Annotated in this window: 54 protein-coding genes and 4 pseudogenes (2 of these 58 running past the window's edge); 17 read left to right on the top strand and 41 right to left on the bottom strand. The window is 62.0% G+C overall.

Annotated elements, in window-relative coordinates; translation table 11 throughout:
• On the top strand, positions 1-117 hold the final stretch of the coding sequence (locus tag AAE027_RS07525) for a LysR substrate-binding domain-containing protein (protein ID WP_370990489.1). The gene continues 810 nt to the left of window position 1, outside the view; only the last 117 of its 927 coding nucleotides appear in the window; the start codon falls outside the window, past its left edge; it ends in the stop codon at positions 115-117.
• Between the two features lie 53 nt (positions 118-170).
• Positions 171-875 carry a type 1 glutamine amidotransferase gene (locus AAE027_RS07530; RefSeq protein ID WP_370990490.1) on the top strand — a complete coding sequence of 235 codons (705 nt, stop codon included), beginning with the start codon at positions 171-173 and terminating at the stop codon, positions 873-875.
• Positions 876-1,048: 173 nt separating this feature from the next.
• Here AAE027_RS07530 and AAE027_RS07535 read toward each other — a convergent pair whose 3' ends face one another.
• The 4 genes from AAE027_RS07535 to AAE027_RS07550 all read right to left on the bottom strand — a co-directional run bounded on the left by AAE027_RS07535 (position 1,049) and on the right by AAE027_RS07550 (position 3,096).
• A complete protein-coding gene (locus AAE027_RS07535; protein ID WP_370986063.1) occupies positions 1,049-1,516 on the bottom strand; it encodes a nuclear transport factor 2 family protein in 468 nt (155 codons plus the stop codon).
• A 78-nt stretch (positions 1,517-1,594) separates the two neighbouring features.
• On the bottom strand, positions 1,595-1,969 hold the full coding sequence (locus AAE027_RS07540) for a YbgC/FadM family acyl-CoA thioesterase (protein ID WP_370986064.1): 375 nt from the start codon (positions 1,967-1,969) through the stop codon (positions 1,595-1,597).
• Between the two features lie 87 nt (positions 1,970-2,056).
• A complete protein-coding gene (gene ybgC, locus AAE027_RS07545) occupies positions 2,057-2,497 on the bottom strand; it encodes a tol-pal system-associated acyl-CoA thioesterase (RefSeq protein ID WP_091880561.1) in 441 nt (146 codons plus the stop codon).
• A 413-nt stretch (positions 2,498-2,910) separates the two neighbouring features.
• On the bottom strand, positions 2,911-3,096 hold the full coding sequence (locus AAE027_RS07550; protein WP_370986065.1) for a hypothetical protein: 186 nt from the start codon (positions 3,094-3,096) through the stop codon (positions 2,911-2,913).
• A 2,030-nt stretch (positions 3,097-5,126) separates the two neighbouring features.
• Here AAE027_RS07550 and AAE027_RS07555 point away from each other — a divergent pair.
• The 5 genes from AAE027_RS07555 to AAE027_RS07575 all read left to right on the top strand — a co-directional run bounded on the left by AAE027_RS07555 (position 5,127) and on the right by AAE027_RS07575 (position 10,617).
• Positions 5,127-5,405: a GDP-mannose 4,6-dehydratase gene (locus tag AAE027_RS07555; protein WP_143035347.1), complete on the top strand. Its 279-nt coding sequence runs from the start codon at positions 5,127-5,129 to the stop codon at positions 5,403-5,405.
• Between the two features lie 30 nt (positions 5,406-5,435).
• Positions 5,436-5,699: a hypothetical protein gene (locus AAE027_RS07560; protein WP_130212384.1), complete on the top strand. Its 264-nt coding sequence runs from the start codon at positions 5,436-5,438 to the stop codon at positions 5,697-5,699.
• A gap of 173 nt (positions 5,700-5,872) precedes the next feature.
• Positions 5,873-6,157, top strand: a complete 285-nt coding sequence (locus AAE027_RS07565; RefSeq protein ID WP_130212385.1) for a hypothetical protein — start codon at positions 5,873-5,875, stop codon at positions 6,155-6,157.
• A 1,668-nt stretch (positions 6,158-7,825) separates the two neighbouring features.
• Positions 7,826-9,790, top strand: a complete 1,965-nt coding sequence (locus AAE027_RS07570; RefSeq protein ID WP_370986067.1) for a phospholipase D-like domain-containing protein — start codon at positions 7,826-7,828, stop codon at positions 9,788-9,790.
• Between the two features lie 17 nt (positions 9,791-9,807).
• On the top strand, positions 9,808-10,617 hold the full coding sequence (locus tag AAE027_RS07575) for a S1/P1 nuclease (protein ID WP_370986068.1): 810 nt from the start codon (positions 9,808-9,810) through the stop codon (positions 10,615-10,617).
• 472 nt (positions 10,618-11,089) lie between these two features.
• Here AAE027_RS07575 and AAE027_RS07580 read toward each other — a convergent pair whose 3' ends face one another.
• The 11 genes from AAE027_RS07580 to AAE027_RS07630 all read right to left on the bottom strand — a co-directional run bounded on the left by AAE027_RS07580 (position 11,090) and on the right by AAE027_RS07630 (position 23,580).
• Positions 11,090-12,628, bottom strand: coding sequence for a hypothetical protein (locus tag AAE027_RS07580; protein ID WP_370986069.1), 1,539 nt, complete (start codon positions 12,626-12,628; stop codon positions 11,090-11,092).
• The gene (locus AAE027_RS07585) at positions 12,600-13,214 is read right to left on the bottom strand and encodes a hypothetical protein (RefSeq protein WP_130212390.1); all 615 of its coding nucleotides are present in this window, start codon (positions 13,212-13,214) and stop codon (positions 12,600-12,602) included. The genes AAE027_RS07580 and AAE027_RS07585 overlap by 29 nt, the downstream gene beginning before the upstream one ends.
• Entirely contained in the window at positions 13,214-13,543 is a 330-nt protein-coding gene (locus AAE027_RS07590) for a hypothetical protein (RefSeq protein ID WP_370986070.1), read from the bottom strand. Before AAE027_RS07590 ends, AAE027_RS07585 begins: the two co-directional genes overlap by 1 nt.
• 19 nt (positions 13,544-13,562) lie before the next feature.
• On the bottom strand, positions 13,563-14,006 hold the full coding sequence (locus tag AAE027_RS07595; protein ID WP_091881170.1) for a YbgC/FadM family acyl-CoA thioesterase: 444 nt from the start codon (positions 14,004-14,006) through the stop codon (positions 13,563-13,565).
• A 673-nt stretch (positions 14,007-14,679) separates the two neighbouring features.
• The gene (locus AAE027_RS07600; protein WP_370986071.1) at positions 14,680-15,567 is read right to left on the bottom strand and encodes a terpene synthase family protein; all 888 of its coding nucleotides are present in this window, start codon (positions 15,565-15,567) and stop codon (positions 14,680-14,682) included.
• Entirely contained in the window at positions 15,564-17,114 is a 1,551-nt protein-coding gene (locus tag AAE027_RS07605; RefSeq protein WP_370986072.1) for a hypothetical protein, read from the bottom strand. Before AAE027_RS07605 ends, AAE027_RS07600 begins: the two co-directional genes overlap by 4 nt.
• 292 nt (positions 17,115-17,406) lie before the next feature.
• The gene (locus AAE027_RS07610; RefSeq protein ID WP_130212438.1) at positions 17,407-18,405 is read right to left on the bottom strand and encodes a polyprenyl synthetase family protein; all 999 of its coding nucleotides are present in this window, start codon (positions 18,403-18,405) and stop codon (positions 17,407-17,409) included.
• Positions 18,406-18,533: 128 nt separating this feature from the next.
• Positions 18,534-19,877 (bottom strand): cytochrome P450, encoded by a 1,344-nt coding sequence (locus AAE027_RS07615; protein WP_370986073.1) that lies wholly within the window; start codon positions 19,875-19,877, stop codon positions 18,534-18,536.
• Positions 19,877-20,722 (bottom strand): SDR family oxidoreductase, encoded by an 846-nt coding sequence (locus AAE027_RS07620; RefSeq protein ID WP_370986074.1) that lies wholly within the window; start codon positions 20,720-20,722, stop codon positions 19,877-19,879. The genes AAE027_RS07615 and AAE027_RS07620 overlap by 1 nt, the downstream gene beginning before the upstream one ends.
• Entirely contained in the window at positions 20,709-22,307 is a 1,599-nt protein-coding gene (locus tag AAE027_RS07625) for a cytochrome P450 (RefSeq protein WP_370986075.1), read from the bottom strand. The genes AAE027_RS07620 and AAE027_RS07625 overlap by 14 nt, the downstream gene beginning before the upstream one ends.
• Positions 22,308-22,311: 4 nt before the next feature.
• Positions 22,312-23,580: a cytochrome P450 gene (locus AAE027_RS07630; protein WP_370986076.1), complete on the bottom strand. Its 1,269-nt coding sequence runs from the start codon at positions 23,578-23,580 to the stop codon at positions 22,312-22,314.
• 273 nt (positions 23,581-23,853) lie between these two features.
• On the opposite strand from AAE027_RS07630, the gene AAE027_RS07635 reads away from it, so the two are divergent.
• From AAE027_RS07635 to AAE027_RS07650, 4 genes and pseudogenes are all read left to right on the top strand, one after another.
• Complete coding sequence (locus tag AAE027_RS07635; RefSeq protein WP_084674817.1) at positions 23,854-24,129, top strand: recombinase family protein; 276 nt, start codon at positions 23,854-23,856, stop codon at positions 24,127-24,129.
• A 342-nt stretch (positions 24,130-24,471) separates the two neighbouring features.
• Positions 24,472-25,086: pseudogene (locus AAE027_RS07640) on the top strand (FMN-binding negative transcriptional regulator); the annotation flags it as partial.
• Between the two features lie 495 nt (positions 25,087-25,581).
• Positions 25,582-25,803 (top strand): HAD family hydrolase, encoded by a 222-nt coding sequence (locus AAE027_RS07645; protein ID WP_370986077.1) that lies wholly within the window; start codon positions 25,582-25,584, stop codon positions 25,801-25,803.
• Between the two features lie 299 nt (positions 25,804-26,102).
• Positions 26,103-27,011, top strand: coding sequence for a TauD/TfdA dioxygenase family protein (locus tag AAE027_RS07650; protein ID WP_370986078.1), 909 nt, complete (start codon positions 26,103-26,105; stop codon positions 27,009-27,011).
• 188 nt (positions 27,012-27,199) lie between these two features.
• On the opposite strand, the gene AAE027_RS07655 is transcribed toward AAE027_RS07650, so the two are convergent.
• The 15 genes and pseudogenes from AAE027_RS07655 to AAE027_RS07725 form a co-directional block, all read right to left on the bottom strand.
• A complete protein-coding gene (locus tag AAE027_RS07655) occupies positions 27,200-27,442 on the bottom strand; it encodes a DUF2274 domain-containing protein (RefSeq protein WP_370986079.1) in 243 nt (80 codons plus the stop codon).
• A 4-nt stretch (positions 27,443-27,446) separates the two neighbouring features.
• Positions 27,447-28,658: a TraB/TrbI/VirB10 family type IV secretion system protein gene (locus AAE027_RS07660; protein WP_370986080.1), complete on the bottom strand. Its 1,212-nt coding sequence runs from the start codon at positions 28,656-28,658 to the stop codon at positions 27,447-27,449.
• A complete protein-coding gene (gene trbG, locus AAE027_RS07665; RefSeq protein ID WP_165405222.1) occupies positions 28,655-29,689 on the bottom strand; it encodes a P-type conjugative transfer protein TrbG in 1,035 nt (344 codons plus the stop codon). Before trbG ends, AAE027_RS07660 begins: the two co-directional genes overlap by 4 nt.
• Positions 29,686-30,369: a conjugal transfer protein TrbF gene (trbF, locus tag AAE027_RS07670; protein WP_370986081.1), complete on the bottom strand. Its 684-nt coding sequence runs from the start codon at positions 30,367-30,369 to the stop codon at positions 29,686-29,688. The genes trbG and trbF overlap by 4 nt, the downstream gene beginning before the upstream one ends.
• Before the next feature lie 95 nt (positions 30,370-30,464).
• Positions 30,465-31,694: a P-type conjugative transfer protein TrbL gene (gene trbL, locus AAE027_RS07675; RefSeq protein ID WP_370986082.1), complete on the bottom strand. Its 1,230-nt coding sequence runs from the start codon at positions 31,692-31,694 to the stop codon at positions 30,465-30,467.
• The gene (gene trbK-alt, locus AAE027_RS07680) at positions 31,691-32,062 is read right to left on the bottom strand and encodes a putative entry exclusion protein TrbK-alt (protein ID WP_370986083.1); all 372 of its coding nucleotides are present in this window, start codon (positions 32,060-32,062) and stop codon (positions 31,691-31,693) included. Before trbK-alt ends, trbL begins: the two co-directional genes overlap by 4 nt.
• Positions 32,062-32,790: a P-type conjugative transfer protein TrbJ gene (gene trbJ / locus AAE027_RS07685; protein ID WP_370986500.1), complete on the bottom strand. Its 729-nt coding sequence runs from the start codon at positions 32,788-32,790 to the stop codon at positions 32,062-32,064. The genes trbK-alt and trbJ overlap by 1 nt, the downstream gene beginning before the upstream one ends.
• Positions 32,787-35,228, bottom strand: a complete 2,442-nt coding sequence (gene trbE, locus AAE027_RS07690; protein WP_370986084.1) for a conjugal transfer protein TrbE — start codon at positions 35,226-35,228, stop codon at positions 32,787-32,789. The genes trbJ and trbE overlap by 4 nt, the downstream gene beginning before the upstream one ends.
• A gap of 10 nt (positions 35,229-35,238) precedes the next feature.
• On the bottom strand, positions 35,239-35,502 hold the full coding sequence (locus AAE027_RS07695) for a VirB3 family type IV secretion system protein (protein ID WP_370986085.1): 264 nt from the start codon (positions 35,500-35,502) through the stop codon (positions 35,239-35,241).
• Entirely contained in the window at positions 35,502-35,828 is a 327-nt protein-coding gene (locus tag AAE027_RS07700) for a TrbC/VirB2 family type IV secretion system protein (RefSeq protein ID WP_370986086.1), read from the bottom strand. The genes AAE027_RS07695 and AAE027_RS07700 overlap by 1 nt, the downstream gene beginning before the upstream one ends.
• 1 nt (position 35,829) lies before the next feature.
• Positions 35,830-36,743 (bottom strand): annotated as a pseudogene (gene trbB / locus AAE027_RS07705) (P-type conjugative transfer ATPase TrbB).
• Positions 36,744-36,974: 231 nt separating this feature from the next.
• Positions 36,975-38,303: an MFS transporter gene (locus AAE027_RS07710; protein ID WP_370986087.1), complete on the bottom strand. Its 1,329-nt coding sequence runs from the start codon at positions 38,301-38,303 to the stop codon at positions 36,975-36,977.
• A gap of 130 nt (positions 38,304-38,433) precedes the next feature.
• Positions 38,434-38,859: a ribbon-helix-helix domain-containing protein gene (locus AAE027_RS07715; RefSeq protein WP_370986088.1), complete on the bottom strand. Its 426-nt coding sequence runs from the start codon at positions 38,857-38,859 to the stop codon at positions 38,434-38,436.
• A 6-nt stretch (positions 38,860-38,865) separates the two neighbouring features.
• Positions 38,866-40,854: a conjugal transfer protein TraG gene (locus AAE027_RS07720; RefSeq protein ID WP_370986089.1), complete on the bottom strand. Its 1,989-nt coding sequence runs from the start codon at positions 40,852-40,854 to the stop codon at positions 38,866-38,868.
• 36 nt (positions 40,855-40,890) lie between these two features.
• Complete coding sequence (locus AAE027_RS07725) at positions 40,891-42,654, bottom strand: relaxase/mobilization nuclease domain-containing protein (protein ID WP_370986090.1); 1,764 nt, start codon at positions 42,652-42,654, stop codon at positions 40,891-40,893.
• Positions 42,655-42,915: 261 nt separating this feature from the next.
• On the opposite strand from AAE027_RS07725, the gene tnpA reads away from it, so the two are divergent.
• The 5 genes and pseudogenes from tnpA (at position 42,916) to AAE027_RS07750 (ending at position 44,550) form a co-directional block, all read left to right on the top strand.
• Positions 42,916-43,161: an IS66 family insertion sequence element accessory protein TnpA gene (tnpA, locus tag AAE027_RS07730; protein WP_370986091.1), complete on the top strand. Its 246-nt coding sequence runs from the start codon at positions 42,916-42,918 to the stop codon at positions 43,159-43,161.
• A gap of 326 nt (positions 43,162-43,487) precedes the next feature.
• A pseudogene (locus AAE027_RS07735) lies at positions 43,488-43,532 on the top strand (hypothetical protein); the annotation flags it as partial.
• 76 nt (positions 43,533-43,608) lie between these two features.
• The gene (locus AAE027_RS07740) at positions 43,609-43,788 is read left to right on the top strand and encodes a hypothetical protein (protein WP_370986525.1); all 180 of its coding nucleotides are present in this window, start codon (positions 43,609-43,611) and stop codon (positions 43,786-43,788) included.
• An 8-nt stretch (positions 43,789-43,796) separates the two neighbouring features.
• A pseudogene (locus AAE027_RS07745) lies at positions 43,797-44,216 on the top strand (IS66 family transposase); the annotation flags it as partial.
• Between the two features lie 109 nt (positions 44,217-44,325).
• Entirely contained in the window at positions 44,326-44,550 is a 225-nt protein-coding gene (locus AAE027_RS07750; protein WP_130212408.1) for a hypothetical protein, read from the top strand.
• A 163-nt stretch (positions 44,551-44,713) separates the two neighbouring features.
• Here the strand turns inward: AAE027_RS07750 and AAE027_RS07755 are convergent, their stop codons facing one another.
• The 6 genes from AAE027_RS07755 to AAE027_RS07780 form a co-directional block, all read right to left on the bottom strand.
• The gene (locus AAE027_RS07755) at positions 44,714-45,610 is read right to left on the bottom strand and encodes a lytic transglycosylase domain-containing protein (RefSeq protein ID WP_370986092.1); all 897 of its coding nucleotides are present in this window, start codon (positions 45,608-45,610) and stop codon (positions 44,714-44,716) included.
• Positions 45,610-46,122 carry a S26 family signal peptidase gene (locus tag AAE027_RS07760; RefSeq protein WP_370986093.1) on the bottom strand — a complete coding sequence of 171 codons (513 nt, stop codon included), beginning with the start codon at positions 46,120-46,122 and terminating at the stop codon, positions 45,610-45,612. Before AAE027_RS07760 ends, AAE027_RS07755 begins: the two co-directional genes overlap by 1 nt.
• Entirely contained in the window at positions 46,119-46,583 is a 465-nt protein-coding gene (locus AAE027_RS07765) for a DUF2840 domain-containing protein (protein WP_130212409.1), read from the bottom strand. Before AAE027_RS07765 ends, AAE027_RS07760 begins: the two co-directional genes overlap by 4 nt.
• Positions 46,584-46,872: 289 nt before the next feature.
• A complete protein-coding gene (locus AAE027_RS07770) occupies positions 46,873-47,754 on the bottom strand; it encodes a replication initiator protein A (RefSeq protein WP_370986094.1) in 882 nt (293 codons plus the stop codon).
• A 22-nt stretch (positions 47,755-47,776) separates the two neighbouring features.
• Complete coding sequence (locus AAE027_RS07775) at positions 47,777-48,058, bottom strand: helix-turn-helix transcriptional regulator (protein WP_007594540.1); 282 nt, start codon at positions 48,056-48,058, stop codon at positions 47,777-47,779.
• Between the two features lie 58 nt (positions 48,059-48,116).
• Complete coding sequence (locus tag AAE027_RS07780) at positions 48,117-48,476, bottom strand: DUF2285 domain-containing protein (RefSeq protein WP_370986501.1); 360 nt, start codon at positions 48,474-48,476, stop codon at positions 48,117-48,119.
• Positions 48,477-48,651: 175 nt separating this feature from the next.
• On the opposite strand from AAE027_RS07780, the gene AAE027_RS07785 reads away from it, so the two are divergent.
• The gene (locus AAE027_RS07785; RefSeq protein ID WP_245283191.1) at positions 48,652-48,897 is read left to right on the top strand and encodes a helix-turn-helix domain-containing protein; all 246 of its coding nucleotides are present in this window, start codon (positions 48,652-48,654) and stop codon (positions 48,895-48,897) included.
• A gap of 199 nt (positions 48,898-49,096) precedes the next feature.
• Here the strand turns inward: AAE027_RS07785 and AAE027_RS07790 are convergent, their stop codons facing one another.
• The 5 genes from AAE027_RS07790 to AAE027_RS07810 all read right to left on the bottom strand — a co-directional run.
• Complete coding sequence (locus AAE027_RS07790) at positions 49,097-49,417, bottom strand: DUF736 domain-containing protein (protein WP_370986095.1); 321 nt, start codon at positions 49,415-49,417, stop codon at positions 49,097-49,099.
• A 606-nt stretch (positions 49,418-50,023) separates the two neighbouring features.
• Positions 50,024-50,563: a hypothetical protein gene (locus tag AAE027_RS07795; protein WP_370986096.1), complete on the bottom strand. Its 540-nt coding sequence runs from the start codon at positions 50,561-50,563 to the stop codon at positions 50,024-50,026.
• Positions 50,564-50,599: 36 nt separating this feature from the next.
• Positions 50,600-51,523, bottom strand: a complete 924-nt coding sequence (locus tag AAE027_RS07800; protein WP_370986097.1) for a DUF2493 domain-containing protein — start codon at positions 51,521-51,523, stop codon at positions 50,600-50,602.
• Between the two features lie 350 nt (positions 51,524-51,873).
• The gene (locus tag AAE027_RS07805; protein ID WP_018317675.1) at positions 51,874-52,923 is read right to left on the bottom strand and encodes a DUF7146 domain-containing protein; all 1,050 of its coding nucleotides are present in this window, start codon (positions 52,921-52,923) and stop codon (positions 51,874-51,876) included.
• Positions 52,923-56,537 carry the 3' portion of a strawberry notch-like NTP hydrolase domain-containing protein gene (locus AAE027_RS07810; protein WP_370986098.1) on the bottom strand. 708 nt of this gene lie beyond the right edge of the window, so only the last 3,615 of its 4,323 coding nucleotides appear in the window; the start codon falls outside the window, past its right edge; its stop codon occupies positions 52,923-52,925. The genes AAE027_RS07805 and AAE027_RS07810 overlap by 1 nt, the downstream gene beginning before the upstream one ends.

The raw sequence follows: 56,537 nt of genomic DNA on the forward strand, positions 1-56,537 counted from the left end.
GCCGTCTTCCCCGCGCAGCGCAGCCCCTCGCCGGTGGCGCTGGATCTGGTCGAGACCATGCGCAAGGCGCTCACTGAGCTCGAGGACCAGTCCGCACACGGTTTTGCGCCCGGCTGACTTGGACGTCGTGCAGGTCCTGCTGTATCTTCCCTGTCTCCGCAGGGCAGCACATGGCACGCATCACCATCATCGAGACCGGGCTCGTTCCTCAAAAGCATCGCGAGCGCCACGGCTCGTTTCCGGACATGTTCGAGCGCATGATCCGCGCCGAGGACCCGACGGCTACAGTCGACATCGTCAGCATTCCGAATGGTGATGCGCTGCCCGATCCGCGCGGCTTGGAGGCCGTGCTGATCACCGGCGCCGCGGCCGGGGTCTATGACGGGCTCGACTGGATCGCACCGCTGGAAGATTTCGTGCGCACGGCTTACGCCAACAAGACGCCGATGGTCGGCGTCTGCTTCGGCCATCAGCTGATCGCGCAGGCGCTCGGCGGCATCGTGCGCAAGTCGGAGAAGGGCTGGGGCATCGGCCGTCACGTCTATCAGGTGCTGCCGGAGAACGGCGTGGTCGACGGCGAAGCGGTCGCGATCGCCGCCTCGCACCAGGACCAGGTGATCGAGCCGCCGAACGATGCGCTGACGATCCTCTCGTCGGAATTCACCCCGCATGCCGGCCTGCTCTACGCCAACGGCACCACGCTGACCGTGCAGCCGCATCCGGAATTCGACGTGGAATTCGCGCAGGTCTGCTGCGATCTACGCGACGGCAAGGCACCGGATGATGTCGTCGCCACGGCGCGGGAGTCGCTGGCGCAGCCGATGGACAATGCGAAGCTCGGCGGGGCGATTACGAGGTTCTTGGCGCGGCGGTGATTCACCTCGCCCCGCTTGCGGGGAGAGGTCGGATTGCTTTGGCGCGCAATTGCGCGCCTGAGCAATCCGGGTGAGGGGGACTCCCCGCGAGTCCGTCTGCCATCGAATTTGCTGAAGCAGCCCCTCCCCCCAACCCTCTCCCCGTAAGAACGGGGAGAGGGAGAGAAAGCACCTCAGAACGGATCGCTTCCAAGCCCCGCCACATCCGCCGGCCTCGGCCCCGGCGCGGGCCAGTGAAACCGGCGGTCCTTCTCGGCGATCGCAATATCGTTAATCGAGGCCTCTCGCCGCTTCATCAGGCCGTGCTCGTCGAACTCCCACTGCTCGTTGCCGTAGGAGCGATACCACTGGCCGCCGGCATCGTGCCATTCGTACTGGAAGCGCACCGCGATGCGGTTGCCGTCGAAGGCCCAGAGGTCTTTGATCAGGCGATAGTCCTGCTCCTTCTCCCATTTGCGGGTGAGGAAGGCGACGATGGCCTCGCGACCCTGAAATACCTCCGAGCGATTGCGCCAGCGGCTGTCCTCGGTATAGGCGAGCGCGACGCGCGCCGGATCGCGCGAATTCCAGGCGTCCTCGGCCATGCGCGCTTTTTGCGCAGCGGTCTCTCGGGTGAAAGGCGGAAGCGGCGGGCGCGACATGATGGCCTCATCGGTTGGTTGGGGCCGCAATCTATCGCTGCAATTGGCGGAGTCGATAGGCCATTACAAATCAGGCGATCACGAAATCAGATCGGCCTTCATCAAGGTCCGGATCGATTTCGGAATCGGCTGCGCGCGGCCGCCGCTGATGAAGGCGACGCGCACCTCCGCTTTCACCAGCACGTCCTCACCACGCCTCACCTCCTGCCCCAGCATGATGGAGGCGCCCTTCACCGCGATCGGCCAGGTCACGACGTCGAGCACGTCGTCCATCCGCGCGGGCTTGAGGAAGTCCAGATGCATCGAGCGCACCACGAAGGCGAAGCCGGCGCCTTCCGTCTCCACCTGCTCGAACAGCGCCTGCTGCTCGGCGCCCATCAGCCGCAGGTGATTGGTCCGCCCGCGCTCCATGTAGCGCAGATAGTTGGCGTGATAAACGATGCCCGAAAACACTGACTTGTCGATATCGCAACAGAAGCCTAACTATTTGATTTCATTGGGGCGCTGCAAGGCCATAAAGTGAACAAGGGGCAGCTCAATCTATGCCCTTTCCATGGAAAGGCGGAGCGACTTTGGGATTCGCTGAGCCTTTCCGCCGGAGATAAACGCCACGCGGACCCGTGCCGTGACGAGGAGATCGTCCCCTCGCCTGCATTCCTGCAGCAAGACGATCGACGCCCCCCTCACCTCTTGCGGGACCGTGATGATGTCAAGCACGTCATCCAACGACGCCGGTTTTAGGAAATCGATTGTCATCGAACGAACAACGAATGCAAAGCCGGGCGCATCATCGTTCGCTTCTTGGAGCAGCGCTTGCTGATTGGTTCCGAGCAAACGCAAGTAATTCGTTCTGCCACGTTCCATGAAGCGCAGAAAATTCGCGTGATAAACAATCTGACCGGCATCGGTATCTTCAAAATAGACGCGGACTCGCATGTGGTGGCGTCCGTCGCAAATTTCGCCGTCAAGAGAGGCTGTCACGGTGCGGTTTCCCTTAAAGATTCCGGGAGCCGATTGTTTTGCACACACGTGCTTTTCTGAGCAAGCGCCAAGGATCTTGGGCTTGGCGCCTGCAGCCGGCAGCTCGGCACTGCGCCGGCATCAATACGTCGCCGAGTGCGGCTCTCGCGCAGATCTCATCCGAACTCGACGCAAGGCGATTTGACCCGCAAGGACAAGCAAAAGACGTGTAGGGAAAGTTGTTAGCGGGGGTCCGTTTTGATAGCCCCCCGGAAAAGGCGGTACGGTTCGAGATCATCAGGGTAGCCGCCTGAGCCCACGCGAGCGTCGTAGCGCGTCTCTTGAGCGATCCGCCGCCGTGCCGGCGGCGGCTCCGCCGGCCTCCCGCGGCTAGTCCGTTCGGCGTGACGCAACCATCCCCAGCATTTACCCCGTCAAACTACGCGGTCCAAACCGAGTTTGGCGTTTCGCGCATAGGAGAAACCAAAGGCGATATTCGCCATGAATGCGGCAGAGAAGATACCGGCTCCCTGACCGACGTTAGTTCTTGCCGCAATGACCTCCTGTCCCAAGCTGTTGTATTCGGCCAAGAGGACGGTGATCTTGTCTTTTTCCTCCATTGATATCTCCTGCTAATTGCGATGCTTACTGCCAAGCAATCTCGAAAGTTCTAACACCACGCGCCTAGGTCCCCAAAGACAAAAGGCGCACGCTGCACGTGATCTGCGCGGCACGTCGCATTCGATACGATCGGCACCAGCGAGACCGATACGACGAAGCACAGCAGGAACGACGCCGTCATGGCTACTAGCGCATAGACGAGGGCGAGCAGGCTGAGGGCTGTTAGCTACTGGGAAAGCCATCGCGCCGGTGCTCGAACACCGCGGCTTCCCAAAAATCGACGACTTGATGGGTGAGCAATATACCCCAGCTGTCCGAGCTTTATTCCAGGGTCCACGGCGAAGAACAGGTTTCCAAGGCGCATTCCCGGCTGAGTAGGGGGCAGCGCATGGAGCGCGAAACGATTATCTCAATCGTTGAGAACCTAGACAGCGCGCGACGTTGAGCGCCGGGATGAGAACCTTGTGCTGCATGCGGGCCGGCCTAGCGCGGTCCGAACTCGATGAGGATCGGCCCTGGATTGCGCCCGCTGCCGGAGATGGTTATTCGCGGATATGGCCTTTCAGGCTCGGTCAAAATGACGACGGCCGTAATCGCAGCTCCGATTAGTGTGAATATGCCGCAGGTCGCGCCGAAGGCCATAAAATATCTGATGGCCTGCTCTGTTCTCGCGTCCCAGTCCACTCTCCTAGCAGCCCTCAGCCCGCGCTTGGCCGGTCGCGCCACTAGGTCAATGCTGAAGGCAGCAAGGAGCACCGACGCTCGTATCAGCCACCAACTCAAAACGCCAGCGATGGTCAGCGCCTGTACGGCCGCTTGTGCCCCGCGATGAGACTCCACATCATCCCCCAAGTATCGCGGGAGTTCCTCAATCCCCGGCAACTCCTAACATTTCAGCCATGACTGACGGCATCGTCGAGCGGGCATCCTGCGCGGTTTTTCTGCGCGACCGGGCTTGGACGTGGCCATTTGCGGGGTTGTTGAAGCAGCGGCGATGACCGCGCTTCGGCACCGCTTCAGATCCGGGCAAAGGGCGACTACAACGCAGTTTCTGCATTGTTATATGCGTGCTCCAGCTTTCGTGTCAGCTTGAATACCTGTGCAACTACCCAGGTTGACGCTGCAAACCTGACCTTCAGAGCACAGCGTAACGTGATGTGCCGAGCTGTGCTCACCCGGCGTTCGGACGCGAGCCGAAAATCTCCCCCTCCGGGGACGGTGGTTTTCGGGGACAACGGTCCTCGTCGGGCTTCTCGCCGCCTGCGGGCGCTTCCATCCTCTTGGCAGAGAGGTGGCGATGCTGTTGCGGCAAATAGCGCGAAGTGCGGCTCGATCGGAAAGCTCGCGCGAACGCATAAGGTACGAGGGAAGGACTCCCAGTGGCTCGGTGCTCTGGACCAAGCGCGAAGACGAAAATGTCCGCATGCTTTATCCGGACTCCGCCGCGCTAAAGAAGGTGCTTCGACGGCGCACAAAGATGGCTATGTCTGTCGGGGCTCTAAGCTCGGAGTGTCGCAGAAGCGCCTGCAGTGGACCGCTGCCGACATCAGCCGATTGAGACGAATATACCCTAGCGGCACGGACGCAGATCTCGCTGCTGCCTTTCCGGCATTCACAAAGCGGCAGGTCCAAGCGGTCGCAAACCGTCTGAGGATTTCGAAGAAGAAGCGTTACAAGAGGACCGGCATTGCGATTATCGACGCAATACGGGATCGCGCGCTCGAGCTTAATCTAACGATGATAGATCTCGACGCCTTGGCAAAAAACGGCTGTTACTTCCAGAATTGCTGTCGCGAGCTGCCGTACGTCAACGGCCCCTATGTGTTCCGAGCAATTGTTGCACTTGGTAGCCAGTCACGATGATATGGTACTGACGTTGCCGATGGGATCGGCGGCGCCCTTCTCCGCTGGAACGGTGCCGGGGTCAGACACGGAAGCGAATCTCAGATGGCTTGGGGTGCTGCTCATCGTCTCCGGCGGTTTTGGCTAAACTCAGCCGAACATAGCGATTCGCGAAGGGATGCGATTCATGATGGTTCAATCGTTTGGTGCTGGTGATCTAGTTCGATTTCAGGCGTACACGCAGCAAGCCGCGGAGGTCGACCACGTGATAGGCATGGTGGTCGCCACGCACCAGGACATCCCGCTCGTCGGGGAGTGGGTCGACATCGCCTTCGGCGAGGTGATCCGGCGCGGCGTTCCGACGGGTCGCCTCGAGATCGTCCGGCGAGCCTCGAAGGATGCGCACGGTGATCGGTACATCGAGGACCACGAGGCGGCCGATCGGGCACGCAATTGGCCGGCCTAAGAAATGCAACTCCCGCTTCAACCCCGCCTGATGGACTACCGCGGCGCCGATCCGAAGAAGCAGCGCAAGGTTGCTGAGCACAACGCGATGGCGCAACGCGTCGCCGACCACCTCAACACGCTCATAGCGAATGATCCGGCGCCAATGCAACAGTACCTCTGGCACGGGATCGCTCGCGATCTTGGATTGACCACCGATAAGGTCGAGTCTGCGGTGATGTATGGCGGCCACAATGGCATCACCATTGGCGTGACCGACGAAGGGCGCCGAGCGGTGGCCCGCTACAAAAAGTGACACATTCGCGCGTGTTTCGTCCTTGGTTCGAGCTCACTCTTATTTTCGCTCGATTTCGGCGCACGACTCAACACGCGCGATGATTTTAGGCGTCTGTAATCGGGATTCCGCCGGCGACTCGCGGTGCGCGTGTGGTACGGCGCTCTGACAGTCTTACTTGAAGGAAATCGGCAATGGGCGTCTATTTGGTCACTTGGGATTTAAACAAACACAAGCCGAACTATGCGCAGGCGCGACAGAACCTGATCGATCACATGTCGCGCTACCCACATATTAAAGATGAGGGTCTCGACTCGGTATGGTTCATCCAGTCCGCCTCCACAGCCGACACCCTGGATTCTGACATCCGGCGATACATGGATAACAACGACAGGCTGATGGTCACGAAACTGGTGAATGGTCAGCATCAAGGCTGGTTGTCCCAAAAGGTCTGGGACTGGATCAAGGCCCGCATCTAACTGAAGGGCATACGCTGGTTACCGTTCATTCTACTTTTGCGATTTGAAGGATTAATATGACCGATTCTGATTTCGACGATGCCCCGCAGTGGTATTGGGCAGCGGACAGCGGGCATGGATTAGACATCGAGGCCTTCGAACGGGCGGATGATCGGTTTGTGATCGCAAGTGGTCGCGAGAGCTATGGGCGCGCGTTCGTCGTGAGGTCGATCCGCGTAGCAACTGCGCCTGGGGTGCTTTCGGGTCTCCTGATGGCAAGGCGACCCTCGCCGACTGCATGAGGGTGTTCCTGCAAGCCCGTGAAGTCTACGGCGTTTCCTTCAACAGACTTGTGCTGGAGTTCGCGCGAGTGCCTGCTTTCGCGAAGTTCATAAAGGACAATCCGTCCGACTTGGGAAACTCAATTTCCAATCCGATAGGTAAGGGCCCGCTCCCACGATCAGCTTACGACAGCAACATCGAGCGTCAGCTTGGTCAACGTATCGCTGACACATTGGACTTGGAGGAGGATTGGTGGGTCTGAAATGGCCCCCAATGAGTTCATGGGACGGACTTAGCCCCGGCCAATTCCTGGCGCGGGTCGCTTTTTCACTCGCTGCTACGGCCGCAGTCGTCGCCGTGACTTTCTTCGCAATCCGCTACATGGCAGGCTTTCATCGATGATCACAGCAGGCGCGGTGCTCGAGCATCGCTCTGCCGCCGCAAACGGATAATCGTTGCAACAAAAACCGCGAAAGAAGCCGACAAGGCGCCGAATTTCGGCGCCAATCCGAGATTTGTTGCATTAATCGATTTTCATTGAGCGCTACAATTTCAGCGCTGAACGAGGTGCCTCACGAAGGAAATTTCGGCGGTCTGGAAGGCAACGGAATAATTGGCCGCATCTAGTTTGGCTATTGCTGCACAGGAGCAGAACATGGCTAAGCATTTGTATCGTCTCCGCATGGGGCCGTATGTCGGGAACCTGTTTCGGCGCAGCAAGCATGATTTACAGCAGAGGCTCTGGCTGCAATATAACCTGATGCGGCTTGGGTGCGACCTGGCGCAATCCAGCCCAGCCCCGAGTAAGGGAAATCACTACTGCGATTTAAGCCGCTCACCAAGTCGACTTCAACTAGCAGCCAGCCTGCCTAGAGTCCGCAGCTCTGGCTCTGCGGGTCTTCATTGAAGACGATTTTGAGCGGCGCGACCGTGGCCCACCTCAACCGCTGTCCATGGAGAGTATAGCGATGGCGAATGAACAAGATGTCTGGATTACGTACCTAGGAGGGGAGATGTGGGGAAATTGCGCGAAGCTTTGATTGTTTTTGTCGGCGGGTCGGCCTTGGCTTTCTCCCTTGCCCGGATCTTGCGAAATGCTTCAATCACCTGAATGCCACTGGCCCAGTTTCCAGCTCGGGGATCACGCGCGGGCCGCGCTGCCAAACGCGGACCGTCAAAATTTTGTTCGCGCCTTAGTTGACTTCTGGAGCGTGATGTCTTCACACTGGCCCACAACTTAAGGTAATTTTCCGCATTTTATTACCAAGCCAGAGGGCTTGCCTGGACGCTGGTAGATCGCGTCGAACGAACTCACACTGAAAATCAGGGACCGGCGGACAAAAATGTCCGGAGCTGGAGGGTTGAGTTATGCGCATAAGAGCAGCATCGAGGTCGCGAAAGCTTCAGGTGGCGGCGTTCGCCGGGACCCGCGCGATCCTTATTGCTTTGAATATGTCCGACAGCGACCGCAAGGGCCTGCTGGGCTTTGCCTTCAAGCGGTCAGTCGGCAATGCGCCCGGTGAATGGCTGACGGGGATGAAGACCTTCCCGAGCCTGGCTCCAAAGGAGCCGACCGGTCATGCCATGCATTTTTCGACCGATGAGAGCCCTGTGCAGAGCTTCCTCTGGTCGGACTACGAGGCCCAACCGGGAACGAAGTACAATTTCGAAGTTACGGCGATGTATGGCAAGCCGGGTGCGCTTGAACCCCGCGAGACAGTCACCTTCGAGGTTCAGACCGAGGCTGCCGATGATGGGCAGCATGGGATCTGGTTCAATCGCGGCGCGATCGCCAGCCAGGCGTTTGCCGATCAATTCGGCAACAAGTCCCTCACCGATGACGACTACAACGATCCAGCCAACAAGGAGGTGGCATGGCTGTCGCGCGGTCTTCTCGAGGCTTGTCTTGACTACATCCGGAAAACACCGGCTGGTGACGGTTTGCGGGTCTGCGCCTACGAGTTCACCTACCAGCGCGTCCACGAAGAGTTGATCGAGGCCCTCAAGCGCGGAGTTGATGTCCAGATCATCTATCACGCGACCAGCGCAAACAAAAAAGCGATCAAGACATCGGGGCTTTCGGCGAAGAAAGGCAGCAAGCAGATCCTCTTCGAGCGGACCCGGCCGAAGACGCCGCACAACAAGTTCATCGTGCGGCTGGAGAAGAACAAAACGCCTGTTGCGGTCTGGACGGGCTCGACGAATTTCACGCCGTCCGGGTTTCTCGGCCAGACCAATGTCGGGCATCTCGTGACCGACAAGACCGTCGCAGCAACGTACCTGAAGCTTTGGACCGAGTTATCGATGAACCCCGAGTCAAAGGAGCAGCATGCGAATTCCTTTGGACTCTCGCCAAACCCGAAGAACGTCATCGACAAGGGAACGACACTCGTTTTTTCGCCGCGTCCCAGCGACCGCATGCTTAACTGGTACGGGGCTCGCGCCGGCGATGCAGTAACTAGCGCTATGTTTACGGGTGCCTTCACGGTCGATCCCAACATTCTGGGGCCGATGGCAAAGCAGGCACCCGCCATGCGATTCATCCTCATCGAGCGCCCTCCGACCCACGAAGTTATCCAGGCGCAGGCCAACAATCCGGCCGATCTGATGTTTTCGTATGGTGCCATTCTCGGCAAGATGCAGTTGCAGCAGGCCGACGGCCATGATGAGGACGGGAAGAAGACCAAGAAATGGGTGCCGATCCCCCACTTCAAGATCGAAGAGTGGTTCCTGGGCGAGGAATTGGAGCGCAGGAATGGTCAGGGCTTCGTCTTCTTCATCCACACGAAGTTCTTGCTGGTCGACCCGTTATCGAATGATCCGCTCGTCTTTACCGGCTCGGCAAATTTCTCCGGCGAATCCCTCAAATCCAACGACGAGAACATGCTGCTGATCCGGGGTAATACGCGGGTGGCCGACATTTACCTCACGGAGTTCGACCGGATTTTCCGGCACTTCTACTCGCGCGACGCCGCCAACAATATCGCCAAGCATGGCGGCCAAACGAAGTTTGGCCTGCTCGATGATACCGACGGCTGGGCGCACGACTATTTCGACAAGACGAACGCGAAAAACCACCGTCGTGAGATGTTCTTTGCCGATCCCAGCAAGTCCTGGCAGGCGGCTGCCGCCAAGGACGCCGACGTCTTCGTTGGTGAAGGTGTCCGCGGTGGTAAGGGCAAAAAGGCCGCAAATGGCGCCGCAGTTCCAGTTGCTCGGGCAGCCGCCAGAAAGAAGACTGCGGAAAAAAAGAAGGGCCTCAAGGCCGGCAAGAAAGCCGCCGCGACGAAAAAGGCAAAGAAGAAGGCCAAGAAGGCCGCCCCGAAGGCCAAGGCGACAAAGACGAAGATGCGACCGGCCCGCAAGCGTTGACAAGTGAGGACCAAGCCATGCGCGTATTTGCCATTCTGTTCATCGGAATGATCGCGTTAACGGACAGGGCCTTCGCGTGGGGAGACGAAGGACATCAGATCGTTTGCGAGATCGCTTACCGGCTGGCGACGGTTGATACCCGGGCCGCCATTCGCAAGCTGGTGCGTAACGATCAGGAATATGACACATTCAGCGAGGCATGCATTTATCCGGATCATCCGCACAGGCGTGCTCCCGAGCATTTCGTCAACCTGCCGCGCACGGCGCATGAGCTGCCGCCCGAAGGCTGCCCGGGAGAGAACCCATGCGTCCTGAGTGCAATCGAGAATGACTCAACGATACTCGGCTCCAAAGGCAAGCCGGCGGACCGGCTGATCGCCCTCAAATTCCTCGGGCACTGGGTTGGCGACATTCATCAGCCGCTCCACGTATCCTTCGCGGACGACAAGGGCGGCAACGGCATTGACGTAAGTGGCCTGTGTTCTGGGGTGCTGCACGCAACCTGGGACACCTGTCTGGTTATGAAGGCCGTCGGCAAGGATGTTGACGCTGCCGCGTCCGATCTTATCGACACGCTCACCCCCGCCATGAAGGGGGAATGGGTCCAATCCGAGCCCCGCGACTGGGCCAATGAATCCTTCGCCATCACCGAAGCCGTCCAGACGCATTACTGCGCCATGCAAGGAGGGGCATGCTCGAAAATCGAGGGCGCGCAGGTCGAGATTGATGAGGCCTATATCGCGGCCAACACACCCATCGTGCGAGAGCGCCTCTTGAAGGCCGGCGTGAGGCTCGCTCATCTTCTTGACAAGCTTTTTGCCGACTAGGCAACGATGGCGCACGCTGAAGGGTGATCAGCTTGTTTGCGGCCAGTACGTATGGCGCTAGAGAACGTCGACTTGAAGGCCTTGGATAGTGTAAACGGCTGCGAGCATATGCGCTCGGATTACGTCTTCGGACGCGCGCGTATGACTTGATACCAAATGTACGATGCTCCAAGCCGTAGCCACGCGACCGGCGTTTGAAACATTGAACTAGGCGATAGTTCTTGGTGGCAAGCTGGCTGTCGGTGTTGGAGTGAGTTGCCAAAGCTGGGCTTGAACCTGTTCGAAATTACTGTGGCTAGCGCGGCTGAAAGCTACTGAGCTGGGTCGACTCGTTGCCGAGAGGACTTGAGCTTGATCCAACTGCTGTGCAGCGCCTGCGGGATGCCCATGGCGGTCCTGCACCCGGTAGCCATTCAAAATTGCCTCGGAATCACTCCCTCGCTTGAGACGAATCGCTCCAGCGATTCCCGTTTCAACCCACGGACGCTTCATCGATCGTGAACCGGGCGTCTCCCATGTCGCCCGGATTGTTCGCAGATCGCTCGAAGAAGCGGAGGAAGAGTGTCTGCGGCGTGCCCCCGAATTCGACATCGCTGAGCCGCCACTCGAAATTCCGGCTGGCGATGATCGTTCCTGCGCCGTCGGCCTCGCGCATGATATCGCGCACGGCGAGCTCCGTGGAACTCTGGTCGTCAGGACCAGTCATCAGTCCGATGCGCGGATAATTCTCGGCGAGCGGCTTCACCCCGGCAATCGCTGCGCCTAACCGCAGCGGCCGATGCTCCACCGGCTTCTCGGTCAGCGACATCTGCGAAATCGCGGTGCGACGCTGGCAATCAGCCGTCCCCACCAGAAGAGGCGGCTGCGGTTTGCCCGGCTCGAGAGGTGGCAACTTGTCAGGTCCCGGTGCCGATGGTTCGAGCGCCGGCATCCATGGTGAAGTCGGCGCCCGTTGCAACGCAAGCGGCAGCGTTCCAGCATTGCTGGTCACGAAGCTGAAGGTCTTGAAGCTGCGGCCGCAGGCGATGCGGGGAACTCGCGCGAAGTCATTGACCGCGAGCGGGGCATGCGGATCGTGCCGGTAGAACGGGCGTTGCATCTCGACGCTTGGCTGGGCGTCGTTGTCGGCGATGTGGGCTTCGAGCGCCCGGTCTGCAAACGGGAAGCCTGGTACTCGATGAACATGGGACTGCGGCCATCGCTTGCCGCCGGCAACATCGGAGGATCGCACCCAGCACGTCGGTGCCCGGCTTGTCGATGTCGCCGGTCCAGCCAAGATCGGCGAGATTTGCGTAGGCCCATTGGTCAGGTGGGGAGGTTCCCGTATCGGAGCGCTGGATGGCCACGGCAATGCCGTTGAGATGCTTCCCGAAGTTGTCGATCCGGCTACCGTCGATGGTTGCAGCGATCTGAATCGGAATCGGATAGGGCGCGCTGTCGGAATGAAGCGGGCGTTCGGATCGTTGTATGCGTACAGCGGCTGGATGGCGTTCCAAAATGCTCTTCGCAATTGCAGCCGCAATGGAAACTGCGTGACGACAGGCAGTCCGGCGATTTCCGGCCGCAGCACGGTTGTTCCGAAGCCAGGAATCGGTTTCGGCTTCTCAAAGAAGCGAGCCTCGTAGAACGAACTGGTTCGCAGCAGTTTGAGCAGATAGCCGAGGAGCCTTCTCGGCTTTTTCTTGGGCGGGTTGGCTTCCACGTAGGTCAACAGATCGTGGACGAATGTATGTCCGACCGCGCGTCGCATTGCTTCGGCGCCATTGAAGTTGCCCTTGAGCACGGTTCGATAGTCGGCCCAGGCCATATCGATGGCAAGCTGTACCGGTGGCATATACTTTGTCTTGTCTGCTGCGTTCATGCCTGTTGTGATGGCGTCTGCGAGCAGGGCAGGAAAACGTTTGTTGGCGGGAGGTGACGAACCGTCGGCCATCGTTTCGACGGTCTCGATCAGACGCATGATCGCGGCTTCCGTGCCGGCTTCATCGTGCAGCGTCTGCTCGAGCTCCATCAGCTTGCGCGAGATGACAGGTCCCGACTTGCCGACCAGCGAGTTCAGGTAGGTGGCATGTTGTTGACTGACGCTTCGTTCCCATCGGAAAGGCCTCGAGCAGTGCGGTGACGAGCCCGGACTCGTCGAGCGTCTCAGGCGGCGCAGACAGGCCGTAGACGTGGCGCAGGGCCCCGATGAATGGCGCCTCCACGATGCTTGTCGCCATCAAGGGACTGTTCCTGAGCACGTCTCGGAATGCGCCGGTGAGACGCGAAGCCTTCATAAGGTCGGGCTCGACCGGCAGCCTCGCATTGATAAGCTGCGTCTCGATCCGTGTCGCCAGAGCAGTCACGAACGGCGCAACGAGCTCGCCTTCGCCGACCGTGTCGCCGCTGGAGATGGCGGGCTTCAGGAACGCGATGATGAGATTGTCGAGCGCCGAAACCAACCGCGCGACCACGTACCATTGCGTCGCCGTTTCAACCCATGGATACTGGTCAGGCTGCGCTCCCGAGTTGAGCTTACGGATGCCAAACGCATCCTCGAACGCTTTGAGCTCGTCGTCGCTGGTGCCGTGCGGGAGCAGCCCGAAATTGGCCGTCATCAAGGATGCAGCGCGTTCCTCCAGCCATGCGAGCAGGCGGCGGATATTCTCGGCATCGGGTCGACCTGGAAGTAGCCGTCCTTATTCACCTCGGACGGCTGGAACGGAATCGTGGTGAGTCCGGCGCCGATCCAATTGGTTCGGCAGACCGCATTGCCGAAGTCGCCAAGGGGATCGTTGGAATAGTCCGGCGCGACCTCATCGTCGGGAGGACGAGGCGGCGGCGGAGGAGGATCGGGGAGTGGTGGAAAGAACGCGGCGAACACTGGTTTGACGATATCGCAACAGAACGCTGACCCTTTGATTTCATTAGGGCGCTGGAAGGTCATAGCGTGAATAAAGGAGAGCTTACCTATGCCCTTCGACGGCGAGCCGCAGCGACTTTGGGATGCGTCGAGCCTTTCCGCCCGAGATAAACGCCACGCGTGCACGCGCCGTGACTAGGAGATCGTCACCTCGCCTGCATTCCTGCAGCAAAGCAATTGACGCGCCCCTTACCTCTTGCGGGATCGTGATCACGTCAAGCAGGTCGTCCAGGACCGCCGGCTTTAGAAAATCGATTGTCATCGAACGGACAACGAAGGAAAAGCCGGGCGCATCGTTCCCCGTTGCTTCGAGCAGCGCTTGCTGATTGGTTCCGAGCAGGCGCAAGTAATTCGTTCTGCCGCGTTCCATGAAGCGCAAAAAATTCGCGTGATAAACAATCTGGCCAGCGTCAGTATCTTCGAAATATATGCGGACCTGCAAATGATGGTTGCCGTCGCGAATTTCGCCATCAAGAGAGGCTGTCACAGTGGGTTTCCCTTTGGGCTTCTGGGACCAATTGTCTTGCACAGAGGCGCTTTCTTCGGCAAGCGCTAATCGTGAGCTTGGCTCCTGCAGCGCGGCGGGATTCGGATCGGCAGAGGTCATCGAGCCAGGAGCGAGCCACACCTTTGCGGCGGGGCTCTCACCAACTTGGTTCTCCACTGGTTGTACGAGCGCTTCCCGCTTCTGCCAACTATGCTTCCCGAAGCCGCGCAGGCAGTCTTCGATCTGGTCTCCACCAATCGTGGTGACTTGATGGACCTCGCCGCCATCAGGCACGTCAGCTAGTGCGGGTTTCGAGGCTGAAGGGCTGACCGTCAAAAACACGGGCAACTTCGTCATCCTCGATTGGCTTTGACGATCTCAGCGCGCTCGGAGGCTGATTGGGTGGTCGGCCCCTACGGCATCAGTGTGCCGGAATGAGGTTGTTGCAAATCTCAGACAAAGAAGAAGCCGTCCGTGTGAGATCCACATTGGCATGGGTATGTCGAACACGCTTCAATAGCGGGCGATGGATGTTTCGGCAAACCGTCCGCACTATGGACCATCGTCACTTGTTGGTCCCCAGCAGACCATCGCACCATATGTGTTCGACGCGTCCCCACTGGCAGCAGCGCGGCGCACGCCGCCGCCTCCCGCGCGTTTAGGCCGGCGCACGCTAACTTTGCCCCGCAGCGTCGCTGCGGTAACGGATGGTCGAGGTCTGGTAGTACTGCGCGCGGATGGCCGCCATCGCCTCGATCAACGGTCCCCACGGCGCCGGAAAGCGTTCTTCCGCCATCACCCGGTGCAGCATGCGCGTATGGCCGGCCAGCTCGTCATTGAGGAACTCCACCACAGGCATACCCGGATAGCGCTGCAGCAGCAGGATCGCCGCGTTGTCGGCCTCGCCGGCCGACCTGTCCTTGTCGCGTCCATGCAGATCGTTCTGCAGGCGCCCTATCGCGGAGATGAGCCGCAGGACCTGGCGAAACGCCGGACGCGCGCGCAAGGTCGCCATGTCCAGCCCCCACAGCAACGACAGGCAACAGAACACGTTCGCGTAGGCGATCGAATTGATGCCGTTGTGCAGGTACTCGGCGTAGGACCAGCGTTCCGCCCCTGCCGCCTGCGCCTGTCGGGCGCGCAGCGCCGCGCAGTAGCACCGGGTATCGTCGAGAAGCTGAGCATAGTCGCGACGATCGTAGGCAAGCGCGGCCAGCGAAGCGCGCAGCACAGCGCAGCCCTCGAATCCGGGGAGCGTGCACGGCTCGCCCTGCCCCAGCGCCTGCTCCACCGCGGCGAGCTGCTCCGGCGCGATCAGGCCAAGGTCGTTGCAATCGTCGAGCCAGAACAGCAGCGCCAGTTCGCGATAGAACGCCACGATCAGCGTTTCGTCCTGCGGATCGCGGCCGGTGCAGGCGCTGGTGTCGCGCAGGCTCGGGTTTATGCGCTGCAGGATGTACTGGCCGCCCCTGACCGCTTCCGCGGCATGCTCGTCGGCGAACCCGGTCAGGGAATACCCCCACTCCAGCACCTGCTGCAGCGCGCGTTCGGTCTGGATCATGGCGCCGCTCCTGCGCCCTCGGCCAGGACATGCCGCCCCCAACGAAGCGCCAGCCATAACCCGGCGAGTTCGGCCACGCGCACGACCCGGGTGGGGCAATACAGTTCCTTGCCGATCCACAGCGGCGTCTGCGGCAATGCATGCGCCGCATGGCGGGCGAGCATCCACCCCAGCGCACGCGCGACCGCATGCGCGATGCGCCGGCGCCCTGTCGGTTCTTCGCTGCCGTCCATCACGCGCAACGCGAACAGCGCATAGGCGGTTTCCTCGAATGTGGACGCGCGACCGGCGCCCCAGCCGCCGTCGTCGCGCTGCGCCTGCAGCAGCGCCGCCAGCGCGCGCTCGTCGCGCCACTGGGGCTTGCCTTGCGCCAGCGCAGCGACCGCATGCGCGGTGGGATACAGCCACGAAACGTGCCATTTTTCGTTGTCCCATAGACCGTGCGGGTTGCGATTGGCCTCGACGTACGCGCTGGTGCCCGCGGCGGGCTTTCCCAACAGTCGCAACGCATGCAGGGCATGGATGTTGGTCGACACCGATGCATTGCGCTCGTCGGGAAAGGTGACGAACAGCTCGCCGATTTCGAAATGCCGCAACGCATCGACCGCCGGGTCGCGGCCTGCAAGGTGCAGGACGCACAACGCAACGGCGGTGTCGTCCGCATCAGCCGCGAAGTGCAAGGCCGGGCCCAGACCGCGCACGCCCAGGCGGGCGTCGAGCTGCGCGACGATCACACGGACCGCCTCGGCGAGCGCGGGATGCGCGAACAGCCCGGCCAGATGCAGGGTGTACAGCGACCAGCATGGCTCGAACACATTGATCGGCCAGACGTTGGGAACGACACCTTCGATGCCGCTGCGCGTCGCCCGCGATGCCGCCTGCAGATACGCGTCGGCGCGCCCGACCTGCGGCGTGCTCCCCTGTGTCACGGCGTGAGCACGCCACGCGGCGGTGGCCGCCGGACTGATGCCGATGCTGCCGTCCTCATCCGGGCATGCGGTGCTCGGCAACGTCCCCCAGGCTTCCCAGGAGTGCAGCAACGGATGGCCGCTCGGCAATGTCGCCACCGCCCCCAGCTTGACCAGGCGCGCTTGCCGCAACGGCAACAGCGCCGGGTGGCGCGGAAACGCTACGCCACCCAGCAAGGATGCGGCCTCACCGCAAAACTGCGGCAGGATCAGCTCCGCGCCGATCGGCGCATCTTCCGGCACCGCATGCGCGTAGGGATCGGGCTGGCGCTGGAGGAACCGCCTTGCAGCCTGCACCGCGTCGGCAGCACCGGGAAGAGGATCGGCACGCTGCAATGCCAGTAATGCCGCCCACGTGGGCGTATGGCGGAACAGCGGGAAGTCCGCGCTTCCCCATCCGCCGTCGGCCTGTTGCTGCGCGATGAGCCAGGCGTATGCGTCCTGCCGACCGGTGACGTTGCCGTGGAAGCGCAGCGCTCGCGCCGTGTCGTAGACGGACGGACCGACGCTGCCGCCATCGCTCATTTCGCTCAGCAGGCGGCGCAATTCGGAAAGGATCTGTTCGGACAGCGCGTTCACGCGGGATGTTCCTTTTGCAGACGGTTGAAGAGAAACCGGGATTGGGCAGACGCCGCGCATGTCGCCGCAGGCCCGTCGCATAGGCAGCGCCGGACGGCCGACCTGCTCCGGCGCGGCGACGCCCCCCGATGCTGGCGCCGGTCCGCCGCATAGGCTTGGGCGCAGCGCGCAGCGTGCGCCGCGGCGGGTTACCGCTGCGATCGGCGCCGCGGACTCGGACACAGTGCAGCATGCACCTCTGCCGCCGGCCGATCGCAGCGGCACAGGGGCGACTCCATGCGGACGGGCGCGCTCATGCGCATGGCGCGTGCTTGAACAGATACGCGTTGGCCCGCTGTAGGAGTTGCGCCAACCGTTCCGCACGCGGCCCCAGCGGCGCGATGGCCTCCCCGGCATCGCGCAACAGATCCAGCGCGAACTGGTGTGCTGCCTGCAGTCCCATGATCGACGCGCAGGTCGGCTTCTGTGCCGCAGCGTCCTTGCCGGGGGTCTTGCCCAGCGTCGCGGTATCCGCTGTCACGTCGAGAATGTCGTCGATCACCTGCAACGCCAGGCCGAAACAGGCGCTGTAGTGATCGAGCGCACAGTACAGCGCAGCGTGCGCGACATCCTCCGCGACAGCGCATAGCGCGCCCATGCGAACGGACGCGCGCACTAGCGCTCCGCTCTTCATCCGGTGCATCGCCACGATCCTGTCCAGCTCGACGTGCTTTCCAACCAGCGACAGATCCATGGCCTGCCCGCCTGCGGCCCCCTCGGCGGACACCGCCTGCGCCAGTTCGCGCACGAGCGCGATACGGTTGTCGCCCGGCGCATCCAGGCTCGCCAGGGTCAGGAAGGCGTGCGCCTGCAGCGCATCGCCCACCAGGATCGCAGTAGCTTCGCCGAACTTGACGTGCACGGTCGGAAGGCCGCGGCGAAGCACGTCGTCGTCCATCGCGGGCAGATCGTCGTGGACCAGGGTACAGGCGTGCATCATCTCGATGGCGGCGCCGACGTCGTCGAGCATGTGCGCCGGCGTGTCGGCCAGTGCGCCGGCAGCCAGACAGAGCAAGGCGCGGGTGCGCTTCCCGCCATGCAGGGTGGCGTAGCGCATCGCCGCCATCAGCTCGGTCTCACCGTCACGTTCGGCGCAGAGAAGACGCGCCAGCACCTGTTCGACCCGCTTTGCGCCGTCCTGCATCCAGATCTCGGGCAGCAGCCCGCTGGATGCGTCGCGCGCCTGCGCGCCCAATCCGCCGAGCGCGGAATCACCAGTTCTGTCGTCCTGTAGCGTGGAACCGGTCTGCATGCTGTTCATGTCCTTGTCCCCGACAGGCGAGCCGCCGCGGTGTTGTCGGCGTCGCAGTGCGCGCCGAGTGCAGCAATGCCGCGCGTCGCCGGCGCCGCTGCCTCGCCACAGGGGCATGCGGTGCCAGCTCATGAGAATCCGATGCGGATAGTCATGGACGGATGTGCGGTCGGGTAATAGCGCCGGCCTTTTTCGACGCCGCTCAGCAAGCGCGGCCGCGCCCCGGCCTCGTGCATGGTCAGCGCCAAGGCGATGCAGAACTGCACCAGTTCCAACCATGCCAGGTGGTAGCCGATGCAGACGTGTGGGCCGGTACCGAACTGCAGCATGTCCACCGGCCGGATCGGCTCGGTGCGTTGCAACCACCGCGCCAAGCGAAACTGATCAGGCGCCTCGTGTAGCAGCGCCGAGGTCGAGAAATGCAGCAGCGGGATGCACAGATCGGTGCCCGCGGGAATGCGCCGTTGGCCGAGTCGCAATTCACGCAGTGCGCGACGCACCAGGAGCGGCGTCGCCGGATGCATGCGCAGCGTCTCGCGGAACAGCGCCTCGGCGACCGGACACTGCGCCAGGTCCGCGTGGTGGGTCGGCACCGCGCCCACGCGTTGCGCCTCCTCGACCAGGGCGTCCCACAGCCCAGGCTGCCGCGCCAGCTCGATCACCATCCAGGCCATCGTCGAGGCGGTGGTGTCGTGACCACCAAGCAGCAGCAAGCGGATATTGGCGACCAGGACCTCGTCGGCGAGCGCATCGTCGCTGCGATCGAAGGCGCTCACCATGTCGTTGATCAACCCGGTGCGCGCGGCATGTTCGCGCGCGTCGCGGACGAACTCGCGCAACCGCGCATCGATCCAGTCGCGGGCGGCGCGGCCGCGCCGCAAGGGCAGTCCGGGCAGGTCGACCGGGGGCGCGACGATCAACTGCAGCAGTTGCCGGTACTTGCGACGCCATTCCGGTAGGTCCTGCGCGGGGATTCCCATGAGGCTGAAGATGAGCTTGAGCATCAGATCGCCGGTTTCGCGCAGGATCGTTACGTCGCCGCGGTCGCGCCACCTCTGCACCCGCGCCCAGATGACGCGCGCGAACAGCTCGCCGATGCCGGCCTGGGTCAGCCCCATGGGCAGAAACGCCGTCTGGATCGCATCGCGCGCCTGACGGTGCGCGCCTCCGTCCTGGGCGACCAACGTTCCGCCAAACAATTCGGGCGCGATCTCTTCGATCAGTGCCGAGGACACGTCCTTGTGCCGGAGCAGTGCGAACGCATCCGGATCCACGCAGGTCATCAGGTGTCCGGCAGGGCCGAAATCCAGCCAGAAGTGGCTGCCCAGCGTCCGTTCCGCGCGCCGCAGCAGGCGCGGCAGGTCGCAGACGATGGCGGGAAGATGCCCGACCAAGGGGAAAGCGCCGGGCACGACCGGGATGTCGTGCCGCAGCCGATGCCGACGGTTCAGCGGGTTGAGCAGCATGTCCATCAGCAGCGCGGCGACGCGGCCGCTTCGGCGGTCTCGCCGGAAGGCCGCGCGGCGCGGCTGTTGCCACCGTCGGCGTACGTCGGCACATGCGCCAGCATGCCGCCGTCGATGCACACGACCTGGCCGGTGATGAACGCAGCATCGTCGGAGAGCAGGAACGCCACCAGCGCGGCCACGTCCTCGGGGCGGCCGACGCGCGGCAGGAGCTGGTGCCGGCGCAGATGCCGTTGCATGCACTCGTCCAGCTTGGCGAGGAGACGCTCGGTCATGATGAGACCCGGCGCAACCGCGTTGCAGCGGATCTGCGCATGACCGTACTGGGTGGCGAGCGAGACCGATAGCATGTTCATCGCCGCCTTCGACGCGGCGTAGGACGTCTGCGCGGTGTCACCGGTGAGCCCCTGGCACGACGACATGTTGACGATCGCGCCACCGCCGCGGGTGATCATCCGTGAGATGGCCTGCCGGCAGCAGAGCAACGTACCGCGCAGATTGGTCGCCATGGTCTGATCCCAGACCGCCAGGTCCAGGTCGAGGATCGCGCGGTCGCGCGGCGTCAGATGCATGGCGCTCGCGTTGTTCACCAGCAGGTCGACCCCACCGAAGTGCCGCTCCGCCGTCTCGAACAGCGCTGCCACCGCCTGCGCATCGGCGATGTCGATGGCCAGGGCTAGCGCGTGGCCCGCCTCGGCCGCGATTTGCGCGGTGCAGGCGATGGCCGCCGTGCCATCAATGTCGGCGACCACCACTCTGCCGCCCTCGCGCGCGATGGCGAGGGCGCATGCCTTGCCGATACCGGCGCCGGCGCCGGTCACCACGGCCACCTTGCCTTCAAACCGTCCCATCGTGTCCTCCTGGATTGCGTTGGTCTCTCGCGGCATGCCGCTCGGCCTCCGCCGGAGAAGGCGCACTGTCGGCGCTGGCGCGCTCGTCATCGCCAGCTTCGCTTTCGATGACCCGAATGGCGGCGACCGGGCACTGGCTGGCTGCGAGCCGCACGGCGGCGTGCAGCGCCTGCGGGACTGTCGCCCCGCACACTTCGGCCACGCCGTCCGGTTGGCGCTGGCGAAAGGTGCCCGGTAGCGTCAGCACGCACTGCCCGCTGGTTCCGCACAGATCCTGGTCGACCACGACGCACATCTCAGCCCCCTGCGCACGCAGCCGCACCGGCAGCGCGCGGAACGTCCTAAGGAACGCGGAGGGCTCCCGGGTCGGCTGCTCGGCCAATGCCAGCGTGGGGAAGCGCGCCTGAATCCGCGGCAAGCTCTCGGTCAACTGCACCCGGGCCAGTTGCGCACCGAGGCAGAAGTGGATGCCGTGGCCGAAGCTCAGCATGATCTTCCCGTCGGTCGACATGCCAGGACTGGTGCCGTAGAACCGCGCGGGATCGAAGCGGTCGGGATCGGCGAAGGCGTCAGGGTCGCGATTGCCGGACGCGATCAGCACGCGCACGTCCGCGTTCTTCGGGATCACCACGCCGCCCAGTTCGATGTCACGCTGGGCGATACGCGGAATGGAGCTGAACATGGCGGGCGCGTCGCAGCGCAGGACTTCTTCGACGAATGCCTTCACCCCCATGGCGTCTCCCTCCAGCCAGTGCCGCTGTCCGGGATACGCCAGCATCGCCAGGACCGCATGGTCGATGGTCGCAGCAGTGGTGGCGAAGCCGCCCAGCAGCATGCCCCACAACATGCTGATCAACTCCGCATCCGACAGCGTGTCGGCATCATCGTCGTGTGCGCCGACCAGCATCGACACGATGTCGTGGCGAGGATCGGTGCGCTTGCGCTGTATGAGACCGCCGAAGTAGGCCTTCACTCTGGCACTGGCCGCGTCCGCCGCGGCGAGCCGGGGATCGCTGGCGTGCGGGCTCAGGCCTTCCAGAATGGCGCCGATGCCGGCGGCGAGCCCGAACATGTCGTCCTGGGGCATGCCAAACAGTTCGGCGAAGACCAGCATGGGCAAGGCCAGCGCGAATTCCCGATGCAGGTCCACGGCCTCCCCACGCTCCAGCGCGGGCGCCATGCCATCCAGGCGCGCTGCGACGATGCGCGCGATGCTCGGCCGCAGGTTGTCGATCTGGCGCACGGTGAAATCGCGCGAGATCAGCCGGCGCAGACGCGTATGCGTCGGTGGGTCCTTCATCGCTAGCGTGGAGGCCAGCAGATTGAGCGACAAGCTGGTCGCCGCGTGCGGAAAATAGCGCGCCAGTTCACTCGGCGCAGGTCCCCGAAATGCATCGCCCGTGGCCTTGAGCGCCCAGTAGATGTCGGCGTGGCGGCTCAACAGAAAGAGGCCCGACGCCGCGCGATGCACCGGATCGTGCTCGCGCAACCACCGCATGAACGGATACGGATCGTGGATCCACGCCGGCGACGCCAGTTCGGCGAAGGCGTCCCGGCATCCTGCCGTGGTTTCTTGCACGTCCATTTGGTTACCTGTTGACTGGCTGATCTGACCGGTGCGCGGCAGGCGCGCCGACAAACCGCGGAGACGATCGCGATCCCCCAGCGGGGAACTCCTCGAACCCGCCAGTGATGATCTCCTTGCGCAACTTCAGTTCTTCCGGCGCTACCGCCAGGCGCAGCGCGGGAAAGCGCTGGAAGATCGAACCGAACACCGCCTTGAGTTCCAGTCTGGCCAGCGCCCCGCCGATGCAGGAGTGCGGCCCGTAGGAGAACGCCAGGTGCGGCTTTTCCTGGCGTCCGATGTCGAAGATTTCCGGGTCGTCGAAATGGCGCGGATCGAACGACGTTGCCGGCAGGCCGACCAGCACCTTGCTCTCCGCGGGAATATGCACGCCCGCGATGGTCACGTCGGTCCTCGGATAGCGCATGATGCCGTCCCACCCCGCGCCCGGCGGGTACATGCGCAGGATTTCCTCCACCGCCTTGTCCACCAGGGATGGATCGCCGACCAGGCGTTCGCGCTGTTGCGGATGGCGGAACATCGCCAGCAGGCCGAATTCGATCTGGGCGACGGTGCTCTCGTGCCCCGCCACCAGCATGCCCGCCGCCAGGCCGATTGCTTCTTCCTCGGTCGCCTTGCCCTGGTCGACCGCCGCGAGCAGATCCGTCAGCAGGTTGTCGCCCGGATCCTGGCGCTTGTCCCGCATCTTGCCGCGAATGTAGGCGCGCAGTTCTTCCCAGGCCAAGCGCGACGCGCTGCGCGGGCCGCTTTCCTGCTGGTGCGTCATCACCTCGTCGGACAGCCGCGCGAAAAAGGCGTGATCCTCGTAGAGCACGCCCATCAGCGCGCTGATGACCATGGCCGGAAGCGGAAAGGAGAGGTGGCGCCGCAAGTCGGCGGGCTGGCGCTGGGCCGCCAGGTTCTCGAACAACTGCGCAGCGATCGCCTCGACGTGCGGCGCCAGCAGCTTCACCCTGCGGTTGCTGAAGGCCGGCGCCACGAGCGTGCGTAACCGGACATGCTCGCCCCCCTCGTGCGAGACCAGCCACCCCGGCGAACCGAGAATCACCGAATCCGGGGTGAACGCCGTCGGCGGCATTCCCGCCGGCCGGAACGCCGCGTCGGACAGCGCCGCCTTGGCCTCGTCGTAGCCTGTCACCCACCAGCCTTCGTGCCCGGACGGGAAACGCACGCGGTGGATCGGACCGTTGCCGCGTAGCGCCAACATCTCCGGCGAGGGCTCAATGTGATCGACGCGCCACATCGGCAGCGCCGGCAGGGGTTGTTCGGACACGGTGGCACTTCACTCTCTAGGCGATGGAAGGGCGGAAGGTGCCCGCAGTCGCTGCGGGCAGGGGCTTCACGTGCGCTTGCGTTCACTTCTGTTCGTCGATGATGATCGGCGGGCAAGGCGGCCGAATCCTAGGGCCGCAAGTTGGCTTTAGCCATCTACCGAATCTTGTAGTAGCCCCCCTAAGCTAAACGCCTGGTGGCGCGAAAAAATATGCGAAAAACTCTGTCGCCACGCGCTACCATACGGAAACCTATTTCCGATGGGTATCCGCCTATGTTGGTTGGCTACATGCGCGTGTCGCCGGACTCCGACCGCCAGAACACGGACTTGCAGCGCGATGCGCTGCTCGCCGCCGGCGTTGATCCGCGTCACCTGTTCGAGGATCACGCCTCGGGCGCGAAGGATGACCGCACCGGCTTGGCGCGGGCGCTCGAATTCGTCCGGCCCGGCGACATGCTGGTCGTGTGGAAACTCGACCGTGTTTTAATGATGGGTTCGTTGCGATCACCTCCGACTTGTACCCATCGGCGCAGTTCATCGAGACGATGAAGACGTCTTTTGAGGTCGGCGTCGATCTTGCCGAGATCAAGGACTAGTTCGCCAAACGCGACTCGGTGCGCGTCGAAGGAGAGCTGCCGGATCGCCTCATACAGGCGACGCCGGGGTGAGATCTCTAAAGGCTCAGCCCGCAGGAGAATAGCTACGGAAACACCAACCCAACAGCAGCTCGACGGATTGAAGCGGCTGAGTGAAATCGCCCGCGTCCCAGATAAATCCGAAATCGTCACGTCAAAAGAGGAAGCGGAGAACCTCTACGGGAGCGACTGAAACTGGCAGTTTTCTAGCATATTGACTTGGGTTTATCTCGACGACCGGCAACGGAGAGCCTTCATGTACATACCACCCCACTTTCGAGATGACGACCTCGAGAACATTCGAGCGACAATCCGCTGCGCCCGATTGGCCAACCTGATCACAGCGACATCAGATGGGCCACTTGCGACGCCTCTTCCGCTCTTCCTCGATGAGAGCGAAGGCGAACACGGCACGCTGTACGGGCACCTGGCGAAGGGCAATCCGCAATGGCGCACGGCCCCGATCGGAGAAGCTCTGGCGATCTTTACTGGCGCGGAGGCTTATGTGACGCCATCCTGGTATCCTAGCAAGCGACAAGCTGAACATGTGGTGCCGACATGGAATTACATCGCGGTCCACGCCCATGGGCCGATTGAGTTCCTCGAGGATCCCAATCGCCTGCTTGAGATCGTGACGCGTCTGACGAATATCCATGAGACGTCACGTGCGACGCCCTGGGCCGTCAGCGATGCTCCCGCGGATTTCATCGCCGCCCAGTTGCGCGAAATCGTCGGCGTGCGCATCCCGATCACCATGGTCGAAGGCAAGCGCAAGATGAGCCAAAACCGCCCCGCGCCTGATCGCATTGGTGTCGCCACCGGCCTAGCGGCGAGCAAACTGGCACGGGACCAGGAAGTTGCAGCTCTTATCATGATTCAGGACCGAGACGATAATGTGCATGACTGCCGCCAACAGCGCCGCTCGACAGAGAGCGATCTTACATCTGCAGCTCTCACAGGCTCCAGCGGCATTAGTAGAGATTAACTCGGGCCATCAATTACCTCGCAAAATCCACTAACGGAACACTCTGCTCGGGCTTACTACACTGTGTAGACACTTGTCCGTATTCTGACAGAGGCACAAATCTCGTGTCAGGTCCAGTACAGCGCGCATAGTAAGCGGACTTTCGAAAGCCCATTCGGCGTTGTGGCTTGCCCAGCGCCGCCTGGCATGGCCATTGTTTAAAACAAATCGATCCAGAAACAGAGCCACAAAAGCAGCAATGCTCACGCTCTCCAAACCCCATCTCACGCTTGAAGAACGGTCAGCCGATTCAGCTCACTTACGCGCGTTGCACCCCTGACAATTCTGTTCGGACATATCCACTATGACCACCCCAAACATCTAGACCAGCAATTTAGGAGCATGAGCAAGCAAGAGCGGCTGCGCTTGTATATGCAGAGCACTGATCTATCCCCAGAAAGAACCTTCATCGTGGGCGATATGCCAGTTGAGACGGAAATTGCCCGCAATCTCGGACTTATCAACGTATCAATCGTGGGAGGATTTGTTTCCGAAGCGCGCTTGCGCGCGGCAGGGTCCGACTACATAATTCATGACCATCATGAATTATTACCAATTCTATAGAAGCATTGCTTTTTTTCAACGCAGTTGAGTGATTAGAAAGCAAAACTGAAGATCTGCCGTTGGCGCGCTCCTGCTATCCGCTTCGTCTTCACGATACGACATTCGAAGGGTGAGCTCGGCGATCGAGTTCTTTCGTCACTCGGCCCAACCATCGGCTCAGTTCGATGACTCGCGCCAAATAGCACGATTCGTTCAGTGCCCCTTGTCGGGCACATGCTCGTCTTTCGCTTGGCACGATGCTTGCTGAAGATCATTCGCTCCAAGGGCGAGGAAGAACTGCAAGGACTTGGAAAAGCAACATGAGCACAATGGCTTTGATCGGTGGCGTCATTCCGAGCACCGATGTTGTGAAACGTGCAGCGCGCATCGGTGCCGAAGTCAAAAATATCAGGCTATCAGGCGATCTACCGGATCACGCGATCGCTGGGATCAACAGCTTATTGCTCGAGCACAAGGTGATCTTCTTCCGCAATCAAGGACATCTCAATGACGCCGAGCAGGAGCGCTTTGCCGCTCGTCTCGGAAAGCTAGTGCCCCATCCGATGCTCGGTGCTACCAAGGGGATGGCGTCGCTCCTCGAACTGGACTCCACTCGTGGCGGCGGTCGCGCCGACGTTTGGCATGCGGATGGGACCTTCGCCGACGCCTATCCCAAGATTTTGGTCCTGCGGGCCGTTGTAATGCCAACGTTCGGAGGCGACACCGTGTGGTCGAACACAGCTGCCGCTTATCTTGGTTTGCCGCCGCCGCTACAACGGCTTGCCGAGGGCCTATGGGCCGTTCACAGCAACGTTTTCGATTACGCCGGGATTGCGCGTGTCCGCGAGGTCGACAAGAAACACTTTGACGAGGTGTTCACCAGAACGGTTTTTGAGACCGAGCATCCCGTCGTACGCGTCCACCCCGAAACAGGCGAGCGGACGCTAGTGCTCGGCGCCTTGGTGAAGCACTTTGTTGGGGTCCCCAAATACGACGGACAAAAGCTGTTCGATCTGTTCCAGTCTCACATCACCGCGCCCGAAAACACTGTGCGCTGGAACTGGTTAGAGGGCGATATTGCGATATGGGATAACCGCGCAACGCAGCATTACGCGGTCAACGATTACGGGGACCAGCATCGCGTCGTACGGCGGGCCACGATCGAGGGTGACGTGCCTGTCAGCGTCGATGGCCGGAGCAGTGTAACGCGCCTGAAGGTGACCGAATAGCTGCACGTCGACGCCCAGCGCTCTCGCGTCTGAAAACGAGAAAACCTGGTAATCGGAGTTGTTTCGCGCAGACGCGGGAATACACTTTCCGACACGATATCTCAGCGCTTAGCGCCAACTCGGCAGCGCCTAGGTTGATGGACGCAACTATTTAGCGTCGACCAACAGCTTCGAGGAAACCTTGAGCATCACAGTCCTTCGCCAGCGGCCGGTACGTGGCCTTCACGTTTCAGTTTAGAAAATCCTCGATCCGTGGCCATAAAGCGCGCCAACATGAGGGCGATGAGTTTAGTCGGATCGACCACCTGACCACCCTGACGCGTAAGCGCTTCTGCATATGCAATGAGATCACGATGCACGGCCGCAGGCAGCTCCGTACTCACTTTGACGGGCTTGTCGTCTGGAAGCTCTCCTATTTTGAGTTTTGGCATATTGTCACCCTCTATACGGCGTAAGTATGAGGTCATGATTGACAAGAACACGAACCGGGAAGCCAGGTCGCACGGTCAGAGTAGGCTGGATGCTGAGACTGCGGCGAACGACCTGCTGCCCGGTCTGGTTTAGTGAGTCCGAGGCGCCGTGTCGCAATGCCTGGATGATTGCGCTGTCGTTGCTGTTGGTGTCCGAGCCGGCACCCAGTTCGGTCCCGATCGCCAGAAACGTCGATAGTGCCGCAGCCTTGAACAACTCGCCCCAGTGATTGTCGACCTGATCTTCGAGACCTGCATACCCGGCAGTGTCAGCGCCAGGCTGCCGCTCGAGAACGATAGAACGTCCATTCGGCATAATCAGCCGTGTCCAGACGAGCAGGACGCGAGACTGGCCGAAAGTGACCTGGCTATCGTAGATGCCGATCAGACGCGCCCCCTGAGGGACAAGCAGAAAGCGGCCGGTCGGGGTGTCATATACGCTCTCGGTCACTTGGGCCGTAATTTGGCCTGGCAGGTCTGACCTGATGCCCGTGATCAAGGCTCCCGGAATGACCGTCCCAGCCTGCACGATATATGGTGAAGCCGGCCTGGTGACGCGGTCAGGGCTGACCGTGCGACGGTCTACCGAGGCGCTCACGAAGGCAAGCTTGCGGTCCTGACCATTCTGCCCAGATCCGTCGTCGCCAGCGCTCGTTGCGCTCGCCGGCAGGACACGCTCGCTTCCAACAGCCGTATCGGTGGGCGGACGCATTTCTCGTCCACTGGTCGAAGCGAAGAGATGGCTGATACGGGCTGCCTCCGTCTCTTGATCCCGGCGCTGCTGGTCCGGATCAGTGCCGATCGCCGGGGACTGGCCCTGAGCGGCAAGTATCGGTCGACCGAGGTCCCCGGGGAGCGGCGGACCAAGCTGCGGGATTGGTTGGCGCGGAACGCCAGCATAGTCCTTCGGCAGCGTGGTAATGCCGTCGGCAACATTGTGGTGGTCGGTACTGTAAAGCTCATCGGCCGCTTGACTACGGGAGCGATTGCTCTGTAGCGACCACAACACCGCTCCGCCGATGACAAGCAGGGCAACCGCGCCGCCGCCGGCCAAGACCTTCCGCGACAACCGCGTCACGCGCGGATGCTCTGCTCTCAAGCGGAAGCTTTCGGACTGTTCCCCTTGTGTCTCCGGCGGAACTGCTTGCTCGTGATCGTTTACATTCCGAGTGTTCATGACGACGGCCTCCCGTCGGTCCTGACAATACGGACCTTCTGCTGGTGCTCGCCGCCAAGCCGCAGTTCGGCGGCAGCAAAAAGCCGATCGACGATCAATACGTTACCGTAAGCGCGATAGTTGACGAGTTCGGTCTTGCCGTCTGCACCAATGACGAATAGCGGAGGCATCTCGCCCTGCACGATGCCTTGCGGGAATTCGACATAGACCTTGCGGCCATCGTCATATGCGGCGAGTGGACGCCAGGGAGGACTGTCCCCTTCGATAGCATAGCGGGAGATGCGCTGCGCCGGCTCCGGAAGAACGGGCTTCAGAGCGACCGAACGCGACCGTTCCCGTGCAGTTTCTGGATAGTACCAGGCAACAGACGGCATGTATGGCCGTTCGCGGGAGCGGAGCTCGATCAGGTAGGTGCGCCGATCGGTATTGACGACGAGATTGGTCTCGATCGATGCGCGCGTCGGCTTGACCAGGATATGGACGCGGCGCATGTCGCCATTCCCACTTTCGGTATCGCCCACGACCCATCGTACGGTATCTCCGGCCGCGATCGGCCCCGATCCCGTCAACTGCTCTCCTTCCTCGAGTGCGATATCCGTGATCTGCCCGGGTGCGGCATAAACCTGATAGAGCGCACCGGGGCTGTAAGCGTAGATCTGCGCCGCATTGAAATACCCGCGTTTGCGCGGCTCGACCCGCGCTGCGCTGTTTGCCATCTCAACCCGGCTCACGGGTTCGGGCTCTTCCTTTCCGGCCGACTTGCCGCCGAGAGTTGGCTTCCAGAGCGGTGGAACGTGAAGCGGCCGCGACCTGTCGTCCAGGGCCGCTGGCGCCGCCGGCAGCGCCGGGACCTCCGCGTCATAGCTGATCTCCGGCGGTATATAAGTCGCGCACCCGCCGAGCGCCGATGAACAAAGCAAGAGCACGGACAGGAGCGCTCGCTTTGAGCCCACGAACTCGGACCGAGGCGAATTGAGCTTACTGCGCGGGAGGGAACGCTTCGAATGAATGTCAGACGGCGTCTCGGTCACTGACTTAACTCCTTTGACCAGTTGATGGCGCGGACATAGACGCCAAGGGGATTCTTGCGCAGGCGTTCGGCATCGCGGGGTGTCTCGATCACGATCGAGAGAATCGCAGTCCAGCGCTCAGACGAGCTCAGCGAGCCGTTGTCGTAGACGCGCTGGGTCCACGCGACGCGAAAGCTCTCCGACGACGCGCGAATGACGCTCGAGACGTCCACTGAGATTTGGGCCTTGCCCAGCTTGGCAAAGGGGTCATTATTGCGCGCATAGTCGTTGAGCGCAGCGGCGCCGCGATCGGTCGTAAAATCATAGGCCCGGAGCCAATTCTGGCGCAGAACGATGCCGTCGGCCGGCAGACCTCTGACATCCTCGATAAAGCGCGCCAAATGGTAGGCGATCTGCGCATCAGTGGGCTGATAGTCGATGTTGGCCGGCGCAACCCTTTGAGCCTGGCCGAGATGGTCGACTTCGACCACCCAGGGCGTGATCGATCCTTGATTTGACTGCCAGACAAGCCCAACAGCGAGACCGGCTGAAAGCATCAAGCAGCCGAACGCCATCAGGCGCCAGTTCTTGGCTTGCAGGCGCGCTGATCCAATGCGTTCGTCCCAGACTTGCGCTGCTTTCTGATACGGTGTGACCGGTTCGGGCATGCGCCCATAGTGAACTGATGGTCGTTTGAACATCGATGATTGCCCCTAAGATCAAGTGATCGGTTTCTAGTCGTGCGGTATCTGCGTTTGAGACCCCCGCCGCGGTGGCGAAGGCGCAGTGTTTCGTGTCAGCGCTCTCCTTCAGACAAATCGACGGAAGAGCCGCTGCCACCGTGATCGCCTGAGCGGACCGCCTGGCCGGCTGCCGATGCACCGTGCCGAATGGTCTCGGCACGCTTCATTCGCCGCGCCCAGTTGGGCTGCCCTTCGGCAGAAGTGTTTGCGGCCTGCGCGCCGGCTTGCCCACCTCCGCCGAGCGCAGCCGCTGCACGACGCAACGGGCTCATAGCAGCGGAAGCGCCGGCGTCCGCGACGCCGGCAAGGCCGCCGCTTCGGTAGGCGGCTGATGCTCCGCTCATGACAGCGCCGCCACCGCGCGAGGCGCCTGCCATCGCGCCGCCAGCGAGACCAGTACCACCGGCGGCAAGACCCGCTCCCGCCGCAACAATGCCGCCGGCAGCAAGGCCTGTTCCAATTGCGGCGCCGGCGCCGAGTTGGGGTCCACCGGACACCAGGCCGTTTGCGATACCCGGACCGAAGATACCGAGACCCAGCAAGGAGAGCGCCGCGAGCACCAGCGTCATCGCGTCTTCGATGGTCGGCTGAGCGCGGCCGAAGCCTGCGGTGAACTGCGAAAACAGGGTCGCGCCGATCCCAACGATGACGGCCAGGACCAGGACCTTGATCCCTGAAGAGATGACGTTACCCAAGACCCGCTCCGCCGCGAAGGCGGTCTTGCCGAACAGTCCGAAGGGAATGAGCACGAAGCCGGCGAGCGTCGTGAGCTTGAACTCGATCAGGGTGACGAAGAGTTGGATCGCCAGAATGAAGAAGGCAAGCAACACCACGACCCAGGCGAACAGGAGAACGACGATCTGGACGAAATTCTCGAAGAAGCTGATGTAGCCCATCAGGTCGGAGATCGAATCGAGCAGCGGTCGGCCGGCGTCGAGTCCGACTTGAGCGATCTTTCCGGGTCTCAGAAAATCTGCAGCGGACAGGCTTGCACCCGATGCTTTCAGCCCAAGACCGGCGAAGCTCTCGAAGACGATGCGCGCCAGGCTGTTCCAGTTGCCGATAAGGTAGGCAAAAACGCCTACAAAGAGCGTCTTCTTGACGAGGCGCGCGATGATGTCTTCGTCCGGCCCCCAACTCCAGAACAACGCAGCAAGCGTGATGTCGATCGCGGCAAGGGTCGCTGCGAGATACCCGACGTCGCTACCGAGCAATCCGAAACCGTTGTCGATATAACGCGTGAACGTTTCCAGAAACTGGTCGATGACCCCCGTACCCGTCATGGCTTGCTCGCCTCGGGCGTCGCCGGTTGCGGATATCCTTGCGGGATCCGGCTCTGATCCTTTGGAGCGAGCGCCACGCCGGCGGCGGAATCGTCGTGGCCAGGAACTGCGCCACCGTCTTTCTTGCCAAAGAAGCGACGGCGGTTTTCGGCCCAAACTTGCTTGCAATGCTGATAGCCCGCTGCTTCCTCCGCAGTGACGCTGCGGCAGCGCGCGAGGTCAGAGCTGGTTGCTCCTGTCGTCTGCTCCGCCTTCGGCGGCGGAGGAGGATCGTCTCCGCCACGAAGCTGAATCGTGCAGGCAGCGACGGCCACTAGGCCGATTGTCGTAAGCAGCGACAGCGCCTTGAATGCCTTTACGTCGGCCATCAGTGGAACATCTGCACGTTGGAGGATTGATAGCCCTGTCCTGGCGTCAGGAATCGCCTGAGTTGCTCTCGTCCTTGATCCTGGGCCGAGGCGCGCTGAGCCGCTTCGAGGCTCTGCGCCCTGCCCTGCGCCGTCAGGACAGCGGTAAGGTCGGCAAGCTGCTGCGCGTTCAGCGCAAGAATCTGATTGCCAGCCTGCGTTGCCTGCAGAGCGCCGCTGGCGTCTTGGCTGGACGTTACGAGCGCGGACGTCTGGATACGATTGCTGTCGAGGTTGCCAACGATGCCGGCCTGGACGCGAAGCGCATCTTGTGTTGCCGCGTAAGTATTTTGCCACCGCGATTGAGCGTTGGTGACCAGCAACTGGCTGGATTGGTTGCCAGCGGCCGGCGCGTAGCTCGTCGAGAACGCGCGATCGATCTGCTGGACGTCGTAGGCAATGCGCTGGGCCTGCGCCAGCAATTGCTGGGTCCGCTGAATCGAGGATTGCAGTTGCTGCAGCGATGAGTATGGCAGCTTTGCCAGGTTCTTCGCCTGATTGATCAGCATCTGCGCCTCGTTCTGCAACGAGGTGATCTGATTATTGATCTGCTGGAGCTCCCGCTCGGCCGTCAGGACGCTCTGCACGTAATTGTTGGGATCGAAGACGATCAACGCCCGTGCGGGCACCGCGACGCCAAGCACCAGCGCGATAGTGCCAGCGGCCGCCAACAGACCAAGACGCTTCATAGCGATTTCTCCAGATTGACGAGATTGGGGATCAGGTCTATCGCCCAGGCGACGCCACGGTCCTGGAGCCATGCCGGCACGAAGCCGTCAGGTCCATGTTCGGCGAGGATCTGCGCGATGGCAGCCTGGTCGGATTTGGAAGAGGCTGCGGTGAAGGCCAGTGCAACCTCGCCAAGGCCTAGTTCGAACATCCGGTTGCCACGACGGGACTGGCAGTAATAGTCGCGCTTTGGCGTTGCCCGGCTCAGTAGCTCGATCTGGCGATCGTTGAGTCCGAAGCGACGGTAGATGGCAGTGATCTGCGGTTCGATCGCCCGTTCGTTCGGCAGCAACAGGCGCGTCGGGCAGCTTTCGATGATCGCCGGCGCGATTGCGGAGCCATCGATGTCGGAAAGCGACTGGGTGGCGAAGATGACGGACGCGTTCTTTTTCCGAAGCGTCTTCAGCCATTCCCGGAGTTGCCCCGCAAAATCTTCATCATCAAGGGCAAGCCAACCCTCGTCGACAATCAGGAGTGTCGGCCGGCCGTCGAGACGATCACCAATCCGATGGAAGAGGTACGCCAGCATGGCCGGCGCAGCACTCGTTCCTATCAAGCCTTCGGTCTCGAACGCCTGGACCGAGGCCTCGCCGAGGCGCTCGAATTCGGCATCAAGCAGGCGCCCGGAGGGACCGCCAAGGCAATAGGGCTGCAGTGCCCGCTTCAGGGAATTCGATTGAAGCAGAACAGACAAGCCCGTGAGGGTGCGTTCCTCCCTCGGCGCCGAAGCGAGCGACGTCAGCGCCGACCACAGGTGATCCTTGACCTCCGGAGTGATCTCGACCTTTTCCCGTGCCAGGATCGCGCCGATCCATTCCGTCGCCCATCCGCGCTCGGAAGGATCATCAATCCAGGCCAGCGGCTGCAGGGCGACGGGTTGTTCACCTCCGTCGGACAATGCGCCGCCGAGATCGTGCCAGTCGCCACCCATGGCGAGCGCGGCCGCCCGAATTGAACCGCCGAAATCGAACGCAAAGACCTGAGAGTTCGGGTAGCGCCTGAACTGTAACGCCATCAGCGCAAGCAGGACCGACTTGCCAGCACCTGTCGGCCCCACCACGAGGGTATGACCGACGTCACCGACGTGTAGGGAGAATCGGAAGGGCGTCGATCCCTCCGTCTTGCCGAACAGAAGGGGCGGACCCTTGAAGTGCAGATCCCTCGCCTCGCCAGCCCACACCGCCGACATCGGAATCATGTGGGCCAGATTGAGGGTCGAAACCGGTGGCTGCCGCACATTGGCGTAGACATGCCCTGGCAGGCTGCCGAGCCAGGCTTCGACGGCATTCACCGTCTCGATCATGCAGGTAAAATCGCGGCCCTGAATGACCTTCTCGACCAGGCGGAGCTTTTCATCGGCAGTATTAGGATCGCGGTCCCAGACGGTAATGGTCGCCGTGACAAAGGCTTGTCCGATCTGATCCGACCCCAGTTCCTGCAACGCCGCGTCGGCATCAAGCGCCTTGTTGTGGGCGTCGGTATCGAGCAGCGTCGATGCCTCGTTCGTCATGACCTCCTTGAGAATGGCGCCAATCGATTTTCGCTTGGCAAACCACTGCCGCCGAATCTTGGCCAGCAGCTTGATGGCGTCGGTCTTGTCGAGCATGATTGCGCGCGTCGACCAGCGATACGAGAATGCCAGACGATTCAGGTCGTCCAGGATTCCCGGCGTCGTCGCGCCCGGAAAGCCGACAATCGTCAGGACCCGGAGATTGGCCGAGCCCAACATCGGCTCTAACCCGCCGGTCAACGGCTGGTCGGCTAACAGCGCATCGATGTACATGGGAATTTCGGGCACTCGAACGCGGTGGCGCTTGATCGAGATCGTCGAGTGCAGGTAAGTCAGCGTATCCTGATCATCGAGCCAGGCGCATTCGGGCATGAACCCTTCGACGAGTTGAAGCACGCGGTTGGTTTGATCGACAAACGCGCCCAACACCTCCCGGGCATCTGCTCCAACGGTGCGGTCGCGACCTTCATATAGCAATCGCTCTGCCCTAGCGGCTCCCTCCTCCGGCGGCAGATAGAGGAAGGTCAAGAAGTAGCTAGACTCATAGTGGGCGCCCGCCTCTTCGAATTGAGCTCTGCGCTCGGCGTCGACCAGTGCAGACGCGACATCTGGAAAGGTGTTCGGCGGATAAGCACCCGCAAAATGGCGTTGCGCTTCAACGAAGACCGCCCAACCGGATCCCAGACGGCGCAGGGCGTTGTTCAGGCGACCGGCGACGGCGACGAGTTCGGCCGGCACTGCGCTATCGAGGTCAGGCCCTCGGAACTTCGCCGTCCGTTGGAACGAGCCATCCTTGTTCAGGACAATTCCTTCGTCGACGAGCGCTGCCCAAGGCAGGAAGTCGGCGAGGCGCTCGCTGGAATGGCGATATTCGGCAAGGTTCATCATGACAGAGGACTTAGGTGTTGAGATGTGCGGGAATGCGCAGATGCCGGCGCACCACATCGACGAAGGCGGGATCGCGCTTGGCAGCCCAGGCGGCGGCCATGTGGCCGATGAACCAGAGGACGAGACCCGCGATCCAGAGCCGCAGTCCAAGTCCAAGGGCTGCCGCAAGCGTGCCGTTGACGATCGCGACCGACCGTGGTGCGCCGCCCATCAGGATTGGCTCAGTGAGCGCGCGGTGAACCGGCACGACATAGCCTGCCACCTGCTCATCCATCAGATCACCACACCGCCGCCGAAGGAGAAGAACGACAGGAAGAAGCTTGAGGCCGCGAAGGCGATCGACAGACCGAACACGATCTGAATCAGCCTGCGGAAACCACCTGACGAGTCCCCGAACGCGAGCGTCAGCCCAGTCACCACGATGATGATGACAGCGATGATCTTGGCGACCGGCCCCTCGACCGACTGCAGAATCTGATTGAGTGGCTGCTCCCACGGCATGTTCGAGCCAGCAGCCCATGCCGGTGCCGACACCAAAAGAACCATCCCGAACGTGGCTAGTGAAGCGGCATCTCGACGAAAACGAAATTGCAGACGCATGTCAGTCTCCTGCTGATGAAAGGCTGTAGTCGCCTGCGGCTCCAAGCCCCGTGACGAGCGCGAGGTCAGCGAGGCGACGATCAGCGCCACGCCCCGCCAGCACGGCGACGAGGTTGATGGTCTCGGCGATCAGGGCGCGCGGAACCGTGATAACCGCTTCCTGGATGAGTTGCTCAAGCCGCCGCAGCGCGCCCAGCGCGCTACCCGCATGAATAGGCCGATGCCGCCGGGATGGCCTGTACCCCAAGCCTTGAGCAGATCGAGCGCCTCGGCACCTCGGACTTCGCCAATCGGGATGCGATCAGGACGTAGGCGCAGCGAGGACCGAACGAGGTCCGATAGCGTTGCCACGCCGTCTTTGGTCCGGAGCGCTACAAGATTGGGCGCTTTGCACTGAAGCTCGCGCGTATCTTCGATCAGCACGACCCGATCAGTAGTCTTTGCCACCTCGGCCAGGAGCGCATTCGTCAGTGTTGTTTTGCCGGTCGATGTCCCACCGGCGACGAGGATGTTCTTCCGTGCGGCGACCGCGTCCTTCAGGGTCCTGGCCTGCTCCGAGGTCATGATCCCCCTGGCGACGTAGTCGTCGAGCGTAAACACGGCCACGGCCGGTTTGCGGATAGCAAAGGCCGGTGCCGCAACGACCGGAGGCAACAGTCCTTCGAAGCGCTCGCCGGTCCCAGGCAATTCGGCCGAGACCCGCGGCGAGCCGGCATGCACCTCGGCACCGACGTGATGCGCGACCAGGCGAACAATGCGCTCACCATCCGCAGCCGACAAAGTTTCGCCTGTGTCGATCAGGCCATTCGACAGCCGGTCGATCCACAGGCGCCCATCTGGGTTGAGCATCACCTCGATGATCGCTTCATCTTCGAGGTAGCCGGCAATCGCCGAGCCAAGCGCGCTGCGCAGCATTCGCGCACTGCGCGAACTCGCTTCCGATTGAATGGAATGGATTGCCACCGTTCGTCCCCACCGAATGAGGACGTCGAAAGAGCGCCCTCAGATGGGGACAATTAGAAAAGGCACCAATGGACTCGGCGCAACAAGCGCTTTCGGTGATCGTAGACTGGCGTAGAAAAAGAAGGACTGAGAATTGATGTTTGAGGCCTACTCAATCGTGTCAGTTCGCGAGAAGTGGCCTGCTCACCAATCCGCATCGTCGTCCGCGGGCAGGAGGATGTCCGAATCCTCATACAACCCCACTGACTCGACAGCATAGGAAGTATCAGCCGGTTTGAAGACGAGGATTGAACTCATCCATGAAACGAAGTATCGACGCCAAGGCAGCGCGAACCAGACCAACGCCGCGATCTGCAGTGCTACATTGAGACCGAACGCCACTTGATAGGCTTGGATGGACCTATGGCTATCATTTGCAGGCCATTGCTCCAAGATCAGGCCTGTCGCGTATTGTGCCAGAAATGCCCAACCAAAGTGCAAGACGTTCAAAGCGCCGTTGGCACGACCAGCAAGCTCCGGCGGAAAGTAATCCGCTATCACCGCGAAGCTGACCACGGTTGCCGTTCCGACGATTGCGACAACGGACCAGGGCAAGATGGACGGGAGAGGCGCTCGCAGGATCAAGGCTGACTCGGCTGCGATGAACAGCACTGCAACCATCGCTAATATCACCTCCGCACCGATTCCTCTGCGTTTGATGTGATGGACGGCCATACCGAACAACCAGGCACCGCCGCTCAGTACGACAGACATCATAAAAAGCTGTCTGACGAGACTTGCGCGATCAAACCCTTCTACTTCTATCAACCACGGCGACGCCCACAAGCCTTGCAGAGACCAAGATGATCCAATGCAAGTCGCCGATAACGGGGCCATTCGCCAGAACCGTCGATCGCTGAAAACTGAGCTCAGGCTGGTGGACGCTGTTGACAGGGCGATGCCTCGCTCAGGCACGACGACATAGATGAGAATGGCCGTCGCACCGGTAGCGGCCGCCAGGACCTCAAAGAGCTGCCGCCAGCCCATCCAGGCGAGCAGGTGCTCGACGGGAGCCGTGGCGGTCACCGCTCCTAGCGATCCCAGCATGATCATGTAGCCGTTCAGCAAGGCAACTCGTTCCCTGGGGAACCAAAGGACGATGGACTTCAGCCCTGCTGTGAGCGCCGCTGCCACGCCGAGCCCGATCATTGCACGGGCGATCAAAAGTGACAGGAAGTCGGTCGATACCGCAAACAGACCAGCGCCCACTGCTGCGAGCAAGAGCAAAACACTTTGGACGCGCCGCGGGCCAAAGCGGTCCAGCAGTACTCCGATTGGGATCTGAGCCGCCGCGAAAACCAGGAAATAGACCGAGGTAAGCAATCCGAGGTCGGCAGTCCCAAGCCCGGTATCCGAGCTGAGATGACTGGCGATCAAAGCGTTGATCGTCCGAAACAGGTACGAAAGATAGTATCCGGCAGCAAACGGGAGAAAAACGCGCGCGATTCGACGCCATGCTGTTGAGATTTGCATGCTGGCCCCTTTGCTCTCAGTCGCTCGAGCCGATAGCGCGTCCAGCTTTTGTCAGTTCGGCTAAATCGCTGCGGTCGTAGGCTGGCGTAGAAAAAGAAGGGCCGGCGGAAGGGCCTCCTACATGGTTCAATCAGGTCTCATCGGCCGGTTCCTGACGGCGGATATCTTCTGGAATCTCGCGCAGAAAGCTTTGCCCCTTTTGCAAACGGCGCCCGAGCGCCTCGACGAATCCTTCAAAGCGCTCCCGCCCCTTTGCCTGCGCGGCCGCCTGTGCGTCGTTGGGTAGTGGCGGCGTGATCGTCAACCAGAAGCGAATGAAGAGGGCCAAGGTCTCCGCCGTCAAACCAACGTCACGCTCCAGCCTCTGCATCTGACGGGAAAGCCGATCCAGGCGACGGGTAAACGCAGCTTCTCGCCTGTCCGCTCCGTCGGGTGAAAGAAAGGAGGCGACAGCTGCTTCCACGATCGCAGACCGGGAAAGCTTCTTGCGATCGGCAAGCTCCGAGATCTGTTTCAGAAGCTCTGGCGGGAAATAGACGTTCATTCGGTCGCGCATATTGCCTCAGAGCTCCATACCGTCATTCGGGTCCATGGCGACTTGACGCGCGACACCGCGCATCTGCTGACGCATAAGTCGAGACTTGCGGACCGAATCTTCGTCGTCGTCAAGCACGGCGGCAAATTCCTCGGCCGGCGTCGGTTCGGTCGTCTCCTTAGCGATCGCGACGTGATCGGGGAGTTCGGGCTCACGACGGAGCCCGCTGTTCGCCGTGTCTTCCTCGGCCTCCGCGGCTTTGTCAGTGGGACTTCCCGTCGGCATCGGTGTTCCGAGCGCTGACCATCCGTCCGTTCGCGATGACGGGCCGGCGCTCACCGGATCGGGCGGCGGCAAAACCCGCTCGGTGAACCGCCGATCCTCGTAGTAGCGGACCTTCTTCGCCCGGATCGGCGGCGTGCCCGCCACCATGACGATCTCGTCCATCGGCGGAAGCTGCATGACCTCGCCCGGGGTCAAGAGCGGCCTGGCCGTCTCCTGCCGCGAGACCATGAGGTGACCCAGCCAAGGGTTCAACCTGTGCCCGGCGTAGTTCTTCATCGCCCGCATCTCGGTCGCCGTGCCCAGCGCGTCGGACACCCGCTTGGCGGTCCGCTCGTCGTTGGTCGCGAAGCTGACGCGGACGTGACAATTGTCGAGAATGGCGTTGTTCGGCCCGTAGGCCTTCTCGATTTGATTGAGCGACTGCGCGATCAAAAAACTCTTGATGCCGTACCCCGCCATGAAAGCGAGCGCAGACTCGAAGAAATCAAGCCGCCCGAGTGCGGGGAACTCGTCGAGCATCATCAGAAGGCGATGCCGACGGTCGCGGGCGTGCAGATCTTCGGTCAGGCGACGACCAATCTGGTTCAGCACCAGACGGATCAGCGGCTTGGTCCGAGAAATATCCGACGGTGGCACCACGAGGTAAAGCGTCGTCGGGCGGCTATCTGCGATCAGATCGGCAATCCGCCAGTCGCAGCGACAGGTCACCTGGGCCACCACCGGATCGCGGTAGAGCCCAAGGAACGACATCGCGGTGGACAGGACGCCGGACCGTTCATTCTCGGATTTGTTGAGGAGTTCGCGCGCGGTCGAGGCGACCACGGGATGAGCACCCTGCTCGCCAAGGTGCCGTGTGGTCATCATCGCCTTCAGCGTCGCCTCGATCGGCCGCTTCGGATCGGATAGGAAAGCTGCGACGCCGGCCAAGGTCTTGTCGGCCTCGGCATAGAGAACATGGAGTATGGCGCCGACCAGGAGCGAATGACTGGTCTTCTCCCAATGGTTCCGCTTGTCGAGCGAGCCTTCGGGGTCGACCAGAACGTCGGCCACATTCTGAACGTCGCGGATCTCCCATTCCCCGCGCCGGACTTCGAGGAGCGGATTGTAGGCTGAGGACTTCGGGTTGGTGGGGTCGAACAATAGGACGCGGCCATGCCGCGAGCGAAACTCAGCGGTCAGTTGCCAGTTCTCGCCTTTGATGTCGTGAACGATGGCCGAGCCGGGCCAAGCCAGCAATGAGGGGACGACAAGACCGACGCCTTTGCCGGAGCGGGTTGGTGCAAAACACAATACGTGCTCCGGTCCGTCATGGCGGAGGTAGTCGCGGTCGAGCTTGCCCAGCACCACACCGTCCGGACCGAGTAGGCCAGCCGCCCTCACCTCCTCCCGATCAGCCCAGCGCGCCGAACCATAGGTCTCGACATTCTTGGCTTCACGCGCGCGCCAAACCGACATGCCGATGGCCACCGCGATCGAAACGACGGTCCCCGACGCCGCGATGAAGGCGCCTTCGACAAAGACGTGGGGTGCATAGGCGTCGTAGACGAACCACCACCAGAAGAAGACGGGCGGGTAATAAACCTTGAAGCCCGACAGTTCGAACCAGGGGCGCCCAAGCTCCGGTTGCCAGGCGAGCCGCCAGGCCGTCCACTCGGTTGCGCCCCAGATGGCCAGCAAAACGATCAGACCGACAACGATCACCTGTCCCCAGAGGATTTTGGTTCCGGACATCCCGAACGCCCTTCCGCAACAGAATTGGAGAGATTGCTAGAGGCCGAGGTCGCGCTTGCGACCAAAGTCCCATTCAATGCCACCGCCATCCTTCACGACGCCGGTGACGTGTTGGCCGAGCCTCTTTTCGAGTTCGCGCGACCAGGGCACGAGCTGGAAGCCGAGCCCATTATCGATCATGGCGAAGCGTCCCGAGGTGAGTGTCAATCGCTGGCGATACGTGCCCGCCAGATGCTCCCCGGAGTCAGGCTTCACGTAAGGCAGGTCGGTGTCGGCCGAGACTCTTGCGGCCACCTCGTCCAGTTCACGTCGGCGCAATGTGTTCAGGAGGTCGCGCTGCAAGGTGATGCGTTGGCCCTGCCTCCGCGCCAGGCCTTCCTGGATCAGATGCTCGGCACGGGCTTCCATGGCGTCGCGGGTCTCGCGGCCGAATCCGCTCATGGCGAGCGGCATGGGGTCGCGTTCGACCAGCCGATGGTCGAGCCAGGTCGCCCCTCTCGCAGTGGTCTGCTCACGGAGATCGAGATCGGAACGGGTGGCGAGCACCACAGTGGGATGAGGATCGCCGGCTTGACCGAAGCGTCGCACTTCGACGATGCCGCCGAGCGGTGGCGCCTGTTCAAAAGCCTCGACCCCTCGGAAGCGCACGTGATGCGCGCGTCCATCTGTTCCGTCGATCAGGGCGTAGGCCTCACCAGTCAGTTCGTCATGCAATCCACGGTCGACCAGTCGTCCGATAATCTGGGACGTCGGTTGTCCACCTTCGATGACGAAGTCGGCAACGCCGCGCGTGTCCCCACGCTCGGTAAAGGCGCGGTGCATGGTCTTGATGATGTCACCGCGCATGCCGAGATCGCGCAAGCTACGCTCGGCCTCGAGCCCGACCATCCATTCCCCGGCTGCGGCGGATGCGGCAAGGCCCATCTTCTCCAGGTGTTGAAGGCGACCGACCATCAGGCGCCGGATCTCGGGATCAGACTTGCCGGGATTCTCTGGACGAAGATCGATATAGCCGGTCTCATCTGTCGCCAGCCGGATCTCCCGATCGAGCCGCGTCCATCGTTCTGCCGTAACTTCCCTCTCCAGCGAATTGCGAATCTCGTGCTCCGGTTTTGGACCCAGTTCGATGGCGACCAGTTCCTCGGCGCGTGAGCGCAGGCCCTGGCTGATGTAGTCGCGGGAGATCACGAGATCCGTCCCCTCCTCGTCTACTCCCCGAAGGAGAAGATGGACATGAGGGTTGTCGGTGTTCCAATGATCGACAGCCACCCAATCGAGCCGCGTACCGAGATCGGTCTCCATCTGCCGGGCGAGATCGCGGGTGAAGGCCTTGAGGTCAGTCATCTCGCCGGCGTCCTCGGGTGAGACGATGAACCTGAAATGATGCCGGTCGTCCTTGCACCTTTCTGCGAAAACCGCACTGTCGGCGCGGTCGCTGCTGGCATCGAACATCTCGGCCCGCTCACCACTCCGGGTCACGCCGTCGCGCTTCAGATATGAGAGGTGAGCGGTTAGTGGTGCTGAACGAAAGGCACGTCCTTTGTGCCGAACCACACGCGCCTTCACCACAACGCGCCGCGCCGGGCTGAATAATCTGGCGCGGCTAAAGGCAAAGCGCCCACGCCCGAACGTCGAGCGCCCATAGGCCGCCGAACGCCTGCCAGTCGGAGTCTGCCCCGACGTGTGTCCCGCTTCATTCGCCGCCCGCAGCACCTGGTTGATGAAGCTCTTGGGCTTCGGCGCGCGAGTACTGCGGATGCGCCCAGGCCGAATACGCAGGTCGCTGTCGCCTGCCGTCATGGCAGAGCCCCCCAGAGATCAAAAGCGCTCACGGTGCCGAAAACGCCTTTGATTGTGTTCGTCAAAATGCGCGGCGCGGCACGCGCCCCGACCGACCGGCACGCCCGAACCCAAGCCATGTCAATGGCTTGCGGTTCGACCGGCGAGCCCCTTTTATCTCGCCGTCGTGCTGTCGTGCCGTAAGCGTCCGAATCCTGCACGACTTTCCGAGAGCGCGCTGTCGTTCCATATCGGGTTCCTTGCTGCATTGGAGGATCTCCGGTGGGTACGGAATATTTCAAGAACGAAGCGCGTCGTTCTTTTTGGTCGGTACACGTTGAAGCATGGCGGCGAAGCGGTCTCAGCAAGCGCAAATATTGTCGTCAGCATCGTCTAAATGGCGGCACATTCGATCGTTGGCTGCGGCATCTGATCGATGCTGAAACGCTGAAAATACGTGCGGAATTGCGTCGCGAGGAACGTCGGGAGCGGCTCCGCAAGAAGCGGAGTCCGGTGTCCAAGGACTAGCGCTGCAGAGCCGTCCAAGCGTTCCGAGCGATGCATGTTGAAGCGATGGGATGGTGCGGTCTGAGCATGCAGACTTATGCCCGGGCTCACGGCATATCGCAGCACAGCCTGAGGCGGTGGCGCGATCTGATCGACTCGAATGAGGTGGAAATCGACTGGCGGGCGCATCTTCATCCGAGTGCCCGCCCACCAATAAGCACTAGTGCTAGCAGCGCTGCTAAGCAGTCCGTCACCGGAACGCACTTGACAGATGCGCCAATCGCGGATCCGCCGAGCGATGGACGCGCCAACCGCCGTCGCTTCAGTGACGAGGAAAGCTCACGATCGTGCGCGAGTCCCATCTCCCTGGCGCCACCGCCGCCGAGATTTGCCGGCGCCACGGCATCGTCAGCAGCATGTTGTTCCGCTGGCGGGTCCAGTTCGGGTTCAACAAGAGTGCGGACGAAGTTGGCGGCTGTGAAGGTCGCCGGAGCGCAATCCGAAACGCTCGTCCTGAACGATCTGTTGCAGCCGCCCGACGGCATGACGGTTATCGAATTGGACGTTGGGCGTCGCGTCTTCGCACCGATCGACAGCGATCCGGATGCAGTCCGTCGCCGCGTTATTGAGCGGGAGAGCGCCCGATGATGGCCACGCGGCGCGCACTCGCCAAGCCGATCGTTGACAGCCTTCGCCTTTGGCTCGAGGTGCAGCTCCCGCAGCTGCCCGGCCGCGGCAGTCTCGCCGAAGCGATCCGGTATGCGCTGTCGCGCTGGGATGGATTGACCCGCTTCCTCCATGACGGCCGCATCGAGCTCGACACGAACCCTGTCGAGCGGGCGATCCGACCTGTGGCGCTCGGCCGCAAGAACCATCTCTTTGGCGGTAGCGACAGCGGCGGAGAACGATGGGCAATCCTCTGTTTGCTGATCGAGACGTGCAAGTTCAACGACGTTGAGCCTTACGCATACCTGCGCGACGTGCTGCAGCGTATGGGCGACGGACATCCCATCAACCGCCTCGGCGAACTTCTGACGTGGAACTGGAGCTCCGCGGGACCCGCCGCCAACGTCTGAGCAAGGCCAGACTCGCGCTAAACGACGAGACCGCGGGTAATTGCAATTGTCGTCCTTTGTAACGATATTACATGACGTTCCAAAATTGCGATGTGATGGGGTTATAGAGGTGACGCAGTCTTCCCGAGACGGGGCGGATGCCAAGCTGCTCTCCGAGGCGATTGCGGCGCTTCGTGAGTTGGTCTTACGCGCACAAGACGCCACAGACGAGTCGTTTGACGACGGCCATTCGGTTGATACTTGGAAGAGCAAGGAATTCCGTGCTGCGATTGAGCGTGCCGAAGCAGTGATCGCGAAGGCGGAAGCTGCCATAGCCAAGTCCAGCACGGAGTAGGGGTTATCTGAGTCGGTGCATTGCCGCCGGAGGCCGTTAGGCACGTCAAGGCCCGACGTCATGTGCAGCCCCCGGACGCATACTGCCATGCCTCCCCACTGCGCGCGCCTTTCCGCCCAGTCTTCTCCAGGCCGCGCTAATGCATGCGAGCTTGCGCATTCGCTCATCGCGAGCCTCCCGCGTCAGATCTCAGGACGAACAATCCTGTTGTCTGTGGCGCAATGGCCGAAATGTCGTGGACGGAGGCGGCCGTTGGAGCTCGGTTCGTTAGTCGCCCAGGCTGCAGCCGGGCCGCGGCCGTTGAACTTTCAGACCGCACAACGAAGAGCGCTCGTCCCGATGGCCACAGACTTGCAACTGCACCGGAACCTACAATATCGCCACCGATGATCGGCACTAGCCTCTGCAGATAGATCTGGGTTTCAGCGGGCAATGGACGGCCGGCGAGATGCTCTTCGTAGCGAGTAGGTCCTGCGTTGTAGGCCGCGAGGAAGCCCAGTGAACCGTACCGGTCGTGCAGCTCGCGAAGGTACGCTGTCCCAGCAAGAATATTGTCATGGGGATCGTAGGCATCGTCGCCAAGGTCGTACCGCAGACGTAGCTCTGCCCATGTCTTTGGCATTATCTGCATCAGCCCCATGGCACCTTTCGGTGACCTGGCACGCACGTCTTGGGCGCTTTCGACGTCCAGGACTGCGCGTATCCAGCGCACCGGCACGCCGAAGCGACGCGAGGCTCGCTCGACAAACTCCGCAAACGGATCGGCAGCTCGATGACTCGCTGAAGGCTCCGCGGGTCGCGTCTCGGCGGCAGCGGCGGCGTTACTCACGGTCAGCGCAATGAACAACAATACGACAGCGCGCAGGCTCCCCCCGAACAAACTCATGCGTGCCGCCGTGCTCGCGCCCGTCCAGGGTAAAGCCGCTTCGCGCTGGCCATTCGGCCGCCCTGGACCGCTGCTGCGCGCAACGGCCGCGCAAGCGTTGGTCGGGACGGAGGAATGGTGCAGCACTCGGCCGAACGGAGGAATGGCTGCTCGGAAACTCAATACGGGCACCATCAATCCTCCCAGGTCCACACCGGCCGCGCTCGGCCAATGACAGCCGATGCCGGCAAGAGCCCGAAATAGCGGCCATCCAGCGAGCTGGTGGACTGCCAATTCATGACAAAGAGTTCGCCGTTACCGACGACGCGGCAGCCCTGCCAGTTCGGCAGGGGACGACCACGGCCGTCGCGATCTCGGGCTTCACCCATTTCGATGGCATCAACCGAAATGGCGAGCCCGCTTCGGCAAACGGTCTGCCCGGGAAGTGCCAGCACGCGTTTGAGCATCGGCAATCCGGCAGGCAGATAGCCGTTCAGGTCGAGGAAGATCGCGAGCGGCTCCGGTGGCTGCACCGCGAGGAGTTCCGTAACGAATAGTTTGTCCGCCGGCTGCACACGATAGAGCCCGATCGGTACGCTCTCGGATGCATTCCAGATGTAGGCCGGCGTAATCTCCAGAACGATTGGTGCGAAAAGTGCGACGGCACCGCACAGCATCGTGGTCAACGTGTTGAGCCGCGGTGTCATCGCATCACCCTCTGCCGGTGAAGCCATGCCTGGTGGCGGGCTTTCGTGTAGGTGCGCGGGTTTTCGTTGACGGACAGGCGGTTGTGAACGTGATGCCAATGATCAGGCGCGACATCAGCCGGATCGATGCCCAGCGCCTCGATGGAGTCGGTCATCTGCAGCACCCGTTCTACTTTTGGCCAACCTGAGAGTCGCAACAAAATCGCTCCGCCGGGCTTCACATACGGCACGGTCGAGCAGCGCTGTCCCGCCGCGACCGCGCGCAATATGTCGATCCGCGAAATGATCGTGCCAAAGTCATTGGAGGTCCAACGGACGAACGCAAAGATGCTGCCGGGTGCAAATGACAGGACACGCCGGTGACGATCAATCTTCCGTTCTTCGACAACGCGACCAAACCGAATGCGATTTTCGATGCGCTTCTCGAGCCACAACACTTCCACTTCGGTGAGATCGCTCATGCCGCCGCTCCGTGAAGCTGGAACCGGAAGCCGTGAGCTTTGGGGTTGGCGGAGATCGTGTGCGACTTCTGAAAGCTAACAGGACTGACGGCCCGCCATTGCCAGTCGCCTCGAATGCGGCTTGTGGTCTCGTCCGTTAGAAGAAATCCGAAGGATTTCTGGTTAGTAAAGTTAGAGCGGCCGGAAAGCGCGGAGAAACAAGCTCTTAGGCTTGATTCTGGTCCCCGATAGCACGAGGATCGGGTCCCCGATAGCACGAGGGTTGCGGTCCCCGATAGCACGAGTTGATTCACAGGTTGTCCTCCGAATTTGGGATGAAACCGCGCCGGCGCAGGCGTGCCGTTAAGGGATCGACAGGCCTAGGCGCGAAGTTGAGCCGCTCGGCACCGTTCCGGTCGCGTGCGAGCACGAGCTGATAGCCGGGCAATGTCTGACGTTGGACGATTTGACGTACGTCGTAAGCAAAGTGCTTAAGCGGCGAGAGGATGCCGGACTTGGCATGGAGATGCACAAGATCAAAACTCCAGCCGCCGTCCTGCCGACCGCCGTGCTTGCGCACAAGGCGATAAAGCCAGCGCTCAAGCCCGCCCGTCAGCTCGAAATAGGCGCGGTCGATCGTCAGCACGAGCGCGTCATCGATGACGCCCGCATAGAACCAATCAGGGAGGATCAATTCGAGCCCGAATGGGCGGCCATTTGCATCGGCCGTTTCCTTCCACTCGTTGATCCAGGAGAACCGATGCCGCCGCCGTTCTGTTGGCTGGCGGATCGACGTCAGCACGGTCGTTGACTGCAGTCTGTCGAGACCCGCCTTCAGCCGGTCATAGTCACGCGCGCTGGTGCCACGGCCGACGAACGTCAAAATCTCGTAAGGCGTTGCAGCCATCAGGCGCGACGTCTTCAGGCCGGCGTCACGGGCTTCGACGATCTGGGAAGCGGCCCAGATCAGAACGTCTGCATCCCAGATGGTCGCCATGCCGTGTTTGGGCACAGCCTCGACCCGAATTGCGATCGCACCGGCACGGAAATCGATCGGCACGATCCGTTTGGTCTTTGCCAGCGAGAAGAACGGATAAGCCATCAGATCCTGCGCGTCGCGGGGCGCGAGATCGCCGGGCAGCGCCCGAAAGAGCTCAAGCTGATCCAGCTCGGAATGGTGTTTGCGCCGCATGGTCACTGCCTTCACGCGGCGATCAGCGGCGTTCCTGGCCCGCATACGGGCGCAGCACCGGATGCTTCTTGGCCGGCAGCACGGTCCCCTTCCCCGGGTCCGACGTCGACGTCTTGGCGCCGAGGTCGGCCCACGCTTTCAGGTCATCTACGGCGTAGACGACACGTCCGCCAATCTTTCGATACGTCGGTCCGGTGCCGTATGTGCGGTGCTTCTCTAGCGTGCGACCGGAGAGGCCAAGATAGCGCGCGGCCTCCGGGGTACGCAGGAAGCGCGGGGGTAGACCGGCCATCGGATCGGGCATTTGAGAACTCCAGGAGGACAGCGCACCACGCATGGCGGCGCCGGCGTGTGTGCGGTCATCATGGAGAAGCAAGTTCTCGGAGGGGGATGCCGAATTTGGAGGGGGTGGTTTTCGATACCCCTGAGCGGAAGGGCCATTCGTCCCTGAGTCCAGGCCGCAGAAATTTGCGGTAACCACCGCGCATCAACGCGAGGCCGCTTTGCACCAGGCGGATCGTTCGATTACGCAGATCATGGGTCTTCCAGGCGCGATCGGGGACGCGCTTCTTGCCGAACAGCGCTTCAGCGATAACGCGATAGCTAGCGCCCGCGCTGTGCGCGTCGAGCGCACGGATCGCAGCACTCAAGCGCTCGCGCCGCTGTTTTGATAGTTGATGAAAGGCAGGACGTGGCGAGCGTCCATTGATCGAGCGCCACAGGTGCCGGGCTGCCTAGGCCCGCACTTCTAAATCGCCGTCAAACGGCAGTTCGACCGCATATGACGCGTCGAGTACCGGCGCGTCTTTGGACCAAATGCGGTGGTCCTCAGGTCGAAATACATACTATAGGAGATAAACCTCATAGTATGTAAAGACGCAATTTGCGCCGATGGACATGCGCAAGTTGCTTGGTCGGAATTTCGCAAGACTACGGAAGCAGAAGCGCTTCACGCAGGAGAAATTCGCCGAAGTGTCCGGATTTACCCAACAGTATATCAGTGACTTAGAGCGTGGCCGTCGCAATCCAACTGTCGTCACTCTATTTGAGCTCGCCAGCACGTTGGGCGTTAGTCATGTCGATCTAGTCCTCCCAGATGAAGAGGCACGAGACGAACGGCCAAAACCTGGCAAGCGGCGGTGATTGAGCTGCAAATCGCACGCTATGCCCCTCCGGGCCGGCCCCTGGGGCGTTTGCGACGCGGACGAATGCAGTGTTGCGGCTGAAAACGCGACAAGCGAGCTAGGTAAGAGCTGCACGGCTCGATGCGCGATGCACGGACTGAGGGCGGGCTTTAGGAAGCCCCGCCCGATCTGTTCGGGCGGGGCTTGATTGAGCGAGCTTACTCGCCGTTCTTGCGCGGCCGCGACCACAAGAGCGTGTAGCCTTCGCCGCCTTCGTCGTCGAAGAGGTTCGCGTAGATCGGCGCGTTGAACGAAGGGTCGTCGAGCTTGAGCGAGAGGTAGTCGCGCCCCTCTTCGGAACGCTTCGACCACGCTGCGCCGATCTCGGCCCGGCCCACGTAGATGCGGTAGCTGGGCGCGTTCTCGTTCGAGCGGTTGGTTTCGGCGACGATGCGGACGCCCTTAGCTTGCAGGCTCAGGGTGACGATCTCGCCCTGGAAATCGTTGCCGACCTTCTTGAAAGAACCGATGTTAGCCATGTCACTTCTCCTGTTGTATTTCGAGCCCGCGACCACCGCGGCCTCGATGGCGATGGACAGGCCGAGGACGATCGGCGACGCACCCGCTCGCGGGCCGAAGCGCAGCGGAGGACGCCGTTGTTGCGACTTTCTTGCCTCGCGAGGAATGGGCGTAAGCCCAGGGGAAGAAAGTCGCATCAACGGCGTTGCGGCTCAGACGATCGAGGCGAAGCCGGTCTTCGGCCAGATCAAGCCATCAAAGAGGCCACGTGCGTCCGCGTGCTGAACCGCGATCTCGGGAGAAGACTTGCCGAATCTCGGTTGAACTGCACAAGAGGTTGAAACGTTTCGGAGGAGAAATAGAAACAATCTGCCGCAAAAGGCGGTATCGTCCCCGATAGAACGATCGAGGGGCTGCGCGCCGCACCACCGCATCTACGTGGGCCGGACTCAATTGGACCGACTTGGTCGAAGCGCACCGAAGAGGGGCGCGACTACCTCTCGCTCTAATCACGCTGACCCCGCGTTCAACGCGCCGATCTACGTGAACCTGTTTGAAGGTGAGGAAGGCGAGGAAGGATCATCCCTCGTGCGTGGCGACCGTGAGAACGGATTGAGACGATTGCTTCACCAGCCCGGCCGGCTGAACAGGCGCGTCTCGGCAAAAACGGTCAAGCGCGTCAACGCCGTGCCGCCAATGCAAACCGCGCCCAGGCAAGCGAAGGCCTCACGCCAAACCAGCGACGGCATCCCGATCTGCGATAGCGCGAACACCACATGATAGCCGGCGACGGCGGCGGGAACAGCGAATGATGTCGCGATCGCGATGCGCAAGGCCGGGGACCGTGTAACAGCAACGGCAACCTGGCCGAGGACGAGCGTCAGCGCACCGCCGGCCGTTGCGATAAGCAGCGCGCCAATGAGGCCGGCGCCGCTCTGAAACGCCGTCATCCCGATACTCAGTGCGACGAAAAACGGCAGGGCATACACAGCGAGTGAGAAGATCGCCCAGCAGAACAGGCCAATGCCAAGTGTGTTGAGAACAAGCCCAAGGGGGAGCATGGTGGTGGCTCCGTGTGCATAGATGTACCAGTCGCGCCTTCCACCACCACCGCGGCGCAGGCCTGGATATGAGACTGGAAGGAGGCGGAGTTGCGGCGTAGGCAATTCCGCCTCGAAGGCGTGGGATCGAGAAGACGGTGTTCACGCGCCGCGGAACCTCCAGACGGGGATGCCGAGCCGCTTCGCCTTGTCGGCGAGGTTGTCCTGGATGCCGGTGCCCGGGAAGTGCATGACGCCGATCGGCAGGAGTTCGAGCATGGCATCGTTGCGCTTGAACGGTGCTGCCTTGGCATGTTTCGTCCAGTCGGGCTTGAAAGCGATCTGCGGCACCTTGCGGGTGACCGCCCATTTGGAGGCGATCAGTTCGGCACCTTTCGGTGAGCCGCCATGGAGCAGTACCATGTCGAGATGCTTGGCGTGAATCTTGTCAAGACGATCCCAGATGAGGTGGTGGTCGTTGAAGTCGAGCCCTCCGGTGAGCGCGATCTTCGGCCCTGACGGCAGCATGACCTCCGTCTCGGCTCGGCGCTTGGCCGCGATGAAGTCGCGGGAGTCGATCATCGCTGCGGTCAGCGTGCGGTGGTTCACCAGCGATCCCGATCGGGGGCGCCAGAATGAGCCGGTGTGTGTCTCAAACCGCTCGATGGCCTGGTCACGGAAGAGTTCCAGGCAATTGCGGCGCTCGATCAACGTGATGCCTTCGGCCGTGACACGCTCGAGTTCGACCGATCGCACTTCGGAGCCATTCTGTTCGCGTTGGCTTTTCTGCTGCGTCCGTTCGTTATCGTCCAGTTGGCGTTGAATGCGATCGACGGCTCGATGAAACAGGTTGACGGTCGACCAAAGCAGATCGTCAAGGTCCGGCTCGAGGCGTGTGTCGCTCAACGTCGCGACCAGGGCGTCGAAGATATCGGCAACGGCCCCGGCGACGATTTTGCCTTCAGGGAGCGGTCGTGGATCGGGCTGGTCGTCGAATGGGCGGTAGCCGAAGAGCTGCAGTTCGGTGAGGACGTTGTCAGTTGGAGAAGAGGTGTGCGGTGGTTCGATGTCGTCGTGATCGGTCATGGCGGAGAGTCCTTTGCCGGATCGGCCGCGCCCATCGCGGCCTTCGTGGCGATCACTCAGACGGCGGGCGGAGCGGGCCAGAACCCGGAGCGGCGCGGAGGGCCGAAGCGGCAGCGGAGGATGGCGGAGGCCGGCTATTTTGCTTCGCGATGCAAAGCGCGCCGCCCAGATAGATAACGTGTCTTCCGATTGCCGGCGCGCGGCGGAAAATAGCCGGTCGCAGCCATTGCCGGCCCGAGCCGCTTGCCGTCCGATCGCCCTCTAGAAGGCCGTGGTCGCGTCCTCTTCCGGCATTGGTCTCGCGATAGCCGACCGATGAACGTCGATCGAACACCGGAGCTATTCCGCAGCTACGTCCACGAATGCAGGAAGCGAACGACGTCTTCTGGTACGAGTTGAAGTCGCAACGCTGCTCTGAGGGGCTCAAGCCCGAAGATGTGCAGATCTTCGTTGAAGTCACCGGACCGAGGCGACAATGCAATCGCTTCAACGCCGGCGTCTGCCGCGCGCTGGGTGAGAATGGCCTGTACGGCATCGCCAGCGGCGTCGGCATCGCGGGCGATATAGAGACGACGCAGGCTCGATGGCAGCAACATTGCAGAGAGGTGATTGGCCGAGAGCGCAGCGGTCATGGGCAAGGTCGGCAGCACGTAGCGCAGCGACAGCATGGTCTCGATCCCCTCGCCGGCCGCAAGCACGTCGTCCACCACACCGAAGCGAACGGCGTTGCCGAGCAGGTCGCCCATGGCCCGCCGTGGCGTGTCGATCGGAGCCTTTCCAAGCCGTATGCGATCAAAACCGTCTGGATCGAGCCAGGTGCGGTGCACACCAGTCATCCTTCCCTCGAGGTCCGTGACGGAGGCAATCATCGCCGGCCAGGTTTCGGTCGGTAGATGCTCGTCCGGCCGATAGTAGCAACGAGGATGGAAGCGGAGGCTGCCACCATGGTGGACGTTGGCTATTCCGCGACGCTGCAAGTACGTCTCGGCTACCGTCCCTTCAATCGGGCTGGACATCGCAAAGAGCCGACGTGCCGCCTCTTGTGATCCGGCCGGCGCTGACGAACGAACAGCTTTCGGAGCCGATTGCTGCTCGGGACGAGGTAGTTTCAGAAAGCGCCTCGCCTCTTCGGCCACCTCGCGGAAATCATGCAAGCCCCGGCTTTCGCGGATGATGTCGAGGAGATCGCCATGTTCCCCGGTTGCGGCATCGGTCCACTTGCCGGCGGGGCCCTTCGCCGATTCCTGGAGGCGCACGAAGAGCGAGCGGCCCGGCGTGTTGTGGACGTCGCCGACCAGCCAGTACCGCCCCGCCCGCTTGCCATTGGAGAGATAGTGTCGGCACACCGCCTCGGCCTCGCGGGCGAGCCGGTCTGCCAGTTCGGAGGCATCGCGGGACATCACGCGGCCTCCCGATCACCGATGCGCACAATCGGATAGCTGTCGAGCACCTTCGACAGGATCTCGATGCCGCTTGTGTCCGTCGGCACGAACATGCGCAGCTTCCAGGAGATGATCTCCCCAAAGAGGCCGTAAGCCCGGAGGCGATCGCGCATCGTATCGTTGAAGCCGGACAATTCGATGCGGTATGCGCCCATGACCCGGACGCGGCGAAGCTGGAGCTCCTCCGCGAGATCGAGGACAGTTCGTCCCTCCATCAGCGCGGCAAAGGCAGCGTCCGGGGTCAGTGCGGGTGCGCCCGCCGCAAGGACGCTTGCGACCCAGATCGCAGAGACCTTGCGGCCGATGATGCGTTCGCCCGCATCGGTCTGAAGCCGATAGACGCGGGTCGATTCGTTCGGCAGCTGCTTCCAGATGGGTAACAGCAAGCCTGCCACAACGTGGATCGTGCTTTCGGTGAACGCTGGGATCTCAGCAAGCTCCGCCAGCCAGGCCGCAGCGAAGCGCTCACGGTCCGCTTCGAGCCAATGGCTTTCCGTCATCATGCTTAGGGGGACCCTGTGCTGCTCCATCGGCCGGATCAGGCTGACGCGCCGCTCAATTTCGCCGTCATCGAGCATGACGCTCGCCGCCGCGACCTGCACCGCAGCTCGCCCCGAGCGTTCATTGATCAACGGGACAGCCTGACGATCGGAAAGATGAGCAAAAGCGTCATCCAGACTCACCGGATGATTGCGCTGACGTTGGGTGATCGTGAGCAGCCGGGTCTCGGCGCCCGTGCCCGAATGGACATAGATCGTCCGCCGGTCGGTGACGACAAAGCTTTCAGCGCGTAGCGTTTCCAGCCCGACGTCGTAGATGCCGGACGCGACCGCGCCCTCGATCCGAGCACTCAACAGCTGCTCGAAGGCAGTGAACAGGACATTCTGAAGGTCGATGGTAAGAGCCAGCAACCTGTTCAGGAAGGTCGTGATCGGCGGCAGGTCATCCCTGAGCCCATTGGTATCCATCAGCTTCAGGCCGGTCGCATCCTCAAACCTCTCAAGCGTGCATCCCTCGACCTTGCCTCGCGCGAGCAGCGTGTAGAGCTGACGCAACGCATCACGTCCGTACTGGCTTTCGAGGTTGTCCTCGGGCCGGAACAGGCCCTGCCCTCCGGTCTGGCGCTGGCCTCGCGTAATGGCCCCCAACGTGTCGAGCCGGCGGGCAATGGTGCTGAGAAAGCGCTTTTCGGCCTTCACGTCGGTCGCGATGGGGCGAAATAGCGGTGGCTGCGCCTGGTTGGTTCGGTTGGTGCGGCCGAGGCCCTGGATCGCGGCGTCGGCCTTCCAGCCGGGCTCGAGTAGGTAATGGACCCGCAACCGGCGATTCCGGGCCGACAGTTCCGCGTGGTAGCTCCTTCCCGTACCGCCCGCGTCGGAGAACACGAGGATGCGCTTGACGTCATCCATGAAGGCCGAGGTCTCCGCGAGGTTCGCCGAGCCGGCTCGGTTTTCGACCACCAGCCGGTCGCCCTTGCGAACGATGCGGCGCGAGCGGCCGGTCACCTCGGCGACCATGTCGGTGCCAAAGCGCTGCACGACCTGATCCAGCGCGCCAGGTACCGGCGGCAATGAGGCGAGCTTCTCAATCAAACGGTCGCGGCGCGCGACGGCTTCGCGGCTCTCGACCGGCTGGCCGTCGCGATAGACAGATCGGGAGCAGAGGTTGCCTTCCGAGTCGCTAAAGGGCTCGTAGAGCTGCACCGGGAAGGAATGGGCGAGATAGTCGAGGACATACTCGCGCGGGGTGATGTCGACCTGGACGTCGCCCCATTCTTCAGTCGGGATCTCGGCGAGCCGGCGCGCCATCAGTGCTTCTCCCGTCGACACGATCTGGATGACCGCGGCGTGTCCAGCCTCAAGATCTTTCTCGATCGATCGGATCAGCGACGGCGTCTTCATCGATGTCAGGAGATGCCCAAAGAAGCGCTGCTTGGCGCTCTCGAAGGCGGAGCGGGCGGCGGATTTGGCCTGCCCGTTCAGCGTCCCAGTTTCGCCGGTGATGTTGGCCGCTCGCATCGCGGCGTCGAGGTTGTTATGGATGATACCGAACGCATCGGCATAGGAGTCATAGATGCGAACTTGCTCGGGCGTCAGCTGGTGTTCGACGAGCTCGTACGCGACGCCCTCGTAGGACAATGAGCGAGCCGCATAGAGACCGAGCGCCTTGAGGTCGCGTGCCAGCACCTCCATGGCCGCGACGCCGCCCTCCTCGATCGCTTCGACGAACTCGGCACGCGTGGCAAACGGGAAGTCGGCGCCGCCCCAAAGGCCGAGGCGTTGGGCATAAGCGAGGTTATGAACCGTGGTGGCGCCCGTCGCCGACACATAAACCACGCGTGCATTCGGCAAGGCGTGCTGAAGCCTCAGGCCCGCGCGCCCCTGCTGAGAGGCCGCCTGGTCGCCGCGCTCGCCCTTGCCCCCGACCGCATTCTGCATGGCGTGGCTCTCGTCGAAGACGATCACTCCGTCGAAGTCGGAGCCCAACCATTCGACGATCTGCCTGACACGCGAAAGCTTTTCGCCCCGCTCATCGTTCCGTAGCGTGGCGTAGGTGGTAAATAGGATGCCATCCGAAAGCCGGATCGGGGTGCCCTGGCGAAACCGCGACAGCGGCGTAACGAGCAATCGCTCCATGCCGAGCGCGGACCAGTCGCGCTGCGCGTCCTCGATGAGTTTGTCGGACTTGCTGATCCAGACCGCGCGGTGGCGGCCCTTGAGCCAGTTGTCGAGCAGGATCCCTGCGACCTGCCGCCCCTTGCCAGCGCCGGTGCCATCGCCCAAGAACCAGCCTCGGCGAAAGCGGACGGCATTCTCTGCATCGTCGTGAGCTGCAGCCACGACGTCAAAGGTCGCGTCGATCGTCCAGAAGCCAGCGAGAAACTCAGAATGCGCTTCGCCGGCATAGGTGATGCTCTCGAGCTGCGCGTCCGACAGAATTCCATCTGCCACCAAGCTCGAAGGCAGGTGCGGCCGGTAGGACGGCTTCGGCGGCGCAACGGAGGCCATCGCCGCCGACTGCACGAGTTTGGTCGGGTGTGCGCACGATCCGGGAATACGGATCGATTGCAGTCCGTATTCCTCATAAAGCGCGTCGGTAAGCCGAGCACCTTCCGGCCGCGACCATTCGACCGCCTCGTACGCAAGTTCGACGCCTTCTGGTGCAGCGGCTATTGAAGAAGACGATGAGCGCGGTGCGACGGCGCTGGTCGGTCGCGACATCGCTGGCCGTTCGATAGCAGCGACCTCCGATGGCGTGGCGACGGGCAACCTCGGAGGCACATGCTTGGTCACCCAACCAAGCAAGGTAGCGACATCGGCCGCCATTCCTGGCGAGGCAAGAAAAGCCATCGGATCGGCAGCAGGCAGCTTGTCGATCACAAGCAGCCTTGTGTCCGTCTGAGTCCCGTGCTTGGCGTAAACGGCGCCGTCGATCGCCGCAGAAAACACCACCCGCCCGCGTTCCTGCAGCCGCACAAAGGCGTCTCGCCATGCTGGGTTATCCGGCGCGAAGCTGGCGCCAGTGATGGCGACGAGGCGTCCACCGTCGCAAAGACGCGCGAGCGCTGAAGT

The sequence above is a fragment of the Bradyrhizobium sp. DN3 genome (genome assembly GCF_041357655.1).
In the GTDB taxonomy this organism is placed as follows: Bacteria; Pseudomonadota; Alphaproteobacteria; order Rhizobiales; family Xanthobacteraceae; genus Bradyrhizobium.

What these genes read in the sequence shown, in the direction of transcription:
- AAE027_RS07530 (WP_370990490.1), top strand. Translation starts at nt 171, where the DNA reads ATGGCACGCATCACCATCATCGAGACCGGGCTCGTTCCTCAAAAGCAT.
- AAE027_RS07535 (WP_370986063.1), bottom strand. Translation starts at nt 1,516, where the DNA reads ATGTCGCGCCCGCCGCTTCCGCCTTTCACCCGAGAGACCGCTGCGCAA.
- AAE027_RS07550 (WP_370986065.1), bottom strand. Translation starts at nt 3,096, where the DNA reads ATGGAGGAAAAAGACAAGATCACCGTCCTCTTGGCCGAATACAACAGC.
- AAE027_RS07555 (WP_143035347.1), top strand. Translation starts at nt 5,127, where the DNA reads ATGATGGTTCAATCGTTTGGTGCTGGTGATCTAGTTCGATTTCAGGCG.
- AAE027_RS07560 (WP_130212384.1), top strand. Translation starts at nt 5,436, where the DNA reads ATGGACTACCGCGGCGCCGATCCGAAGAAGCAGCGCAAGGTTGCTGAG.
- AAE027_RS07565 (WP_130212385.1), top strand. Translation starts at nt 5,873, where the DNA reads ATGGGCGTCTATTTGGTCACTTGGGATTTAAACAAACACAAGCCGAAC.
- AAE027_RS07575 (WP_370986068.1), top strand. Translation starts at nt 9,808, where the DNA reads ATGCGCGTATTTGCCATTCTGTTCATCGGAATGATCGCGTTAACGGAC.
- AAE027_RS07580 (WP_370986069.1), bottom strand. Translation starts at nt 12,628, where the DNA reads ATGGAGCTCGAGCAGACGCTGCACGATGAAGCCGGCACGGAAGCCGCG.
- AAE027_RS07585 (WP_130212390.1), bottom strand. Translation starts at nt 13,214, where the DNA reads ATGACGGCCAATTTCGGGCTGCTCCCGCACGGCACCAGCGACGACGAG.
- AAE027_RS07590 (WP_370986070.1), bottom strand. Translation starts at nt 13,543, where the DNA reads ATGACCTTCCAGCGCCCTAATGAAATCAAAGGGTCAGCGTTCTGTTGC.
- AAE027_RS07600 (WP_370986071.1), bottom strand. Translation starts at nt 15,567, where the DNA reads ATGATCCAGACCGAACGCGCGCTGCAGCAGGTGCTGGAGTGGGGGTAT.
- AAE027_RS07610 (WP_130212438.1), bottom strand. Translation starts at nt 18,405, where the DNA reads ATGCAGACCGGTTCCACGCTACAGGACGACAGAACTGGTGATTCCGCG.
- AAE027_RS07615 (WP_370986073.1), bottom strand. Translation starts at nt 19,877, where the DNA reads ATGGACATGCTGCTCAACCCGCTGAACCGTCGGCATCGGCTGCGGCAC.
- AAE027_RS07620 (WP_370986074.1), bottom strand. Translation starts at nt 20,722, where the DNA reads ATGGGACGGTTTGAAGGCAAGGTGGCCGTGGTGACCGGCGCCGGCGCC.
- AAE027_RS07625 (WP_370986075.1), bottom strand. Translation starts at nt 22,307, where the DNA reads ATGGACGTGCAAGAAACCACGGCAGGATGCCGGGACGCCTTCGCCGAA.
- AAE027_RS07635 (WP_084674817.1), top strand. Translation starts at nt 23,854, where the DNA reads ATGTTGGTTGGCTACATGCGCGTGTCGCCGGACTCCGACCGCCAGAAC.
- AAE027_RS07645 (WP_370986077.1), top strand. Translation starts at nt 25,582, where the DNA reads ATGAGCAAGCAAGAGCGGCTGCGCTTGTATATGCAGAGCACTGATCTA.
- AAE027_RS07650 (WP_370986078.1), top strand. Translation starts at nt 26,103, where the DNA reads ATGAGCACAATGGCTTTGATCGGTGGCGTCATTCCGAGCACCGATGTT.
- AAE027_RS07655 (WP_370986079.1), bottom strand. Translation starts at nt 27,442, where the DNA reads ATGCCAAAACTCAAAATAGGAGAGCTTCCAGACGACAAGCCCGTCAAA.
- AAE027_RS07660 (WP_370986080.1), bottom strand. Translation starts at nt 28,658, where the DNA reads ATGAACACTCGGAATGTAAACGATCACGAGCAAGCAGTTCCGCCGGAG.
- trbF (WP_370986081.1), bottom strand. Translation starts at nt 30,369, where the DNA reads ATGTTCAAACGACCATCAGTTCACTATGGGCGCATGCCCGAACCGGTC.
- trbL (WP_370986082.1), bottom strand. Translation starts at nt 31,694, where the DNA reads ATGACGGGTACGGGGGTCATCGACCAGTTTCTGGAAACGTTCACGCGT.
- trbK-alt (WP_370986083.1), bottom strand. Translation starts at nt 32,062, where the DNA reads ATGGCCGACGTAAAGGCATTCAAGGCGCTGTCGCTGCTTACGACAATC.
- trbJ (WP_370986500.1), bottom strand. Translation starts at nt 32,790, where the DNA reads ATGAAGCGTCTTGGTCTGTTGGCGGCCGCTGGCACTATCGCGCTGGTG.
- trbE (WP_370986084.1), bottom strand. Translation starts at nt 35,228, where the DNA reads ATGATGAACCTTGCCGAATATCGCCATTCCAGCGAGCGCCTCGCCGAC.
- AAE027_RS07695 (WP_370986085.1), bottom strand. Translation starts at nt 35,502, where the DNA reads ATGGATGAGCAGGTGGCAGGCTATGTCGTGCCGGTTCACCGCGCGCTC.
- AAE027_RS07700 (WP_370986086.1), bottom strand. Translation starts at nt 35,828, where the DNA reads ATGCGTCTGCAATTTCGTTTTCGTCGAGATGCCGCTTCACTAGCCACG.
- AAE027_RS07710 (WP_370986087.1), bottom strand. Translation starts at nt 38,303, where the DNA reads ATGCAAATCTCAACAGCATGGCGTCGAATCGCGCGCGTTTTTCTCCCG.
- AAE027_RS07715 (WP_370986088.1), bottom strand. Translation starts at nt 38,859, where the DNA reads ATGCGCGACCGAATGAACGTCTATTTCCCGCCAGAGCTTCTGAAACAG.
- AAE027_RS07720 (WP_370986089.1), bottom strand. Translation starts at nt 40,854, where the DNA reads ATGTCCGGAACCAAAATCCTCTGGGGACAGGTGATCGTTGTCGGTCTG.
- AAE027_RS07725 (WP_370986090.1), bottom strand. Translation starts at nt 42,654, where the DNA reads ATGACGGCAGGCGACAGCGACCTGCGTATTCGGCCTGGGCGCATCCGC.
- AAE027_RS07755 (WP_370986092.1), bottom strand. Translation starts at nt 45,610, where the DNA reads ATGGTGCCCGTATTGAGTTTCCGAGCAGCCATTCCTCCGTTCGGCCGA.
- AAE027_RS07760 (WP_370986093.1), bottom strand. Translation starts at nt 46,122, where the DNA reads ATGACACCGCGGCTCAACACGTTGACCACGATGCTGTGCGGTGCCGTC.
- AAE027_RS07765 (WP_130212409.1), bottom strand. Translation starts at nt 46,583, where the DNA reads ATGAGCGATCTCACCGAAGTGGAAGTGTTGTGGCTCGAGAAGCGCATC.
- AAE027_RS07770 (WP_370986094.1), bottom strand. Translation starts at nt 47,754, where the DNA reads ATGCGGCGCAAACACCATTCCGAGCTGGATCAGCTTGAGCTCTTTCGG.
- AAE027_RS07775 (WP_007594540.1), bottom strand. Translation starts at nt 48,058, where the DNA reads ATGCCCGATCCGATGGCCGGTCTACCCCCGCGCTTCCTGCGTACCCCG.
- AAE027_RS07785 (WP_245283191.1), top strand. Translation starts at nt 48,652, where the DNA reads ATGCGCAAGTTGCTTGGTCGGAATTTCGCAAGACTACGGAAGCAGAAG.
- AAE027_RS07790 (WP_370986095.1), bottom strand. Translation starts at nt 49,417, where the DNA reads ATGGCTAACATCGGTTCTTTCAAGAAGGTCGGCAACGATTTCCAGGGC.
- AAE027_RS07800 (WP_370986097.1), bottom strand. Translation starts at nt 51,523, where the DNA reads ATGACCGATCACGACGACATCGAACCACCGCACACCTCTTCTCCAACT.
- AAE027_RS07805 (WP_018317675.1), bottom strand. Translation starts at nt 52,923, where the DNA reads ATGTCCCGCGATGCCTCCGAACTGGCAGACCGGCTCGCCCGCGAGGCC.